This is a genomic window from Desulfosarcina cetonica JCM 12296 (assembly GCF_001311845.1).
GTDB lineage: Bacteria > Desulfobacterota > Desulfobacteria > Desulfobacterales > Desulfosarcinaceae > Desulfosarcina > Desulfosarcina cetonica.
On sequence record NZ_BBCC01000021.1, the window covers coordinates 1 to 55,534 of the forward strand.

General features: G+C 53.1%; 57 protein-coding genes, 1 tRNA gene and 4 pseudogenes. 35 read left to right on the forward strand and 27 right to left on the reverse strand.

What is annotated here, in order from left to right; genetic code table 11:
* The 6 genes from JCM12296_RS07030 to guaB all read right to left on the reverse strand — a co-directional run.
* A partial coding sequence (locus tag JCM12296_RS07030; RefSeq protein ID WP_172683793.1) for a UbiD family decarboxylase domain-containing protein occupies nt 1–624 on the reverse strand: 624 nt, incomplete at its 3' end.
* Between the two features lie 97 nt (nt 625–721).
* The gene (locus JCM12296_RS07035; RefSeq protein ID WP_054691264.1) at nt 722–1,570 is read right to left on the reverse strand and encodes a UbiA-like polyprenyltransferase; all 849 of its coding nucleotides are present in this window, start codon (nt 1,568–1,570) and stop codon (nt 722–724) included.
* 3 nt (nt 1,571–1,573) lie between these two features.
* Nucleotides 1,574–2,200, reverse strand: a complete 627-nt coding sequence (locus JCM12296_RS07040; RefSeq protein ID WP_054691265.1) for a 5'-methylthioadenosine/S-adenosylhomocysteine nucleosidase family protein — start codon at nt 2,198–2,200, stop codon at nt 1,574–1,576.
* A complete protein-coding gene (locus JCM12296_RS07045; protein ID WP_054691266.1) occupies nt 2,200–3,006 on the reverse strand; it encodes a 1,4-dihydroxy-6-naphtoate synthase in 807 nt (268 codons plus the stop codon). Before JCM12296_RS07045 ends, JCM12296_RS07040 begins: the two co-directional genes overlap by 1 nt.
* Before the next feature lie 3 nt (nt 3,007–3,009).
* Entirely contained in the window at nt 3,010–6,552 is a 3,543-nt protein-coding gene (gene dnaE, locus JCM12296_RS07050; RefSeq protein WP_054691267.1) for a DNA polymerase III subunit alpha, read from the reverse strand.
* Nucleotides 6,553–6,559: 7 nt separating this feature from the next.
* Complete coding sequence (gene guaB / locus JCM12296_RS07055; RefSeq protein ID WP_054691268.1) at nt 6,560–8,026, reverse strand: IMP dehydrogenase; 1,467 nt, start codon at nt 8,024–8,026, stop codon at nt 6,560–6,562.
* A gap of 406 nt (nt 8,027–8,432) precedes the next feature.
* On the opposite strand from guaB, the gene JCM12296_RS07060 reads away from it, so the two are divergent.
* Nucleotides 8,433–9,041, forward strand: coding sequence for an L-threonylcarbamoyladenylate synthase (locus JCM12296_RS07060; RefSeq protein WP_054691269.1), 609 nt, complete (start codon nt 8,433–8,435; stop codon nt 9,039–9,041).
* A 186-nt stretch (nt 9,042–9,227) separates the two neighbouring features.
* Here JCM12296_RS07060 and sppA read toward each other — a convergent pair whose 3' ends face one another.
* From sppA to JCM12296_RS07105, 10 genes and pseudogenes are all read right to left on the reverse strand, one after another.
* Nucleotides 9,228–10,034 (reverse strand): signal peptide peptidase SppA, encoded by an 807-nt coding sequence (gene sppA, locus JCM12296_RS07065; protein WP_172683794.1) that lies wholly within the window; start codon nt 10,032–10,034, stop codon nt 9,228–9,230.
* A 171-nt stretch (nt 10,035–10,205) separates the two neighbouring features.
* Entirely contained in the window at nt 10,206–11,948 is a 1,743-nt protein-coding gene (locus JCM12296_RS07070) for a 30S ribosomal protein S1 (protein WP_054691271.1), read from the reverse strand.
* Between the two features lie 148 nt (nt 11,949–12,096).
* Nucleotides 12,097–12,905 (reverse strand): annotated as a pseudogene (gene cmk / locus JCM12296_RS50255) ((d)CMP kinase).
* Nucleotides 12,811–13,905 (reverse strand): histidinol-phosphate transaminase, encoded by a 1,095-nt coding sequence (gene hisC, locus JCM12296_RS07080; RefSeq protein ID WP_054691272.1) that lies wholly within the window; start codon nt 13,903–13,905, stop codon nt 12,811–12,813. Before hisC ends, cmk begins: the two are co-directional and overlap by 95 nt.
* A 124-nt stretch (nt 13,906–14,029) precedes the next feature.
* Nucleotides 14,030–14,566, reverse strand: coding sequence for a 2-oxoacid:acceptor oxidoreductase family protein (locus JCM12296_RS07085; RefSeq protein WP_054691273.1), 537 nt, complete (start codon nt 14,564–14,566; stop codon nt 14,030–14,032).
* 10 nt (nt 14,567–14,576) lie between these two features.
* Nucleotides 14,577–15,011, reverse strand: coding sequence for a thiamine pyrophosphate-dependent enzyme (locus JCM12296_RS48930; protein WP_306303978.1), 435 nt, complete (start codon nt 15,009–15,011; stop codon nt 14,577–14,579).
* Nucleotides 14,933–15,313: a thiamine pyrophosphate-dependent enzyme gene (locus tag JCM12296_RS48935; protein ID WP_306303979.1), complete on the reverse strand. Its 381-nt coding sequence runs from the start codon at nt 15,311–15,313 to the stop codon at nt 14,933–14,935. Before JCM12296_RS48935 ends, JCM12296_RS48930 begins: the two co-directional genes overlap by 79 nt.
* A 5-nt stretch (nt 15,314–15,318) precedes the next feature.
* On the reverse strand, nt 15,319–16,398 hold the full coding sequence (gene vorB / locus JCM12296_RS07095) for a 3-methyl-2-oxobutanoate dehydrogenase subunit VorB (RefSeq protein WP_054691274.1): 1,080 nt from the start codon (nt 16,396–16,398) through the stop codon (nt 15,319–15,321).
* Nucleotides 16,399–16,540: 142 nt separating this feature from the next.
* Entirely contained in the window at nt 16,541–16,756 is a 216-nt protein-coding gene (locus tag JCM12296_RS07100; RefSeq protein WP_054691275.1) for a 4Fe-4S dicluster domain-containing protein, read from the reverse strand.
* Nucleotides 16,757–16,814: 58 nt separating this feature from the next.
* Complete coding sequence (locus JCM12296_RS07105; RefSeq protein WP_054691276.1) at nt 16,815–17,525, reverse strand: hypothetical protein; 711 nt, start codon at nt 17,523–17,525, stop codon at nt 16,815–16,817.
* A gap of 246 nt (nt 17,526–17,771) precedes the next feature.
* Between JCM12296_RS07105 and JCM12296_RS07110 the strand changes: the two are divergent.
* Nucleotides 17,772–18,943 (forward strand): annotated as a pseudogene (locus tag JCM12296_RS07110) (exo-beta-N-acetylmuramidase NamZ family protein).
* A 48-nt stretch (nt 18,944–18,991) separates the two neighbouring features.
* Here the strand turns inward: JCM12296_RS07110 and JCM12296_RS07115 are convergent.
* The gene (locus tag JCM12296_RS07115; protein ID WP_157067429.1) at nt 18,992–19,297 is read right to left on the reverse strand and encodes a DUF6794 domain-containing protein; all 306 of its coding nucleotides are present in this window, start codon (nt 19,295–19,297) and stop codon (nt 18,992–18,994) included.
* 329 nt (nt 19,298–19,626) lie between these two features.
* A complete protein-coding gene (locus JCM12296_RS07120) occupies nt 19,627–19,908 on the reverse strand; it encodes a hypothetical protein (RefSeq protein WP_054691278.1) in 282 nt (93 codons plus the stop codon).
* Nucleotides 19,909–20,413: 505 nt separating this feature from the next.
* On the opposite strand from JCM12296_RS07120, the gene JCM12296_RS07125 reads away from it, so the two are divergent.
* From JCM12296_RS07125 to JCM12296_RS07150, 6 genes are all read left to right on the forward strand, one after another.
* A complete protein-coding gene (locus tag JCM12296_RS07125) occupies nt 20,414–22,891 on the forward strand; it encodes a 1-acyl-sn-glycerol-3-phosphate acyltransferase (protein WP_172683795.1) in 2,478 nt (825 codons plus the stop codon).
* On the forward strand, nt 22,888–23,421 hold the full coding sequence (locus JCM12296_RS07130; RefSeq protein WP_054691280.1) for a nucleotidyltransferase family protein: 534 nt from the start codon (nt 22,888–22,890) through the stop codon (nt 23,419–23,421). Before JCM12296_RS07125 ends, JCM12296_RS07130 begins: the two co-directional genes overlap by 4 nt.
* Nucleotides 23,422–23,460: 39 nt before the next feature.
* On the forward strand, nt 23,461–24,270 hold the full coding sequence (locus tag JCM12296_RS07135; protein ID WP_054691281.1) for a phosphotransferase: 810 nt from the start codon (nt 23,461–23,463) through the stop codon (nt 24,268–24,270).
* On the forward strand, nt 24,255–24,581 hold the full coding sequence (locus JCM12296_RS07140) for a hypothetical protein (protein ID WP_054691282.1): 327 nt from the start codon (nt 24,255–24,257) through the stop codon (nt 24,579–24,581). The genes JCM12296_RS07135 and JCM12296_RS07140 overlap by 16 nt, the downstream gene beginning before the upstream one ends.
* A gap of 64 nt (nt 24,582–24,645) precedes the next feature.
* On the forward strand, nt 24,646–25,473 hold the full coding sequence (dapB, locus tag JCM12296_RS07145; protein WP_054691283.1) for a dihydrodipicolinate reductase: 828 nt from the start codon (nt 24,646–24,648) through the stop codon (nt 25,471–25,473).
* 174 nt (nt 25,474–25,647) lie between these two features.
* Nucleotides 25,648–26,106 carry a chemotaxis protein CheX gene (locus tag JCM12296_RS07150; protein ID WP_054691284.1) on the forward strand — a complete coding sequence of 153 codons (459 nt, stop codon included), beginning with the start codon at nt 25,648–25,650 and terminating at the stop codon, nt 26,104–26,106.
* A 115-nt stretch (nt 26,107–26,221) separates the two neighbouring features.
* Here the strand turns inward: JCM12296_RS07150 and JCM12296_RS48940 are convergent, their stop codons facing one another.
* From JCM12296_RS48940 to JCM12296_RS07185, 8 genes and pseudogenes are all read right to left on the reverse strand, one after another.
* On the reverse strand, nt 26,222–26,938 hold the full coding sequence (locus JCM12296_RS48940; RefSeq protein WP_306303980.1) for a DHHA1 domain-containing protein: 717 nt from the start codon (nt 26,936–26,938) through the stop codon (nt 26,222–26,224).
* Nucleotides 26,881–28,848: an alanine--tRNA ligase gene (alaS, locus tag JCM12296_RS07155; RefSeq protein WP_306303981.1), complete on the reverse strand. Its 1,968-nt coding sequence runs from the start codon at nt 28,846–28,848 to the stop codon at nt 26,881–26,883. Before alaS ends, JCM12296_RS48940 begins: the two co-directional genes overlap by 58 nt.
* Before the next feature lie 38 nt (nt 28,849–28,886).
* Nucleotides 28,887–29,931, reverse strand: a pseudogene (gene recA / locus JCM12296_RS07160) (recombinase RecA).
* A 47-nt stretch (nt 29,932–29,978) separates the two neighbouring features.
* A complete protein-coding gene (gene thpR, locus JCM12296_RS07165) occupies nt 29,979–30,551 on the reverse strand; it encodes an RNA 2',3'-cyclic phosphodiesterase (RefSeq protein WP_054691285.1) in 573 nt (190 codons plus the stop codon).
* A gap of 43 nt (nt 30,552–30,594) precedes the next feature.
* The gene (locus JCM12296_RS07170; RefSeq protein ID WP_054691286.1) at nt 30,595–31,767 is read right to left on the reverse strand and encodes a homocysteine biosynthesis protein; all 1,173 of its coding nucleotides are present in this window, start codon (nt 31,765–31,767) and stop codon (nt 30,595–30,597) included.
* A 17-nt stretch (nt 31,768–31,784) separates the two neighbouring features.
* Nucleotides 31,785–32,033 carry a M23 family metallopeptidase gene (locus JCM12296_RS07175; protein WP_172683796.1) on the reverse strand — a complete coding sequence of 83 codons (249 nt, stop codon included), beginning with the start codon at nt 32,031–32,033 and terminating at the stop codon, nt 31,785–31,787.
* A complete protein-coding gene (locus JCM12296_RS07180) occupies nt 31,985–32,740 on the reverse strand; it encodes a hypothetical protein (RefSeq protein ID WP_157067430.1) in 756 nt (251 codons plus the stop codon). Before JCM12296_RS07180 ends, JCM12296_RS07175 begins: the two co-directional genes overlap by 49 nt.
* Nucleotides 32,692–33,159, reverse strand: coding sequence for a hypothetical protein (locus tag JCM12296_RS07185; RefSeq protein WP_157067431.1), 468 nt, complete (start codon nt 33,157–33,159; stop codon nt 32,692–32,694). Before JCM12296_RS07185 ends, JCM12296_RS07180 begins: the two co-directional genes overlap by 49 nt.
* A gap of 279 nt (nt 33,160–33,438) precedes the next feature.
* Between JCM12296_RS07185 and kdsA the strand changes: the two genes are divergently transcribed.
* The 27 genes from kdsA (at nt 33,439) to JCM12296_RS36060 (ending at nt 54,396) form a co-directional block, all read left to right on the forward strand.
* A complete protein-coding gene (gene kdsA, locus JCM12296_RS07190) occupies nt 33,439–34,188 on the forward strand; it encodes a 3-deoxy-8-phosphooctulonate synthase (RefSeq protein ID WP_340147742.1) in 750 nt (249 codons plus the stop codon).
* A gap of 48 nt (nt 34,189–34,236) precedes the next feature.
* Nucleotides 34,237–34,761, forward strand: coding sequence for a KdsC family phosphatase (locus JCM12296_RS07195; RefSeq protein WP_054691290.1), 525 nt, complete (start codon nt 34,237–34,239; stop codon nt 34,759–34,761).
* Entirely contained in the window at nt 34,758–35,327 is a 570-nt protein-coding gene (lptC, locus tag JCM12296_RS07200) for an LPS export ABC transporter periplasmic protein LptC (RefSeq protein WP_054691291.1), read from the forward strand. Before JCM12296_RS07195 ends, lptC begins: the two co-directional genes overlap by 4 nt.
* Nucleotides 35,308–35,871 (forward strand): lipopolysaccharide transport periplasmic protein LptA, encoded by a 564-nt coding sequence (lptA, locus tag JCM12296_RS07205; protein WP_054691292.1) that lies wholly within the window; start codon nt 35,308–35,310, stop codon nt 35,869–35,871. The genes lptC and lptA overlap by 20 nt, the downstream gene beginning before the upstream one ends.
* Before the next feature lie 32 nt (nt 35,872–35,903).
* Nucleotides 35,904–36,413, forward strand: a complete 510-nt coding sequence (locus JCM12296_RS07210; protein WP_340147743.1) for an LPS export ABC transporter ATP-binding protein — start codon at nt 35,904–35,906, stop codon at nt 36,411–36,413.
* A complete protein-coding gene (locus JCM12296_RS51320) occupies nt 36,374–36,625 on the forward strand; it encodes a hypothetical protein (RefSeq protein ID WP_340147744.1) in 252 nt (83 codons plus the stop codon). The genes JCM12296_RS07210 and JCM12296_RS51320 overlap by 40 nt, the downstream gene beginning before the upstream one ends.
* 1 nt (nt 36,626) lies before the next feature.
* Entirely contained in the window at nt 36,627–38,063 is a 1,437-nt protein-coding gene (rpoN, locus tag JCM12296_RS07215; RefSeq protein ID WP_054691293.1) for an RNA polymerase factor sigma-54, read from the forward strand.
* Nucleotides 38,064–38,187: 124 nt separating this feature from the next.
* Nucleotides 38,188–38,721, forward strand: a complete 534-nt coding sequence (gene hpf / locus JCM12296_RS07220; RefSeq protein ID WP_054691294.1) for a ribosome hibernation-promoting factor, HPF/YfiA family — start codon at nt 38,188–38,190, stop codon at nt 38,719–38,721.
* A gap of 87 nt (nt 38,722–38,808) precedes the next feature.
* Nucleotides 38,809–39,309 (forward strand): PTS sugar transporter subunit IIA, encoded by a 501-nt coding sequence (locus tag JCM12296_RS07225; RefSeq protein WP_246804050.1) that lies wholly within the window; start codon nt 38,809–38,811, stop codon nt 39,307–39,309.
* Between the two features lie 60 nt (nt 39,310–39,369).
* Nucleotides 39,370–39,963 (forward strand): RNase adapter RapZ, encoded by a 594-nt coding sequence (locus tag JCM12296_RS07230; protein WP_281491948.1) that lies wholly within the window; start codon nt 39,370–39,372, stop codon nt 39,961–39,963.
* On the forward strand, nt 39,855–40,244 hold the full coding sequence (locus JCM12296_RS47180) for a RapZ C-terminal domain-containing protein (RefSeq protein ID WP_281491949.1): 390 nt from the start codon (nt 39,855–39,857) through the stop codon (nt 40,242–40,244). Before JCM12296_RS07230 ends, JCM12296_RS47180 begins: the two co-directional genes overlap by 109 nt.
* A gap of 52 nt (nt 40,245–40,296) precedes the next feature.
* Nucleotides 40,297–40,710, forward strand: a complete 414-nt coding sequence (locus tag JCM12296_RS07235) for a PTS sugar transporter subunit IIA (protein ID WP_054691295.1) — start codon at nt 40,297–40,299, stop codon at nt 40,708–40,710.
* A gap of 108 nt (nt 40,711–40,818) precedes the next feature.
* A complete protein-coding gene (gene gap / locus JCM12296_RS07240; protein ID WP_054691296.1) occupies nt 40,819–41,823 on the forward strand; it encodes a type I glyceraldehyde-3-phosphate dehydrogenase in 1,005 nt (334 codons plus the stop codon).
* Nucleotides 41,824–41,843: 20 nt separating this feature from the next.
* A complete protein-coding gene (gene tpiA / locus JCM12296_RS07245) occupies nt 41,844–42,647 on the forward strand; it encodes a triose-phosphate isomerase (RefSeq protein WP_054691297.1) in 804 nt (267 codons plus the stop codon).
* Nucleotides 42,632–42,958, forward strand: a complete 327-nt coding sequence (gene secG, locus JCM12296_RS07250) for a preprotein translocase subunit SecG (protein ID WP_054691298.1) — start codon at nt 42,632–42,634, stop codon at nt 42,956–42,958. The genes tpiA and secG overlap by 16 nt, the downstream gene beginning before the upstream one ends.
* A 20-nt stretch (nt 42,959–42,978) precedes the next feature.
* Nucleotides 42,979–43,065 (forward strand) — tRNA-Leu (locus JCM12296_RS07255).
* 664 nt (nt 43,066–43,729) lie between these two features.
* Complete coding sequence (locus tag JCM12296_RS37935) at nt 43,730–45,010, forward strand: hypothetical protein (RefSeq protein WP_157067432.1); 1,281 nt, start codon at nt 43,730–43,732, stop codon at nt 45,008–45,010.
* A 93-nt stretch (nt 45,011–45,103) separates the two neighbouring features.
* A complete protein-coding gene (locus JCM12296_RS37940) occupies nt 45,104–45,439 on the forward strand; it encodes a hypothetical protein (protein WP_157067433.1) in 336 nt (111 codons plus the stop codon).
* 191 nt (nt 45,440–45,630) lie between these two features.
* A complete protein-coding gene (locus tag JCM12296_RS07270) occupies nt 45,631–46,953 on the forward strand; it encodes a glycosyltransferase family 39 protein (RefSeq protein WP_054691301.1) in 1,323 nt (440 codons plus the stop codon).
* 10 nt (nt 46,954–46,963) lie between these two features.
* A complete protein-coding gene (locus tag JCM12296_RS50260) occupies nt 46,964–47,113 on the forward strand; it encodes an NAD-dependent epimerase/dehydratase family protein (protein ID WP_157067434.1) in 150 nt (49 codons plus the stop codon).
* Between the two features lie 194 nt (nt 47,114–47,307).
* Nucleotides 47,308–47,664, forward strand: a complete 357-nt coding sequence (locus JCM12296_RS43730) for a glycosyltransferase family 2 protein (protein WP_422698606.1) — start codon at nt 47,308–47,310, stop codon at nt 47,662–47,664.
* Nucleotides 47,665–47,705: 41 nt separating this feature from the next.
* Nucleotides 47,706–48,347: a GtrA family protein gene (locus JCM12296_RS43735; RefSeq protein ID WP_246804052.1), complete on the forward strand. Its 642-nt coding sequence runs from the start codon at nt 47,706–47,708 to the stop codon at nt 48,345–48,347.
* 189 nt (nt 48,348–48,536) lie between these two features.
* On the forward strand, nt 48,537–49,244 hold the full coding sequence (locus tag JCM12296_RS07280) for a class I SAM-dependent methyltransferase (RefSeq protein ID WP_054691302.1): 708 nt from the start codon (nt 48,537–48,539) through the stop codon (nt 49,242–49,244).
* A gap of 771 nt (nt 49,245–50,015) precedes the next feature.
* A complete protein-coding gene (locus JCM12296_RS07285) occupies nt 50,016–50,831 on the forward strand; it encodes a glycosyltransferase family 2 protein (protein ID WP_083455924.1) in 816 nt (271 codons plus the stop codon).
* Nucleotides 50,832–51,249: 418 nt separating this feature from the next.
* On the forward strand, nt 51,250–52,011 hold the full coding sequence (locus JCM12296_RS07290; protein ID WP_172683797.1) for a glycosyltransferase family 4 protein: 762 nt from the start codon (nt 51,250–51,252) through the stop codon (nt 52,009–52,011).
* A 13-nt stretch (nt 52,012–52,024) separates the two neighbouring features.
* Nucleotides 52,025–53,194, forward strand: coding sequence for a glycosyltransferase family 4 protein (locus JCM12296_RS07295; RefSeq protein WP_083455926.1), 1,170 nt, complete (start codon nt 52,025–52,027; stop codon nt 53,192–53,194).
* 62 nt (nt 53,195–53,256) lie between these two features.
* A complete protein-coding gene (locus JCM12296_RS36060) occupies nt 53,257–54,396 on the forward strand; it encodes a glycosyltransferase (RefSeq protein WP_157067435.1) in 1,140 nt (379 codons plus the stop codon).
* A 148-nt stretch (nt 54,397–54,544) separates the two neighbouring features.
* On the opposite strand, the pseudogene JCM12296_RS07305 reads toward JCM12296_RS36060, so the two are convergent.
* A pseudogene (locus JCM12296_RS07305) lies at nt 54,545–55,212 on the reverse strand (IS630 family transposase); the annotation flags it as partial.
* Nucleotides 55,213–55,534: the final 322 nt, after the last annotated feature.

Genomic DNA, 55,534 nt, shown 5'->3' on the forward strand with positions numbered 1-55,534 from the left:
CACGCTGACCGGCAGCGGCCGATGGCGGGCCACGGCCTGGTGAAAATGAAAGCCGCCGCCCCGCTCGATCTGCCAGTGCATGCCGGTGCTTCGGGCGTCGAAACGCTGCAACCGGTACATGCCCAGGTTGCCGCCGCCATTTTCCGGATCGGTGGTATGCACCAGCGGCAGGGTGAAAAACGGCCCCCCGTCTTCGGGCCAACAGGTCAGCACCGGCAGGCGGTTCAGGTCCGGCGGCTCGGTCAGCGTTTCCAGGACCGGCCCATGTTTGACGCCGCGTAGCCGGGCCTTGGTCAGGGCCCACAGATCGTGGCGGGCCCTGGCCAAGCCGGAAAGGGTCGGCGGCATCAAGGTTCGCGAAAGCCGGAGAATACGCTCCCCCAACCGCGCCGGATCACCACCGAACATCAGGCGGGTACGGCGGCGCGTGCCCATCAGGTTGGTTGCCACGCGATAGGGGGAGCCGACAACATGCTCAAACAAGAGCGCCGGTCCCTGGGCGGCCATCACGCGGTGCTGGATGATGGTCATCTCCTGGTTGGGATCCACGGGGGCCTTGATCCGTACAAGCTCGCCGTGCTGCTCCAGATAGGTGAGAAATTCACGCAGGTCAAGAAAGGGCAAGGGGTATCTCCTCCCGGTATAATAACTTGAAAAACGTTATGCGAAGACGCCGCCGGTGCTTATACCGGTGTTTATAAAGGTTCCCGAGACGGCCCCATCACACCACCATGGGGGCCAGTGCACCGGCGATACCGGCCAGGGTGGAAATGGGGAAGAAGCGTTTGGATACCGGTATGGCGGGGATGTACATCAATCCAAGAAAGCTTGCGGTGATCAAAAGCACCGCCCAGGCCACCCATCCCCCCCCCATCATCCGTACCACGCCGACCAAAAGGACCCAGGCGAGCAGATGCACCGTGCCGGCGACCCGCAGGGCCCCCTTTTCCCCGAGCCAGGCGGGAAGGCTGTGAATGTGATGGCGGCGATCACTGTCGATATCCATGATGGCGTAAACAATATCCGCACCGCTCAGCCAGAGGAAGACAAAACCGGAAAAAAGGAGGACCGCGCCCGAAAAGTGCGGATGGCCGGCGGCGGCGACAAAAGCCCCCAGGGGCGCCAGGGCCAGACAGAGACCGATCCCGAAATGGCACAGGACGGTAAATCGCTTGAGCAGGGAGTATCCCAAAAGGGGGATCAGCGGGATCGGAGAAAGTATCAGGCACCAGTCGTTCAGCGCCAGGCAGGCCAGCAGATAGACGACCCATCCGCCAAGGGCAATGCCCAGGCCCATCTGCAGGCTCATCTTTCCGGCGGGCAGTTCTCGGCCGGCCGTGCGCGGATTCAAAAGGTCGATGTGTCGATCGAAGACCCGGTTCATGGCCATGCCGAAAATCCGTGCGCCAATGGCGGCCACGACGATCAGCAGCATGATGGAGACAGCGGGGAACCGGTTGCCGGCACCCATCCAGGCACCGGTGAAAATCAACGGCAGACTGAAGAAGGTGTGCTCGATTTTAGTAAAATTCAGGATCTTTTTCAGCGTGGATTCAGCGGGTGTGTGCATCGTTCAATCCAAGGACCTCAATGCGCGCATGAGGATCTTTGCAAGGGTTGTCGCAATTTGATCGATGTGGCGCGCCACGTCCCGGCGGCCATGTTCGTCGGCCGTGTCACTGATGCCCTTGAGCATGGCGCAGGGAACTCCATAGCGCGTGGCCACCCGCGCCACGGCGGCCCCCTCCATGTCGGCCAGTTCACCCAGCGCGGCCAGGGCTTTCCGCCAAGCCGTGTCGAATACCGGCCGGTCACAGGTGACCAACCGGGCCGCTTCAAGCTCGGGGAACCATTCCAGATCACAGGCAAGGGCCGCCTCGCCGGCGCCGAAGCGGTCGCAGTCGCCCTCCACGGCGTGGTGGATTCGCAGGATATCGCCGACCCCACAGGCAGACGGGTCTCCCAGCCAGCCGCACAGCCCGATGTTGACCAATGCGGCAACTTCCCATTTCAGCACCAGATGCATGGCGGCCATGGCCGCCGCGACCTTGCCCATGCCGCTGATGGCCACGATGGCGTCGATGGCGGCAGCTTCTCCGGGACGGAATAGCGTCACCGCATCATCGGCCAGGCGGGTGGCGGCGCTGTCCATCAGAAAGGGCGCGGCCTCGCGATGGGTGGCAAAAACGATCCCAACCATCAGATGGCCCCGGCATCCATGGCCATGCGCGCCAAGGTGGCAATCGCGTCAAGGCCCTGTTGGGGCAGGGTCAGGCTGAAGTCGTTGACAAAGGTGCGGATGTGCGCCTCCAGGACGGATTGATCCATCTCCTGGGCATGTTGCCGGATATAGGGCAGTGCTTTTGCCGGCTGCGCCATGGCCTGCCGGATACTGGCATGAATCGCCGTATCGATGGAGCGGATCAGGGAAGATCCCAGCTCTTGGCGGGCGACGATTCCCCCCAGGGGAATCGGCAGTCCGGTCTTCTCTTCCCACCAGGCGCCCAGGTCGACCACGGGTCGGAATCCGGCCGCTTCAAAGGTGAAGCGGCTTTCGTGGATGATGACACCGCAATCGGCCGCACCGGTTTCCAGTGCATCGAAGATGCGGTCATAGGTGGTGAAATAGCGCTGTTGGGCCTTGGGGCACCACAGCCGAAACAGCAGATGGGCGGTGGTCCAGCGGCCGGGAAGGACCACCCGACAACGCGGCATGTCTTCCCGGGAGAGCGCGCGCCGGGCAATCAGCACCGGTCCGCAGCCGAATCCCATGGCAGCGCCGCTGGAGAGCAGGCGGTAGTGATCCTTGACCCGCAAAAAGGCATAAAAGGAAAGCTTGCTGATATCCAGCAGGGCCTGCATGGCCATGGCGTTGAGGGTCTCCACGTCGTGGAGTTGCGGTTCGATGGCACGGCCATCGACGCCCACCGCGCCACTGGCAATGGCATGAAAAATAAAGGTATCGTTGGGGCACGGTGAATACCCGAGGGTCAGTTTGCTGGCCACGCTTCACCTATCGTAAGATCGTCCGTTGCCCCGCCGACCATTGTTGAGATCATTGTGGCGCATGGCGCTGGCCGCGTCGCTGCAGCGTGTCTCCACGGCCGCATAGCCGAAAAGGGAATTCACTTCGCGGGTCATGGCGTCACAATACCGGATGCGCAGCGCATCGGCCATGGCGATGACCGCCTCGGCTTGATCCTTCAGGCAAATGTGCACATAGCCGCGGCAGGACCCCGGATACCGCTTGAGTGTCTTTTGCACCTTGTCCAGGGTGTCCCGATCGGTCGCTTCGGGGTCGACCATCAAGCGGACTTCCACCGCCCAGGTCTCCTCGGCGGCATCCATGGGGATAATCGCGTCGGCGAGAATTTTCACCCCATTGTCCTCAACCTGAGCAACGCCCTGGACCAGCACCGCCGCATCCACGGTCAACAGGTCGGCACAACTGGCGTAAACCGAGGGGAAGATCACCACCTCGACACTGCCGTTCAGATCCTCCACCGTGGCAAAGCCCATGAGCTCTTCCTTGCGCGTGCGGATCACCTTGGCAGCGCTGATCGTGCCGCCGATGCGCACGGCGCTCTTATCCGCCACCTCCCGGATGCTGATGGCGTCCACGTTGGTGAATTTCTCGATAATCGGCCGGTAGCGGTCAAGCGGGTGCCCGGTCACGTAGAACCCCAGGGTATCCTTCTCCTGCTGCAATTTCTCGTGATCGTCCCACTCCTCGAGGTTGGGAATCACCGGAAGATTGATGGCGATTTCCTGGGTACCGCCCATGTCGAAGAGGCTCATCTGGGCACTGTTCTTCTCGCGTTGAATCCGCTGGCCGTAATCCAGGGCTTCCTCGAGAACGGCCATCAGGCGCGAACGATAAACGCCGGTGGAATCCAGCGCGCCACAGCGGATCAAGCTTTCGAGAACACGTTTATTGACCTTGGTCAAATCCACGCGTTGGCAAAAATCGAAGATCGACGTGAACGGACCATTGGCCTCGCGCTCCTCGATGATCAGATTCACTGCGGCCTCGCCCACGTTCTTGACGGCGGCGAGACCGAAACGGATCCGACCGTCCACCGCCGTGAACACCGTGGCACTTTCGTTGATGTCCGGCGGAAGAACTTCGATGCCGTGGCTGCGACACTCGTTGATGAACTTGACGACACCGTCGATGGTGTCGATTTCACTGGTCAGCAACGCGGCCATGAACTCGACGGGAAAGTGCGCCTTCAGGTAGGCTGTCTGATAAGCGATCAGGGCGTATGCGGCGCTGTGGGACTTGTTGAAGCCGTAACCGCCGAATTTCTCGATCAGGTCGAAAAGGTCGGTGGCGATCTTCTCATCCACCCCGTTGGCCACCGAACCGCTGACAAACTTCTCGCGGTGTTTGGCCATCAGGGCTTCGATCTTCTTGCCGATGGCCTTGCGCAGGCTATCCGCATCGGCCATGCTGTAGCCGGCCAGGGCACCGGCCACTTGCATGACCTGTTCCTGGTAAACCATGACCCCGTAGGTTTCCTTGAGGATCGGCTCCAGGCTGTCCACCGGATAGACCACTTCCTTGCGGCCGTGCTTGCGGTCCACGAAGTCATCGACCATGCCGCTGTCCAGGGGACCGGGACGGTAAAGGGCCACCAGGGCGGTGAGATCACCGAAGGATTCCGGGTGCAGTCGGACCAAAAGATTTTTCATCCCGCTGGATTCCAGCTGGAACACACCCGTGGTATCGCCGGACTGCAACAGGGCATAGGTCTTCTCGTCATCAAAGGCAAGGTTGGCCAGATCCGGCACCGGCTTGCCCTGGGCGGCAATGCTCTTCAACGCGTTATCGATCACCGTCAGGTTGCGCAATCCCAGAAAATCGAACTTCACCAGGCCGATATCCTCGACCTTCTTCATGTCGAACTGGGTGACCACCTCGCCCTTTTTCCCTTTATAAAGGGGCAGGTACTCGACCAGGGGTTTGTCGCCAATCACCACGCCGGCCGCATGGGTCGAGGCGTGGCGGGACAAGCCCTCCAAAGCCCGGCTGATATCGATCAGCTCCTTGATGCGCGGATCCGCCGCCACCATCTCGGCCAGCTTGGGCTCTTCCTTGAGGGCCTTGTCGATGGTCATTTTGAGGTTGTCGGGAATCAGCTTGGCGATGGTATCCACCTCGGCCAGGGGCAGTCCCAGGGCGCGGCCCACATCGCGGATCACCAGTTTGGCTTTCATTTTCCCGAAGGTGATGATCTGGGAGACATAGTCGCCGCCGCCATAACGCTGAACCACGTAGTTGTACACCCGTTCACGGCCGTGGATGCAGAAATCCACGTCGATATCCGGCATGCTGATGCGCGACGGGTTGAGAAAACGCTCGAAAATCAGGCCGTGCTCGATGGGATCCAGGTCGGTGATGAACAGGGCGAAGGAGACCAGGCTGCCGGCGGCCGATCCCCGGCCGGGGCCCACGGGAATGCCGTTTTCCTTGGCAAAGCCGATGAAGTCGGCCACGATGAGAAAATAGCCGGGGAATCCCATGTCCTTGATGGTCTTGAGCTCGTATTCCAGCCGGTCATTGTAGACCGCTTCATCGATATCGGGATGCTTCTCCCGGATCACGGCCATGCGCCGCGCGTATCCATCGCGAACCATTTCGTCGAACAACTGGTCCGCCGTCTTGCCCGATTGGGGGTCAAACTGGGGAAAATGATAGGTCTTGAAATCGAATTCGATATGACAGCGGTCGGCGATGGCCTTCGTGTTCTCGATGGCACCGGAATAGCTGCCCAAACTGGCCTGCATCTCCTCGGGTGACTTGAAGTAAAGCTGATCGGAATCGAAGACGAACCGGTCGCGATCGGTGATCACCTTCTGGGTCTGGACGCAGAGCAGAATCTCATGGGCCTTGGCATCCTGGCGGTTGAGGTAATGGCAATCGTTGGTGGCCACCAGGGGGATGGAGAGCTTTTGATGCAGCGCGAAAAGTCCCTGGTTGACTTTCTCCTGGGCCGGGATGCCGTTGTGCTGCAGCTCGAGGAAGAAATTGCCCTCGCCAAAAAGCTGCTGGTAAAACAGGGCCGCTTCCTCGGCCTTGTCCATGTTTCCCGCCAGAATATGCTGGGGGATGTCCCCTTTCAGGCAGGCCGACAGGCAGATCAACCCTTCCGCATGATCGGCAAGCACCGTCTTATCGATGCGCGGCTTGTAGTAGTAGCCTTCCATCTGGGCCACGGTGGCCAGCTTGCACAGATTGCGGTAACCGGTCTGGTTTTCGGCCAAGAGCACCAGATGCCGGAGGCCCTCCTTGTCCAGGGGGGTTTTGTCCGCCAGGGTTCGCGGCGCCACGTAACATTCGCAGCCGATGATCGGCTTGACTTCGGCCGCCACGGCCTGCTGGTAGAAATCCAGGGCACCGAACATGGTGCCGTGGTCGGTGATGGCCACGGCAGGCATGTCGAAGGTTTTGACCGCCTTGAACAGGTCACCCAGGCGGATGGCGCCGTCAAGGAGGCTGTACTGGGTATGCACATGCAAATGGACGAAAGGGGAAGCCGTATCGCTCATGATGCCATCAATTATCCACGCGGTAGTTGGGGGCTTCCTTGGTAATGATGACGTCGTGGACATGACTTTCGCGCATGCCGGCGGCCGTGATCTTCAGGAAGCGCGCCTTCTGGCGCAGCTCCTCGATGGTCCGGCAGCCCACATACCCCATGCCGGCCTTGAGCCCCCCCATGAGCTGGTGGATGTTGGCCGACAGGGTCCCCCGGTAGGGAACCCGGCCGACAATACCCTCGGGCACGAGTTTGTCATCACTCTCCTGCTCGGTCTGATAGTAACGATCCTTGCTGCCCTGTTTCATGGCCTCCAGGGATCCCATGCCCCGATAGACTTTGTAGCTGCGGCCTTGAAAAAGAATCGTCTCTCCCGGACTCTCTTCGGTGCCGGCAAACAATCCGCCAATCATGATCGTATGCGCGCCGGCACCGATGGCCTTGGTGACGTCACCGGAAAACTTGATACCACCGTCGGCGATCAGCGGAACACCGGTTTTCTCCGAAACCTTGCGGCAGTTCATGATGGCCGATATCTGGGGCACGCCGATACCGGCCACGATCCGCGTGGTACAGATCGATCCCGGGCCGATGCCGATCTTGATCCCGTCCACACCGGCATCCACCAGCGCCTGGGCACCCTCGCCGGTGCCCACGTTGCCGGCCACCAACTGCAGATCGGGAAATGCACTTTTGAGGTGTTGGACGGAACGGATCACGTTGCCCGAGTGGCCGTGAGAGGTATCGATCACCATCACGTCGACACCGGCCTTGATCAGCGCCTCGGCGCGGGGCATCATGTCCGGCCCGACCCCGACGGCCGCGCCCACGCGCAGGCGCCCCATATTGTCCTTGCAGGCATTGGGGTACTTCTTGATCTTTTCGATGTCCTTGATGGTGATCATACCGGTCAGGCGACCGTCCTTGTCGACCACCAGGAGCTTCTCGATGCGATGTTCGTGCAGCTTCTTCTTGGATTCTTCCAGGCTGATGCCTTCGTTGACCGTCACCAGTTTCTGGCTGGTCATCACGTCACTGACCTTTTTGGTCATGTCGGTTTCGAAACGCAGGTCGCGGTTGGTAACGATGCCGACCAACTGGTCACCCCGGGTGACCGGCACACCGGAAATGCGGTAGCGGGCCATCAGCGCCATGACCTCTTCGATGGGCCGGTCGGGATCGATGGTCAAGGGATCGACGATCATGCCGCTTTCTGATTTCTTGACCTGATCCACTTCCATGGCCTGATTCTTGATGCTCATGTTGCGGTGAATGAAGCCGATGCCGCCTTCACGGGCCATGGTAATGGCCGTCTGTGCTTCGGTCACCGTATCCATGGCCGCACTGACGATGGGAATGTTGAGGGTCAGCTCGCGGGTCAGGCGGGTACGGGCGTCGACATCTTTGGGAAGTACGTCGGAATAGCAGGGAATCAGCAAGACATCGTCAAAAGAATATGCGTCCTCTGCGATTGGGTTGGTCATGGGGGCCTCCAAAATTCATATGGAAAGTGCCGGAATGTCGGCGGTGGTGGTTGTGGATCAATCCGTCGGCAGCCGTTGCCAAGCCCCCTTACGCGGAGATTGGACAATGGCCGGGAGAACGGGGTCTCGATCGGTTTCGCGCATATGGGTTGAGACGCTTGTCGGGTAGCCGTCCTAGCCGCGCGGAAGCAGGCCAGATAACGCTCCGAGCCGAAACCGATTGACGAATCAAATTAACAAAAGCATCCGGCTTTATCAATCTTTATTTGGCTGCTTGACACGCCGTAAAGGCCATAATAGAGTACGTCCCTTTGGGATTCGCGCAACGCCGATATCGGGCTTGTTACGAGTCCGCCATTTTTGCGAAAATCGATTCACCACCGATCCAAGGAGCCATGGCGCAATCATGTTGTTCACGATCAATCTGGACAATCCCCAACAGCGGCTGATCGACAAGGTTGTGGTCATATTGCGGGAAGGCGGTCTGATCGCTTATCCAACCGACACCTTTTACGGGATCGGCTGCGATATCATGAACAAGCATGCCATCGAAAAAATTTATCTGCTCAAACAGCGCAATAAAAGCCAGCCTTTCAGCTTCATCTGCGCCGATCTGAAAAACATCAGCCAATACGCCAAAGTTTCCAACTACGCCTATAAAACCATGAAACGCCTTTTGCCCGGCCCCTACACCTTTATCCTGACCGGATCCAAGCTGGTGCCCAAAATCATGCTCACCAAACGCAAGACCGCCGGCATCCGGGTACCGGCCAACAACATCTGCCTGGCCCTGGTCGGCGCACTGGGCAATCCGATCATCTCTACCAGCGCCACCACGCCCGACGGCGAGGTTTTTCATGATGCATCCTTCATTCATGACCATTTCGGGTCGCGGCTGGATGCGGTGATCGACGGGGGACCGGTCTCCGGCATGCCTTCCAGCGTCGTCTCCCTGGAGGACGACGAGCCGGAAATCATCCGCGAGGGCTTGGGCGATGTAAACCTGTTCCAATAAAAGTCGTAAAAAGTCGCATTTCCTCAGGATTCGTAAAAAGCCCGAGATCAAGGCTTGCGAATCCTTAGGAATACCGCTATCGCGGGTGCCGTAGGCAGCGTACTTAGCGTACGCCGCAGTGACGAAGGATACGCGTAACGCCGATATCGGGCTTTTTACGAATCCGTCAACTTTTCAAGCAGCCGCTCATGGCCGATAGCGATACTCGGCATAGATCTCCGGGCTGACCAGTTTTGAGAGCCACGCGGGTACCATTTTCGATGAGAACAGGTAGCGCAGCAGGGAAAGCTTTTCGTCGGGGGCATATACCGGAATCACCGGGCCTTTCACGCCACCCAATTCGCCGGCCCATGCCAGGGCGTCCTCGAAGTTGCCCAAACGATCCACCAACCCCTGCGCCTTGGCCGTCTCGCCCGTAAAAATCCGGCCATCCGCCGCCGTGACCACTTTCTCACGGTCCATATGTCGGCCCTCGGCAATGGCCGTGATAAATTGTTCGTGGATACCGCTGGTGACTGCCTGGAGAAGCTCCCGTTCGTCTTCGCGCATTTCACGGGTGGGAGAGCCGGTGTCCTTGTAAGCCCCGCTCTTGATCACCACCGGGACCAAGCCAATCTTGTCCAGAAGTTCGCGAAAATTCGTATACCCCATGATGACCCCGATGCTCCCGGTAATCGTCCCGGGATTGGCCACGATACCGTCTGCCGCGCAAGCCACGTAGTAGCCGCCGGATGCCGCCACCGCGCCCATGGATGCCACGACCTTCTTGATGCCGATGGTTTTACGAATCTCACGGTAGATTTCCTGGGAGGGACCAACGGCGCCGCCAGGAGAGTCAATGCGCACGACGATGGCCTTGATCGTGTCATCCTCCCGAAACCGCCGGAGCTGCTTAAGTGCGTCCCGGCTGTCGGCGATAGCCCCCACGATCTCGACAACCCCGATCGATTCCCCGTCAGCCCTTTCGCCGCCCTTTGAAACCCATACGACCATGGCCATGCTGCCAAGAATCAGTACGGAGAAAAGCGCTAAGCTGACCAAGCTAAAAAAAAGATAAGGATGGCGTCTGCTAAACATGCGTCATACCTCTATCAACGGTAGGTAAATAAAAAACCGGCGACGCTGCAGGGCAGGCCGCCGGTATCGAATTATCCAGAATTGAGGTTAACGATCTTCGCTGTTGAGCTTTTCCTGCAAGTTTTCGCGAAGGATCTCGCCAAAGCTGGAGGTGGCGGGGCCCATGTTACTGACATACTCGGAAAGGAGCTCCTGATCATCCTCCATATCGAGGCGTTTGATGGAGAGGCCGATGCGCCGTTCGTCACTGTTGATGTTCATCACCTTGGCGGTCAGCATCTGGCCGACTTCAAACTGCCCCACAGGGGTCTTGATCTTTTCCTTGCTGATCTCGGAAACGTGTACCAGCCCCTCGATGCCCTCTTCCAGCTCGACAAAAACGCCGAAGTCGGTAACGTTGGTAACCGTCCCGGTGATCTCCTTGCCGACCTCATAACGCTCGGCCACCGTATCCCACGGATCGCTCTGCAGCTGTTTGACGCCGAGGGAAAAACGCTCCTGGGCCTTGTCGATCTCGAGCACAATGGCCTGGATCACATCGCCCTTCTTGTAGATTTCGGAGGGATGCTTGATCCGTTTGGTCCAGGAAATATCGGAAATGTGGACCAAACCGTCGATCCCCTCGTCGATACCGATGAACAGACCGAAATCGGTAATGTTCTTGATCTTGCCCTCGATGGTCGTCCCCACCGGGTATTTATCGCTGATCACATCCCACGGGTTGGGGGCAGCCTGCTTCATGCCCAGGGAAATCCGCCGATTCTCCGGCTTAATGTCCAGCACCACGGCATCGACGATTTCACCCACCGAAACCACCTTGGAGGGATGGCGAATTTTGCGCGTCCAGGACATTTCGGAGACGTGGATCAACCCCTCGATGCCCTCTTCCAGCTCGACGAAGGCACCGTAGTCGGTCAGGCTGACGACTTTGCCGGAGATGCGGGAGTTCACCGGGTATTTTGTAATGGCGCTGGCCCAGGGATCTTCGGTGAGCTGTTTCATGCCCAACGAGACGCGTTCGCGCTCCAGGTCGAGGCTGAGGATTTTAACCTGAATCTCATCGCCCACGGTGAAAAGCTCGGACGGATGCTTGACGCGGCCCCAGGAGATGTCGGTGATGTGCAGCAGGCCGTCCACGCCGCCCAAGTCGACAAACACACCGTATTCGGTGAGATTTTTAACGATACCGGAGACCACCTTGCCTTCATGGATCGAGGCGAGGGTCTTGCTGCGTTTCTCTTCACGTTCTTCTTCCAGCAGAACCCGCCGGGAAAGAACGATATTGCTGCGTTTGCGGTTATATTTGAGAATCTTGAATTCGAATTCCTTGCCGACCATCTCGTCCAGGTTGCGGATCGGCCGCAAATCGGCCTGGGAGCCGGGCAAAAAGGCCTGCACACCGATATCGACCGAGAACCCACCCTTGACCCGGCTGGTAATCGTGCCGGTGATGGTCTCGTCGGCCTCGTGACGCTTCTTGATATCGTCCCACACCTTGACTTTTTCGGCTTTTTCCTTGGAAAGGACGACCACTTCATTCTCATCGTCCCACCATTCCACCATCACCTCGACGGTGTCACCGACCTCGGCCTTGACCACACCGTCTTCTTCGAACTCACGAATGCGGATCTGACCTTCGGATTTGTAGCCAATGTCGACCAGCACGTGGTCCTTGTCGACGGAAATGATTTTCCCGTTGACCACCTCGCCTTCAGCAAAGCGCTTGAAGCTCTCTTCGTAAAGATCCATGAGCTCGGCCATGCTTTCGCCGGTAACACTGTCTTTCTCAAATTCTTCTTCTGTTGATTCGTTGTCTACAAAGTTGTCCATGGACTGATGGTTACCCCCTTAGCCTCATTTATTTTTACTGCAAATGCACGCGCAAGCAGTATAGCCTACGGACCATACCGGAAACTGTACTGAATTGCAATAATTTATTTAAGCCAACCGCCAAAGGGGAAGGCCCTTTTGATGGAATTCAGTCCGGTCGGGGGCCGGAACCGGTCGTATCCCCATCGATTAAGGGTAAGATGCGCGACATCATCCGATCGACGACATCGGCGGCGCTGATACGGGAAGAATCGATGATCAGCGCGTCGGCGGCGGGCTTCAGCGGGGCAAGATCCCGATGGCTGTCATTGGCATCCCGCCGCCGGATATCCTGTTCGATGGTTTCCAGGGAAGGGCCGCCGTCACCGTACTGGGCGAAGCGACGCAGGGCCCGTTGGCGGACCGAGGCATCCAGAAAAAATTTCACATCGGCCTCAGGGAAAACCACGGTTCCCATATCCCGGCCTTCGGCGACCACGCCCCCGGCCTGCCCGATAGCGCGCTGGATACCGAAAAGGGTCTGACGCACCACCGGCCGGGCCGACACCGCCGATGCCAGCAGGCTGATCTCCGGCGCGCGCAACCGGTCGGTGACATCTTCGCCGGAGAGAAAACCCGTTCACCATCCAGACGGAGTGCCAAAGCGGCGCATAGACGGGTCAGGCCCTGATCATCATCGGCCGCCACCCCGTCGCCTTGCGCGGCGACGGCGACGGCCCGGTACAAAGCGCCGGTATCCAGATAACGGTATCCCAATCGGCCGGCCAACATTTTGCTGACCGTGGTTTTGCCGGCACCGGCCGGGCCATCGATGGTGACCAGCAAAGCGGTGTGATCCATGATGTTCCCTTTTGAATGGGGGTTAGGATGCGCGCAGAACCGTTTCCAGGGCCTTGAGAAATCGCTGGTTTTCCGCCTCCAAGCCAACATTGATGCGGATGTGGTGGGGAAACCCATAGGCCTGCATGGATCGCACGATCACCCCCTGGCGCAGCATCTTCTCGAAAATCACGGCCGCCGGCTGGGCGACATCGATCAGGAAGAAATTGGTTTCACTCCGGTGGTAGGTCAGTCCCAGGGCATCGAGCCCCTCATAGAGCGTGTCCAGGCCGCGATGCACCAAATCCACGGTGCGCTCCAGAAATTCACGGTCATCCAGGGCGGCCACGGCCGCCGCCTGGGCCAGGGAATTGACGTTGAACGGTTGGCGCACCCGATGGAGCATCTCGGCCAATGCGGCGGGCATGATCCCGTAGCCCACGCGTAATCCGGCAAGGCCATACACCTTGGAGAAGGTTCGCAAGGTGACCAGCGGCCGATCCAAGTCCTCGGTGCGTCCGGTCTTCAGGCACAAGGGGTCGCGGACGAATTCGATGTAGGCTTCATCCACCACGACCACCGCCGATTCGGGCAGGCGCTTCATGAAAGCGTTGAAGGCCTCTCGATGGATCACGGTGCCGGTCGGATTGTTGGGGTTGCAGATGAACACCAACCGGGTTTCATCGGTGACCCGCTCCGCCATGGCATCCAGATCCATGGCGAGCCCCTTCAGCGGCACGGCATCCACCCTGGCACCGGCGGCATGGGCGCTGATATCGTACATCAAAAACGATGGGTACGGCACCATCACCCCGTCACCCGGGCGCACCAGGGCACGGACCAAAAGGGCGATAATGTCATCCGATCCATTCCCGATCACCACATTGGCCGGCGGGACGCCGTTCACCGTGGCAATCTTTTCGGTCAGGGTGTGCCCGGCCCCGTCCGGGTATCGATGCAGCGCCGCCAGGCTCTGCCGGATGGCGGCCAGGGCCTTGGGACTGGGGCCCAGGGGGTTTTCGTTGGAAGCCAGCTTGACGGAATCGCGGATGCCATATTCACGTTCGAGCGCCTCCAGCGGCTTGCCGGGAACGTAAGGGGCAATGGCCTGAATGTAATCGGGAATATTGAGTTTCATACACTTTCACCGGATAAACGAAACGACCGGGGCTTGCACCCCGGCATCGGATAGGGCCCCGCCGACGTCAGACACCATCGGCGGCGAGAATGATGATCTTAGACGGATTTTTTCAAACCGCCGTTTATTTTTTAGCGGCTTCTTCGCCGGCGTCCACGGCGGCCATGTTCAGGGGAATCAGCTTGGGTTTATTGGCGAACTCCTCCTTGATGCAATGCTTCAGCGTTTCCATGGAGACGATGCCGCTTCTGGCCACGAAGGCCGCCAGGCAAACGATGTTGGCCGCGCGCACGTTGCCGACTTTCTGGGCGATCTCCATCACCGGCACGTGAAACTCGTCCACGTCGTCACGGCCACTGCCAAAGTTGATCAGCGAGCTGTTGACGAAGATGATCCCGCCCTTTTTCACCGTGGGGGCGAACTTCTCCAGCGAGGGGCCGTTCATGGCCACCAGGTGAAGCGGGTTCTTGATGATCGGCGAGCCGATCGGCCGATCGGCCACCACCACGGTGCAATACGCCGTGCCACCGCGCATCTCCGGGCCGTAGGAAGGCACCCAAGCCACCTCGAAGCCTTCCTCCATGGCGGCGTGGGCCAGGATCTTGCCGATCAACAGAATCCCCTGGCCGCCGAATCCGGCAAACTTGATTTCGCTCTGCATGGTCCCTCCTTTATGCCGGCACTTTGTAGTCACCCAGCGGGTAGTAGTCCAACAGGGTCTTCTCGGCCCATTCCACGGCCTCCACCGGCGTCATGCCCCAGTTGGTCGGGCAGGTGCTGACCACCTCCACCAGGCTGAAGCATTTGTTCTCCAACTGGTAGGTGAAGGCCTGCTTGATGGCCTTCTTGGCCTTGGTGATGTACTTGGGCTTGATCACCGTCTGGCGCGTAATGTATCCCGGTGTCTGCAAGGTGGCCAAGAGTTCGGCCATCTTGATGGGCATGCCCACCTCCTCCACATTGCGGCCGAAGGGGCTGGTCGTGGTGCGCTGGTTCGGCATGGTCGTCGGCGCCATCTGGCCGCCGGTCATGCCGTAGATCGCGTTGTTGACGAAGATCGTGGTGAACTTCTCCCCGCGGTTGGCCGCGTGAATAATCTCGCCCATGCCAATACTGGCCAGATCGCCGTCGCCTGGTAGGTGAAAACCATCAAGTCCGGACGCACCCGCTTGATGCCCGTGGCCATGGCCGGCGCCCGGCCGTGAGCGGCCTCCTGGAAGTCGCAATCGAAGTAATTATAGATCAGCACCGCGCAACCCACCGGGGCGATGCCCACCGTGCGGCCGCGGATGCCCAGCTCGTCGATGGCCTCGGCCACCAGCCGGTGGATCACGCCGTGGGTGCACCCCGGGCAGTAGTGGGTATGGGCGTCGGTCAGTACCGCCGGTTTCGTGAATGTCTTTCCCATGGATCCTACTCCTTTCCGGCGATCCGCGCCTTGACTACGCCGATGATCTCCTCCGGGGTGGGGATCTCCCCACCGCACTTGCCGTACCAGCTCACCGGCACGCGACCCAATACGCTCAGGGCCACGTCCTCCACCATCTGGCCCATGCTCATCTCAATGCTCACCACATGCTTGCAGGAGGCTTTGGAGGCCGCCTCGCCCACGGCCTCCTCCGGGAAGGGAAACAGGGTCTGGGGACGGATCATGCCCACTTCGATACCTTCCGCCTTGAGCATGTCGATGGCCGTACGGCACACCCGGCTCATGGTGCCGTAGCTGACGATCAGGCATTGGTAGTCGCCGTCGATATTGTACGCCTCCGAGCGGACTTCCTCGGCGCGCATGCGGTCGTACTTGGCCTTCAGGGCCAGATTGTTGTCGTTGAGCACGGTCGGATCCAGGAACAGGCTCCTCACCAGGTTGCGTGTCTGGCTCCCGCGGTGGTCCATGCCATTGGAAGACCAGGCATCCTTATTGGACGGCTCGGTCTTCAGATGGTCGGGAAACGCCACCGGTTCCATCATCTGCCCGATCAGGCCGTCGCCCAGGACCATCACCGGGTTGCGGTACTTCTCGGCCAACGGAAAGGCCATCATGACCATCTCCACGGCCTCTTGCACGGAGGCCGGCGCCATCACCAGCAGGCGGCAGTCGCCGTGGCCGATCCCCTTGGTGGCCTGGAAGTAGTCGCCCTGGGAAGGCAGGATGCCGCCCAGCCCCGGGCCGCCGCGCATGATGTTGACGAACACCGCCGGACACTGGGCGCCGCAGATGTAGCTGATCGCCTCGCTCATCAGGCTGATCCCCGGGCTCGACGAGGTCGTGAAAACCCGTGCGCCGGCCCCGGCCGCACCAAAGAGCATGTAGCCCACGGCCACCTCGCTCTCGCCTTGCAGGAAGACCCCGCCCACCTCGGGCATGCGTCGCACCAAATACTCGGCCACCTCGGACTGGGGCGTGATCGGATAGGCGAAATAGTTCAGGCAGCCGGCCCGGATGGCCGCCTCGCCAATGGCTTCATTGCCTTTCATCAGTACTTTTGCCATTAATCGCTCCTCTATGGATGGACAGAATACCGCCAATTGGTATTGATGCCTTGGGCATTTGACATTTTTACCCGCCGCTACCGTGTAAAATGAGTCGCAAAATCAGATACGGCGACTTGCCAACCGCTGCGGTAGGCGGGTCTCAGGCGGCGTCTTCTGTAATGGAAATAGCCACATCCGGGCACATGATACAGCACATGGTGCAGTGGATACAGTCCTCCGGGCGCGCCTGATAGGCCGGGAAATACCCCTTGGCATTCACCTCGGTGGAAATTTCCAGCACGTTCTTGGGGCAAACCGTGATGCACAGGCCGCAGCCCTTGCAACGGTCTTTCTCGATCTGGTGGTGATAGGCCATGAATTGCTCCTTTGTCGCATGTGAAACCTGAAATTTGAATTTTCCGCCGAACAACGCGCTATACCGCCGGGCCAAACGTTTCCGGCTGTTTCCAGGGCGGCACTAGCTGACGGCGCAACGGCAGGATCGGGCACTGCATATCCCTTTTGTCCAACTGGGTCAACAGACCCATGGGCGCGGTAATGAAGGCCAGCGGAACCTGAGCGGCCTCGGCCACCTGCAGGGCGAAATCGTGTCCGGCCAGCAGATGTTCGGCGGTCGTATCCTCCATCAGATTGGCATTGCCAACGATGCCGGTAATTGGCATCTTGGCTTTGGCCTCGATGGCGGCCTTGATTTGCAGGCACCCGGCGATCGTTTCCGTATATGGACGATGCGGATTGATGACCTGAAAGACCTCGACGGACTGCCCCTTGACCGCGTCGGCCAGCGCGGCCAGCACGGTCGCACCCACATCATCGCCGCCGACATCCAAGAGGGTCAACCCCGTGGGCTGTCTCAGCATGCCGGAAACCGCCGGCGTCAAAATGGGCAGGTCGGCTTGCATGTATTGCGCCGGTGGCAAGACCAGGTCGATCCCCAGTTGCCCCAGAACGTGACGGGCTTCGCGGGTTCTGAAGTATGGGTTCACCAGGTCCAGGTCAGCCACCCGCACAGGGACATCTTTGGCGTTCATGTAAACGGCCAGATTGATGGCAACTTCTGTTTTACCGCTGCCATATGCACCTACTAAAAAAACGATGCCGCTGAGTTTCAGTTCCAATGCCATCGGAGCCTCTAATAATCCATCTAATAGTTCCGGCCGAGGATGGTAACGCCTGTCGGATGATCTCTGGAAAGAACGACCTGCTGTTGGAAGTAACAAACAAGCGGGGTGTTACATATTTTCTTAATCCACTCGTGTCAAGGAGTTTGCCCGGAGGCCCACAGGGCGACCGGCTTTCATCTTTTACGGCATTGCCAGGTGTGCTAAAAAGAGGCATCCAGCAAACAAAGGGGAAGAACACGCATGCCAATGGTAAAGTCAGGGCTTGAGGTCTTTTTGGAGCGTCCACGATCCTGGGTGAAAAACCAGCGTGTGGGCCTGTTGTGCAATCCCGCATCCGTGGACAGTCAATTGGTTCATGCCCGCCAGCGCATCGCCCAGGCACTACCCGGGCAGCTCACGGCGCTCTATTCCCCTCAGCACGGTTTTTTCGCCGAAAAGCAGGATAATATGATCGAATCCGCCGACCGCCGGGACCCGATCACCGGGCTGCCGGTTTTCTCCCTTTACGGCGAAACCCGAATTCCGACCCCCGCCATGCTGGCGCCCATCGATACACTGCTGGTGGACCTTCAGGATGTCGGCACGCGTGTCTATACCTTCGTGTACACCCTCTCCTACTGCATGGAAGCGGCCCGGCAGTTGGGAAAGCGCATCATCATTCTGGACCGGCCGAACCCCATCGGCGGGCGGATCGAGGGCAATCTGCTCGACCCCGCTTGCCGTTCATTTGTCGGCCGCTACCCGATCCCCATGCGCCATGGTCTCACCATCGGCGAATTGGCCATCTTGTTCAACACGCAGTTCAAAATTGGCTGCACCCTCGAAGTGGTGACCATGCAAGGCTGGAGGAGGAATATGAATTTTCTGCAGACCGGCCTGCCATGGGTCGCACCATCACCCAATCTCCCCACCCCGGCATCGGCCATGGTCTATCCCGGCCAGGTGATCTGGGAGGCCACCAACGTATCCGAGGGACGCGGCACCACCCAGCCATTCGAACTCTTCGGCGCACCCTTCATGGAACCGGAGGCGATTCTGGAACAGATCGACCCGGCATCCCTGGCAGGCGTTATCCTCAGGCCGGCCGCATTCGAACCCACGGCCAACAAATGGGCCGGGCATCTTTGCAAAGGGTTCCAGATTCACGTGACGGATCCGGAAAGATACCGACCGTACGCCTCTCACTGGCCCTTTATCAGATCCTTTACCAGCGATTTGGCGATCCATTCGCTTACAAGGCGCCGCCCTATGAGTACGAGTTCGAACGCCTGCCCATGGACCTGATCATCGGTGACCCGCACATTCGCCGGGCGATCGAGCAAGGCAGGCCACTGGATGACTTAATCGAATCCTGGCAGCCGGCCCTTGCGACCTATCGCCATCAGGCCGAAGCCGTCCATCTCTACCTTTCCGCCTGAACAAGGGTGAAGCGTAACGAAGATATCGGGCTCTTTACGAATCCGTCATTATTTCACCCTTCGCAGAACATGGGTTTCCTGCAATCTTTTCCACATGGCATGGATGATCACCATGGTCGCATCTTCGGATTCAACAGCCGCCGCCAGGCAGGCGCTCAGCAGAGTATCGTTGCCACTCCACAATCGAAAATCTCTGGCGATCTGAGAACCAACCATTTGGTTGATCACATCCAATTCGTCTGCGGCCATCGCCCCCAGCCGCGTGCGGTCCAGCAGCGGCAAGTCAGCGATCAGCATTTTAACGGCATCATTAATGGTTGCCGGCAATTCGGTGTCTATGGGTTTCGGGAACATGAACACAACCTTTGGTGCATTTCAGCTTGCAGTGCGGGACTGCACGACTGACGGTCTTTGGTACCGGTGGCCGCGCGCCCGGGTTGGTCGGCGGCAGCCACGCCGTTTGATCCAACTGGCCAACCGTCGCCATTATCGGTGACTTTGGTTACCAGACCGATGCAGGGTAGGCGGAAAACCGACAAATGTCAATTCGGTGCCGTTCATGCCGGTGCCGTTTAGATCACAGGAAGGCGGTACAAAGGGTCGTGGGCAAGCGGGAAACAAAAAAGCCCCGATCGCTGAGACGATCGGGGCAGCATTTTCGAATTCGTAAGAACGGCGTGTAACTATTTTTCGGACTTCAAGGTTTCAATCTCTTTTTTAAGGTCATCAATCTCTTTTTTGTATTTGGTGGAATCGTCATCGGCGTCGCTGGCATCGGCTTCGGTGTCATCTTTTTTCCAAGTATCCTTGAGTTCGTCGAATCCCAGGTAAAGGGCCAGACCACCGCCAAGCAGCAGCATTACCGGAATCGCCCCTGCAAGAAGCTGAAGGAATTCACCAAACCATACCGATAGGCCGATCAGGCCAAGAACAGCTGCCACTGCGCCACCAATTAACGTTTTCATAAAGAATCATCCTCCTATAAACCTTTGTTGAGTTAGACGAACCAAAGTAGATTCGTCGGACCACCTGTGGCCATTTCCCGCCACGGTCGTTCGACGTGCTTGACGTTTCCCGCCGATTATTCAGTATCGCCGGATGATTTTGCCGATCGATGATTGTCAATGAGGTTCAGATAGACATTAACTTGATAACGATATCATCAAGTTATATGCCAATACCATAGAAGCAAGGGTAGCGCAAGCATATTTTTCTCCCTCGAATATGACATTGCAAAGGAGCATGCCTTTTGATATTTTTTGTAAATTCAATCACCACCGGCATGGAAGCCAACACACCAAAATTATGAATAATTATCAAGATCGCCCCATTATTCAAAGCGGTTCGCGACTTCGCCGCTGGATTGAGCGTGCCCTGGAAAACACGCATGATCACTTTTTCTGTTTTCTGCCCGCCCCTCCGGGAAAACTGTCCGGCATCTTTCTGAGACGCCTTTTCTCAGGTGTTTTCATGGGGGGAGAACAAGCCGACATCCTGAAAAACATCCCCCATCATGCCATTATCGTCTATACGGTCCAGTATAAAAGCCGCTTCGAATTTCTTTTCGCCCACACCCGCTATCGACAGTTGCGGCTGCCCACGCCACAGTTGATCTTCGACGCCGGCATTTATCTCCTGCAGCCGCTGTCCCGTATTTTCCGAATCGGCCTGGCCTATCTGGACACGCTGGTGCACCGCCGGCGCATCCAATCCCCCTACCGATCCGATTACTACCGCCGGGCCCTGCTCAACTCGGGTTGCGCAATGCTTTATCTGGTTGAAAAGAGAGGCTTCTACCGCCGTTTTGTCAAGGCTCAGAACGATCCGCTGGGCTACCTGATCAAGCTCCAAAACAGCATTGACCGCCCCATCTATCTGGTTCCCCAGCTGATGTTTTTCAGTAAAAACCCCCAACCGGCGGTGCCCAGCCTGATGGATACCGTTTTCGGCACATCCCAGAGGCCCGGGATGCTGAGAAAAATGGCCCTTTTGATCCGTTATCCGGGGAAAATCTTCACCGAATTATCTCAACCGTTGAACCTGCGCCAATGGCTCGCGCAAAGCGCCCATTGGGAAAAAAGCATTGACGACCAGGCGCTTCAACTCAGACGGCAACTCCTCCTGCAACACAACCGCCATCGCCAGAGCATCACCGGCCCGACGCTCAAATCCAATGAGGAACTCAAGGAGTCGATCCTCACCAGTGACCGCATTAGCCGTTTTATCGCAAAGCATGCCGAATCCCGACAGGAACCGATCCAGAAAATCCGAAAAATGGCCGATGGCTATCTTGACGAGATCGCCGCGCGTTACAACCCATCAGCAATTCGTATCCTGTCAGCGGCGGTGGGGTGGATCGTAAACGCCATGTTCGACGGTGCCGTCATCGACAAAGCGGGCTTGGCGCGGGTCAAAACCATGTCCCAGAAGGGCCCGCTGATCCTCATTCCCTGCCATAAGAGCCATATCGACTACCTGATCCTCTCTTATGTGCTGTACAACAACAATATGCCCTGCCCCCATATCGCCGCCGGGAAGAACCTCTCCTTCTGGCCGTTGGGTCCGATCTTTCGGGCCGGTGGCGCCTTTTTCCTGCGGCGCACCTTCAAGGGCGCGGTCCTGTATGCCCGGATATTTTCAGCCTATATCCACAAACTTCTCGAAGAGGGATTCAATATCGAGCTGTTCATCGAGGGCGGCCGCAGCCGGACCGGAAAACTGCTCATGCCCAAGCTGGGAATGATCTCCATGCTTCTTGAGGCGTATCGCAAGGGTGCCTGCGAGGACATGATCTTTGTGCCGGTATACATCGGCTATGACCGCATTATCGAGGAACAGGCCTATATTCACGAAGTGGAAGGCGGAAAAAAGGAAGATGAGAACCTTGGCCAGGTCTTCCGTGCCCGGCGCTTTCTGAAGAAGCGTTACGGGAAGATCTACATCAATTTTCACACGCCCATATCCACGCGGGAGCTCACCGAAGAGAACGGGACCTCCTTGGACCAGATGCCCACCAAGGAAGTCAACGCCTTCTGCCGGAACCTGGGCTGGCGCATCATCAATGCCATCGACAAGGAAACCGTGATCACCCCCCACGGGCTGGTTGCCGGAGCGAGTCTGAACATCTCCAGGCCCCGCTTCACCAAAGCGGAATTGTTGGATGTCGTGGGCGTCTACCTGCGTTGGGCGATGCTCCAGAATGCCAAGCTCGCCGACACGATTATGCTCAATCACACGCTGGCCATGGAAAATGCCATCGAGCACTACCTTTCTCGCAAGCTCCTTGAAAAAGCCCCCGGAGACAAGAGCCGGGCAGATGATCAGACGGATTTCGTAGTCAACCCAACCAAACGCAGCCTATTGGAATTCTACAAGAACAATAGTATCTCCTATTTCGTGCCGGCAGCCTTCACCGCCCTGGCGATCCTTAGAAAGGACGCCTTCCAGTTCAATGCCAGTGATCTGCACAACACGTACACATTTTTCCAGGACCTGTTCAAATACGAGTTCGCCTTTGACCTGGATCGACCGGCGGTTCAATACGTCAGAAAATCCGTCAAGAGTTTCATCGACGACGCCATTCTCATGCCCCATGCGACGATCCCCGACTGCTATCAGATCACTTCAGCGGGCTATCGTAAACTGCGTCTGTTCGCCGCTTTCATGAGGCCCTATCTCGAGTCCTACAAAGTCGTGCTCCATTTTTTGAGAACTCATCGCCATGAGAAGGCAGATGCCAAGGAACGCCTCAAGAAAATCCAGAGTCTGGGATTTCAAATGGTCAAGACCAAGGAAATCGAATTGATTGAATCGGTATCCCGCATCAACTACGCCAATGCGTTGTCCTATTTCTCAGCCGGCGGTACCCGTGACCACGATGCGGATGATCCGCGCCTGGCGCATTTTCAAGCGATCATCGAAAACGACCTGGCACGGGTAATCCCATGAGGGCACTGGTCCTGGCCGCCGGATTCGGGACCCGCCTGGCCCCATTCACCGAAACGCTCCCCAAGGCCCTGTTTCCCGTTGCCGGTCAACCGGTGCTCGGCAGAATGATCAACCAGCTGAAAGCGGCGGGTTGTGAGGCCGTTGCGGTAAACGTCCACCATCTGGCCCATCGCATCGAAGCTTATCTGACCCAAACGGACTTCGGCTTGCCCGTCAGGATCAGCCATGAGACGGACATTCTGGGCACGGGGGGGGCGCTTCGCCAATTGGCCGACTTTTGGGACGAGGCCCCCTTTCTGATGGTCAATGCCGATATCGTCACCGATATTGATTTTTCCAGCGTGTATCGCCATCACCGAACCGGCCGGGCGATGGCGACGTTGACCATGCATGATCGCCCCCCCTTCAATCAGGTCTGGGTCGACGAAAAAACCGTATCGCCGGTTTTGCCCGGCTTGCCGGCAACGTGGCCCCCCATGGCCATCGAGAATTGGCCTTCACCGGTATTCACGTCATCGAACCGGCGATGATCGACCATCTTCCCGCCGAGCTTTTGCGACATCATTTCTGTGTACCAGCAGCTGATCGATGCCGGTTTCACCATCAACGCCCATGTGGTAACAGACCATTACTGGCAGGATATGGGCCATCCGCAACGCTATCGCCAGGTGGTCGTGGATGCCATGGCGCCCGATGTTTTTCATTCGGTTTTCGGTGGCCGGCGGCCATCCGTTGTTGACTGCCACCCCCTTTGCGGTGATGGATCCGACCGGGCCTGGTTTCGTCTGAGCGACGGTCTTCATCAACTGATCCTGGCCGATCATGGCATCACCCCCACCCTATTGGGCAGTGAATGGAATGCATTCACCCATATCGGTCGGCACCTTTTTCTATCGGGCCTTCCGGTGCCGCAGGTCTATGCCCATGACGCCTTCAGTGGGTTGGTCTTTCTCGAGGATTTGGGCGACCGTCATCTGCAACAGGCCGTCAACCAGGCCTCGGGCAGGGATGCCATCGAAGCCATCTACCGCCCGGTCATCGATATCTGGATGGATTTGACGCGCAAGGCGGCGGGCGCGTTCGATCCATCCTGGACCTGCCAGAGCCCGGCGTATGACGCGGCGCTGATTCTCGAAAAGGAGTGCCACTATTTCGTCGAGGCCTTCCTGAACGGGTACCTGGGGCTGGGCGTGGATTATACCGATCTGGAAGGAGAATTCTCCCGCCTGGCCCGCGCCACCATGGATAACGCCATCGATGGTTTGATTCACCGGGATTTTCAATCCCGCAACATCATGCTCCGCAATGACCAGCCTTTTCTGATTGACTTTCAGGGCGCCGCCGCGGGCCGATCCAGTACGACTTGGCATCGCTGCTGATTGACCCTTACGTGGGGCTCGATGCGGCGCTACAGAAGCGGTTGCTGGCGTATGCAACGGACCTGGCGGTGAAATCGCTGGGATGTGACCCTGTCCGTTTCATCCGCGGCTATCATTGCTGCAGGGTCACCCGTAATCTGCAGATGCTGGGCGCCTTTGGCCACTTAACGCGGGTCAAAAACAAGCCGGCATTCGCGACATGGATTCCCATGGCGGCCGACATGCTGGGCAGACATCTCAAACGCATCGAAGACCTCGAACTGCCAGGTGTGTATGCCATTGCCCGCCAAATCGCCGACCTGAGGTCATAAGGCGACCCCTTGCACCGGCAACCCGAAGAAGAACCCCAAACGGTCAACACAAGGAGACAACATTTTGGAACCGATCAAGATCATCATTAACGGGCTCCCCGGCAATGTCGCCACGACCATTGCCACGCATGCCAACAAAGATCCCCGCATATCGCTCTTACCGTATTCCCTGACCGGGCCGGAGATCGACATCGCCCAGGTCCCCATCCATGACATGCTGGTCGAACTGATCCCCCCGGACCGGTGCGACGAACGGCTGCAAACGCTTCGCCGGCAATACGGTGATTTCATCTGCGTCGACTTTACCCACCCCACGGCGGTCAATGCCAATGCCGAACGCTATTGCCGGCACCACCTGCCATTTGTCATGGGAACCACCGGCGGCGACCGCGCGGAACTGGTTGAGCAAGTCGAGATGTCCGATATCTGTGCCGTTATCGCGCCCAACATGGCCAAACAGATCGTTGGCTTTCAGGCCATGATGGAGTACGCCGCCGCCACCTTCCCCGGCCTTTTCAAGGGGTACCGTCTTTCGGTGCGCGAAAGCCACCAGGCCGGCAAGGCCGATACCAGCGGCACCGCCAAGGCGGTGGTCGACAGTTTTATGCGCATGGGTGTCGATTTTTCGATGGAACAGATCGTCAAGGAGCGCGACCCGGCGATCCAGCATGAACAGTGGGGCATTCCCAAGGACTATCTGTCCGGCCACGGCTGGCACACCTACCATCTGACATCAGCGGACGGAACGGTGGCCTTTGAATTCCAACATAACGTCAACGGCCGCGAGATCTACGCCGAAGGGACCCTTGACGCCATCTGTTTCCTGGCGGGCCGACGCCGCGCTGGCGAAAACGGCCGGGTTTTCAGTATGATCGATGTGCTCAAAGGGTAGGCCGTCTGTTAAATTTACGCTCTTTTTTTGTGCCGCAACGGTTAAGTTGGCGAAAAAGCTGCCGATGATACCCCTGAAATTGTGCATACCATTGAATCACCCGCCGGTTATGCGTGGAGAAAAAAATAAAACGCGGCATTCGACGGCGACAAACAACCACTTGATGGGGGAATCATGGACGTTAAGTACATCAACCCGTTCGTTAACGCGGTCAAGAATCTTTTCAATACGATGATCAACGTGCCCTTCAAACTGGGAAAGCCCAGTCTGAAAAAAGGCAACGAGCCTGAACACGAAATCAGTGGGATCATCGGTCTCTCGGGTACCGTGTCCGGATGCGTGGTGATCAACCTTTCCAAGGCTATCGCCCTCCAGCTGGTTTCGGCCCTGATTGGAGATGAAGTCACCGAGCTGGACGATGACTGTACCGACGCCATTGGTGAAATCGCCAACATGATCGCCGGCAACGCCAAAACCGACTTTCCCTCTTCGGGAACCTCCATCAGCGTGCCCAGCGTGGTCATCGGCAAGCACAAGGTCTCCTACCCGTCCGGCCTGCCGATCATCTCCATTCCGTGTATTACCGACAAAGGGGAGCTGGTCATCGAAGTGGCCCTGAAAAACAACGGGTGATGGACGCTCGTCCTCACCCCTCGTCGACTGATAGCATAAGAAATAAAACACCCGCCCGGCCGAGTAGCCGCAGCGGGTGTTATTTTTTCAGGAATGATGTATTCGTAAAAAAAGCTTATCCCTTCTGGATCAACTCACGGGCCTTGGCCAGGGCCTGGAGCAGGTGCTGTGGCTGCGTTCCCCCGGCTTGAGCCATATCCGGCCGGCCACCGCCGCCGCCGCCCACCTCGCTGGCGATGGCCTTGATCATTTTGCCGGCATGAAAACGAGCGGTCAAATCCTTGGCAACCACCACGATCAGCAGCGCCTTGCCACCCGCCTCGGCCCCCAACACCACGATACCCGAACCGAGCTGGTCCTTGAAGCGATCGGCCAGTTCCCTGAGTGCCGCCGGCTGGTCGACGGTCACGGCCTGGATAATGGCCTGCACCCCATTGATCGTCTCAACTTGCCCGCCGCTGTCCTTGGCCTGAATCTCGGCCAACTGGGTCTTCAGTTGGTGGGTCTCTTTTTCAAGGGTCTTCAAGGCCGCAAGAAGGGCTTCGACCCGTTTGACCACGGCATCGGGCTTGTCCTTGACCAGGTGGCCCACGGCGTTTAGCGTACGGTTGGCCTTTTGCACATGCCCTATGGCCGCGCTGCCCGTCAACGCCTCGATGCGGCGGACCCCCGAGGCCACGCTCGATTCGGAAATAATTTTGAACAGACCGATGTTGCCGGTCCGGGAGGTGTGGGTGCCGCCACAAAGTTCGCGGCTGAAGGTATCCAGGCTGATCACCCGCACCCGATCGCCGTATTTCTCTTCGAACAGGGCCGTGGCACCAGATGCCACCGCTTCCTCCATGCCCATTTCGGCGATGTCGACGGGGACGTTCTGACGGATGCGGGTATTGACCTCCGTTTCAATGCGCTCCAAGCTTCCGGCTCAATCTGCGAGAAATGGGTAAAATCGAAGCGCAATCGATCCGGCGCCACCAGTGAGCCGGCCTGTTTGACATGATCGCCCAATTCTTGCCGCAAGGCGGCATGCAGGATGTGGGTGGCCGTGTGGTTGAGCGCAATGGCCGACCGTCGCTCGCCGTCAACGCTCAGCATCACGGTCTGCCCGCTGGTTAGCCGGCCGTTTTTGAGTTCTCCCTTGTGAATGATGATGCCGGTGGGATCCTTGATTGTCTCATCGACGACCATCTCGACACCCGGCGCCGTAATGGTGCCCTGGTCGCCCACCTGCCCGCCGGCTTCACCGTAAAAGGGGGTTACCGAGGTGACCACTTCAACGCGCGAACCGGCATCGGCGGCATCCACCGCCTGGCCATCCTTGACCAGGAGCACGACCCGCGCCTCGCAGGCGAGCGTTCCATAGCCGACGAACTCCGGTTTTTCGCCCGACGCGCTCAACTGGCGATAGGCATCCGAAACCCCGCTGAAGGCGACTTTCGATCGGGATTTTTTACGCTGCTCGTCCATGCAGTGCTCGAACCCCTCCGTATCCAGGCTCAGGCCCTCGTCACGGACCACGTCGCGCACGATGTCCACCGGGAATCCAAAGGTATCGTAGAGTTTGAAGATCAGGTCGCCGGGAACCTGCTTACCGCCTTTGGCCCGGATCTCGCCAAGCGTGTCACCCAGCACCCGCAGCCCGTTATCCAGGGTTTCGGAAAAACGAATTTCCTCGTTCTCGATCACATTGGTGATAAACGCCGCGGCGCCCTTGAGTTCCGGGTAAGCCGGTTCCATGATATCGAAGACCACCCGCGCGGTCTCGTGGAGAAACGGTTTGGTCAGGCCGATGTTGCGTCCGTAACGGATGGCCCGGCGCATGATGCGGCGCAGCACATAGCCTCGCCCCTCGTTGGACGGCAGTACGCCATCGCCGATGAGAAAAGCGGCCGCCCGGCTATGGTCGGCGATCACCTTCATGGCCACATCATGGGACGGGTTTTCACCGTAGGCCCTTTCGGCCAATTGTTCGGCACGTTGAATGATCGGAAAAATCAGGTCGGTCTCGAAGTTGTTGTTCACCTGCTGGATCACCGAGGCCATACGCTCGAGCCCCAGACCGGTGTCGATACTCGGCCTGGGAAGGGGTGTCATCGTCCCGGCCGCATCCCGATTGAACTGCATGAACACCAGGTTCCAGATTTCCAGGAAGCGGTCGCAATCGCAGGCCACATCGCAATCCGGTCGTCCGCAGCCATACGCTTCTCCGCGGTCGAGGTGAATTTCACTGCAGGGTCCGCAAGGTCCGGTGTCTCCCATGGACCAGAAGTTGTCCGCCTCACCCAGGCGGATCATCCGGGACTCGGGAATCCCAATATGCCTCGTCCACAGGTCCCAGGCCTCGTCGTCATCCAAATAAACCGACGCCCAGAGCTTGTCGGCCGGCAGTCCGTAGCCATTCACCAAAAGGTCCCAGGCAAATTCAACGGCCTTCTCCTTGAAGTAATCGCCAAAGGAGAAATTGCCCAGCATCTCGAAAAAGGTGTGGTGCCGGGCCGTATAACCGACGTTCTCCAAGTCATTGTGCTTGCCGCCGGCACGCACGCACTTCTGGGAAGTCGCGGCCCGCAGATAGTCGCGCTTTTCCTCCCCCAAAAAGGTTCGTTTGAATTGCACCATGCCGGCATTGGTAAACAGCAGCGTGGGGTCATCCTGGGGAATCAGGGATGAACTGCGCACCACCCGGTGGTTGTGTTTCTTAAAAAAATCGAGGTAGCGTTGTCGAATCTCGTTGCCGGTCATAACCATCTCCTGGAACCTGTGTACATCTTACAGGGCGTCTACTTCTTGTCCTTCTTTTCGGGACGTTCCTTTTCCTCCGCGACGGGGGTGAGCAAGCCAACCGCTTCGCGCACTTTCGTGTCGATGGTGGTAAACAGATCGGCGTTGTCCATGAAGAATCGTTTGACGTTTTCACGGCCCTGGCCGATGCGTTCGCCGTTATAGCTGTACCAGGAACCGCTTTTTTCGATAATGCCGACGTTGACCCCCACATCCAAAAGATCGCCGGAACGGGAAATCCCCTCACCATACATGATGTCGAACTCGGCCTCCTTGAACGGCGGCGCCATTTTATTTTTTACGACCTTGACCCGTGTCCGGTTGCCCACCACGTCCTGGCCATCCTTGATGGCACCGATACGGCGAATGTCCAGGCGCAATGACGCATAGAACTTCAAGGCGTTGCCACCGGTGGTGGTTTCCGGGTTGCCGAACATCACCCCGATCTTCATGCGGATCTGGTTGATGAAGATCACCGACGTCATGGTTTTGCCGATATTGGCGGTCAACTTGCGTAGCGCCTGGGACATCAGCCGCGCCTGAAGTCCCATGTGGGCATCGCCCATCTCGCCTTCGATTTCGGCCCGTGGAACCAGAGCGGCCACACTGTCGATCACCATCACGTCAATGGCGCCGCTGCGCACCAGCATGTCGGCGATCTCCAGTGCTTGTTCGCCCGTATCGGGCTGGGAGACCAGCAATTCATCACAGTTGACCCCCAGCTTGCGGGCATAAGTGATGTCGAGGGCATGCTCGGCGTCGATAAATGCCCGCAATCCCCCCTTGTTTCTGGGCATTGGCGACCGCGTGCAGGGCCAGGGTGGTTTTTCCCGAGCTCTCGGGCCCGAAAATCTCGATCACCCGCCCGCGGGGCAAGCCACCGATTCCCAAGGCGCGGTCCAGCTCGATGGAACCCGTTGAAATAACGGGTACATTTTCAACCGGTCGGGCACCCAGCTTCATCACCGCACCCTTGCCGAACTGGCGCTCGATCTGCCCCATGGCAGCATCCACAGCCTTGGCTTTATCCGGTGAAATGGTCATATCGTCCTCCCATGGCAATAAACGGTAGAATGGCGCTGCCGGCACCCTCACGTTGGCAGTGACGCCGTGTGCAGCACGGTGTATTTTGCGCCGGATGGTCGCAGCACGCTTTGATATAAACGCACCTGTTCCACGATAAACGGCGTCGAGGTCATATTCTGCAAGGCCGCCATCGATACACGCACGCTGTCGGCATCAATGCGTTGACGGACTCGACCAATGGTCAGATGGGCCCGAAACGGACGGTTTTCCCTTTCGTAGCCAATTTTTTCCAACGCGGCGTCCACCATCGTTTGCAGGCCACCCAATGGTTGCAGATCCCCCTTGAGCCCGACCCACAACACCCTCGCCCGGCGAAAGTTGGGAAAGACGCCGCACCCTTGGGCGAATAGCGAGAAGGAGGCAGTCGCGGCACTACTTTCATCCAGCTGGACGGCAATCGCAGGCACCTTCGATCGATCAATCTCGCCAAGGAATTTCAGGGTAAGATGGATATTCTCGGGGCGGACCCAGCGAACGTTCATGGACGTCGACCGCAAACGCTGCTGAATCTGCCGCAGAAACGCGATTACCGCCTCTGGAAGCGGGATGGCAATAAAGGCGCGCAGTGTTTGGGACATCGGGGGCGATGGGTCCTTTCGCGGTCACGCTTTTATAAGCGGGTCAAGACGGTGCCGGCAGGGTAAATTGCGGTTCACCCAGTTGGAACGATCCGCCATGGATCCATGCCTTTAGCGTCTCGGCGATTTCGCGGGCCTTTAGCACACTGGAGAGAGGGGTCGTGGGAATCGATTTTCCATTGACCACGATGCTCCCGCTCTTGAGCTCAGCATAACTGACCTGCCCGATCTGGCTGGTCTTTCCCTTGGGATAATCGTCGCCATAATCCACGATCTGGGTAAAAATCTGATCGTCGGAAACGGCCGTAAAACGGGCCATCTCTTCGTTCAGGATCGGAATCGGCACGCCCAGGCCGACCGCCAGCGAACATCCATAGCCTTGAATGCCCACGCCCACCAACCATTCCGGACGCATCTGCTTCATGTCACCCATCACCCACAAGGTACCCGCAGGCGTCAGGGGGGTTCCATTGGCGGCGCGGTTGACATTGGGGCGGTGCTGGGTACCGTACCAGGTCACATACCCGATACCGCCCCCCAGAAAGATGCGGGTGCCCAAACCGATGGTTCGGTAAAGCGGGTCGTTGAACAAGGGACTCAACTGACCGGCCGAACAATAGTTGGCATTTCCCGCCTTGGGCTTCAAGGTCCCCATGTAGGTGTAAATCGTCTTGTTGGTCAGGTTGATCGCGCAGTTGTAGTTCTGGTAGCCGTTGCGCGGGTTGCACAGGGTTGCCTGGGGCAGTGTCTTGATGTTCAGTACGGTTTCATAATCCCGCCGGGGATAGCAGTCCGTCCCATAGGCCGTGGCTTTGAGATAGACGTCTTCACCGGCCACGAGATCCTGGATCACATGCCCCCCGCCATAGCGGAATTCACCGGGATAGACCTTGTTGAGCGGGTCATCCTCACACGGCTCGGTGGCACCGATATAGCAATCCACGGCAGCCACCCCGCCATAGGCGGGCACATTGTTCATCCACACCTTGGAGGCCTTGATGCCCGGAACGGAATGGCCGAAGTTGATGAAGGCGCCCGACGAGCACATGGGCGCGAAGGTACCCGTGGTGACCACATCCACCTGTCGGGCGGCCTCCTCGGCGCCATTCGTGTTGACGATGTCGATCATCTCCTCGGCCGTGACCACGACAACATCGCCGGATTTGATTTTATCGTTGATCTGCTGGTAGGTCTTTTGAACTTTGAACGTTCCCATTGCGCTATACACTCCTGTCAATGTTCCGCATCCGCGATCTTTGCGCTGATGTTGTTTTTGATCCAGGCTTCATCCCACCACTCCACCGGATTGACGAAGGTCTGATGAATCAGCATGGCATAGTGCAGGTGATCCCCACCGGCCATGCCGGTCATACCGGTCCGGCCGAGAATCTGTCCTTTCTCGACCACTGTCCCCACGGTCACATCGATGGCGCTCAAATGGCCATACAGGCTGAACAGTCCGAATCCATGGTCAAGAACCACCGTATTGCCATAGATGCCTTCATCGGCGCAAAGACGACTTTGCCGCGGTTGGCTGCCGGCACGGGTGAATGGATGGTGGAAGCAAGGTCGATTCCCAGATGTACTTGCCGATCAATCACCTTACCTTCGTAGAAATAGGTTCGGTGATCGGCAAAACGCGCCCGGTTGGCCGATCTTGGAAGGCGTATAAAAGGGCCGCCATCCCAAAGCATTTTGGGCTCCGATTGGGCGGTGATGCGGTAAAAGGCATCATTATCCTTTTGTCGCAGCTCCTGATTGACCTTGAGGAACAGGTCGAGACGGTTGCCGCCGGACAGCTCGGGATAATAGCGCTCAAAATCGGGCATCTTGGCATTAAAAAAAGCATCCGACAAATTGATCGCATCTTTTCTGAACGTACGCGGGTTGATGTGATACACCATACCGGCCGTTGCCCGATTGCCGGCGAAATCCTCGGCCATGACCGTCAAAGGGGTGCCTCGGCCCAGCTGGTAATCCAGGGCAAAGAATGCCAGGTGGATTTTGGGGTCCGAAAAGGAACCTCCGTAGCCCGGGTAGAAATGATCGCCAACGGTTACGCCACTGGTCGGGCAATCTTCGGAAAGCCGATAAATGGCAAGCCCCGCGCCCCCCTGGTTCACGTTGTGGGCCCGACTGATCATCTCGATGGATGGCGGTTTGGAATCGATCTGAATCTCTTTTTCCAAATATCCCGGTTGCCCTTGGTCCAACGCCGCAGGGAATAATCCCAGGCCACGATACGAAGGATCGCCTTTCCATCCTTAAGGCCAAGTGCCTGGGGGGAGATGGTTGCCTTGATTTTTGCCGACTTCTCTTTGCCGCCGGCGAAAAAACCGCCGGAGGGGAAACTGCGCTGCAGGATTTCCACTTCACGGCCATCCAGCAAGAGCCCCATCCAGACCTTGCGAATGCCGCTGCCCGCATCGTTCACCGTCACGGTCAGGCTGCGTGAAGCACCGACAAAGGGGGATTTCAGGCCAAGCTCGATTGCCGGTGCCGTTCCCTCCATGCGAATAATGGCCAGCCATACGACAGGAATGCTGATCAGCAATACCGCCGTAATCACCAGAATCGGTTTAAGCGAACTACTACCTCGACTGTTCAACAGCAATTTTCCTTTCGGTAATTCTGTTTTGCATGCATAAAAGGCAAATGAAACCTGCCCGTTGCACAAGCCGTTCGGCAGCATGACCGATGGGCGTAAAAGCATGGCATGCCACCGGAAAGAAATCGGAAATCAGGATCGGGCCATTGCCTTTAAACTGTCGACATTACCAGTTAAGCTGTTGCTAATCAAGGGTAAGTTTCCCACGGCTTGACTTTTTAACCGCCCGAGGATACATAGGAAAACAATTTTTTACAGACCGATGGGAAACGACTGACAATGAAATCACACCCTCCTTTTTTTCTGATTGCCGGCCCCTGCGTCATTGAAGACGAGGCCGTAACATTGAGAATTGCCAACCGGCTGAAGGCGATGACCGACCCGCTGGGCATCCCCCTCACCTTCAAGGCATCCTATGACAAGGCCAACCGCACGGCCATTACCTCGTTCCGCGGCCCCGGCTTGACCGATGGGCTACGGATCCTGGCGCGGGTCAAGGAAACGGTAGGGCTTCCCCTGCTCTCCGACGTGCATCGCATCAGCGAGGTGGCACCCGCCGCTGAGGTGCTCGATGTGATCCAGATTCCGGCATTTCTGTGTCGCCAGACCGACCTGATTCTGGCCGTGGCAAGAACGGGCAAGCCGGTCAATATCAAGAAAGGACAATTTCTGGCACCCTGGGACATTGCCAATATCATAGATAAAATCCGCTCTGTTAGCAGTGTCGCGCCGATGATCACCGAACGGGGTGTGATGTTCGGCTATAACAACCTGGTCGTTGACTTTCGGGGGATTCAAATCATGCAGCGTACCGGCTGCCCGGTCATTTTTGACGCCACCCATAGTGTCCAACTACCCGGTGGTGCCGGGACCCGCTCCGGCGGACAGCGTGAGTTTGCACCGGTTCTGGCCCGCGCCGCTGTCGCCGCGGGCGCGATGGGATTTTCCTGGAGGTCCATGAAGATCCGGACAAGGCATTGTGCGACGGGCCCAACGCGTTGCCCCTCGATCAACTGCCATCCCTTTTGACCCAACTGATCGCCATTAAAAAAGCGATCACCACCTGAAAAGATTCCGATGAATGATACCGATACCCGTCTCCGGCAAATTGCTCTGTTTTTAATGGATGTCGATGGTGTCCTGACCACGGGTCAGGTCATCTATGACGATGCTGGCCAGGAAACCAAGATTTTCAACGTGCGTGACGGAGTGGGCATCCGCATGCTGATGGACGTCGGCGTCAAGGTCGGGATTGTCACCGGAAGGCGCTCCATGGCGTTGATTCATCGCTGCCGCAATCTGGGTATCGATCTGATCAAGGACGGGGTCCGTGACAAGTCAAAAGCGTTGATCGAAATCCTTAACGAAACCGGCGTTGCCGCGGAGAATACGGCCTTTGTGGGCGACGACCTGCCCGATCTGCCGATCTTGCGACGCGTCGGGTTGCCCATTGCCGTAGGCGATGCCCATGCCCTGGTCAAACAAACGGCGGCCTGGACAACCCAATTGGCCGGAGGGTGCGGCGCCATCCGCGAAATCGCCGAACGGATCCTGGTGGCCCGGGGAGAATGGGAGTCGTTGCTGCAAAGGCGTTTTTCATGATATCGCGCCGCCTGTTTCAGCGGCTTTTGCTGGCGGTGATCATCTTTGCCCTGATCGCTATCGTCGCCATTTTTATCGGCTATCGCCGTGCCACGCGCAATCCCGAGGTAATGCTGGATCTGATCCAGAAAAGTGCCGACATGCATCTGGCCAAGATCCGCCAAACCGCCAGTAAAAACGGTATCCGTGAGTGGCGTATGGAAGCGCAATCCGCGACCGTTCAGGAACAAGAGAAAATCATGCAACTGGTCAAACCGGATGTGGAATTTTTCATGAATGACGGAGACGATGTGTTCCTCACCGCCGATCAGGGAACGATTTCAACCGATTCCAACCGGATGGCCGTTTCCGGGCATGTATTGGCAAGGAACAAGCAATATCAATTCGAAACGGAAGCGTTGCGCTACGACCCCGATACCCGGCAACTCAGCGCCGACACACCGATAACGCTCTCGGGAAAATCGTTGACCCTGCGGGCGGATCGCATGGTCATGCATATCGACACCCGGATGACCCATTTTGATGGCAACGTGGAGGGAGTGATCAGTGAAAATCTTCAATTCTAACAGACCCGGCCATCTGTTCGCAGCGGTCGCCCTGGGCATGCTGATCGTTGTCGCGGTTTACCCAGCAGCCCTGGGGGCTGAAAAAACGACGACGCCGGCCACCGGCACGCCTGCCCCCAAAATTCACATCACCTCTGAGCAACTCGTTTCCGACCCCGCCCATAACCAGGCAGAATTCATCGGAAACGTTCACGCAACCCAAGGAGAGACCCACATCACGGCGGACAGTCTGAAGATTTTTTTCGCCAAATCATCAGGTGCCGATAATTCGTCTCCAGCCCAATCCATGGAGAAACTGGTAGCCTCGGGAAACGTCAAAATTAAATTCGACAATAGGCTTGCTGTTGCCCGGAAGGCAGTATATATAACAGCTAAACGCGTCCTGATCCTGACCGGCCCTGGCGCGACGGTCACCAGCGGCGACAACACCATTAGCGGAGAGACCATCACCTACTATCGGACCGATGGCAGGTTCACCGTCGAAAGCAGACCCGGCGGCCAGGTCAAGGCAACCATTCTGCCGGAAGATTCGGGTCTCGAGTGAGCCGTAACCCTGTGCGCTGTGGATAATCGTTGATGGCTACATTGGCTGTACAAGACCTCGTCAAAGTCTACCGGGGCCGCAAAGTGGTGGATCAGGTCAGTTTGGCTGTGGAGAGCGGTCAGGTCATCGGGCTTTTGGGGCCTAACGGTGCCGGCAAAACAACGACTTTTTATATGACCGTTGGGCTGGTGCGGCCGGATGCGGGGCGGACGTTTCTCGATGAGATGGATATCACGGATTTTCCGATGCATGTCCGTGCCCGTCAGGGCATGGGCTATCTTCCCCAGGAAGCATCGATATTCAGGAAGTTGACCGTCCGTCAAAACATCCTGGCCATCTTGGAAACCCTGCCCCTCTCACGCCGGCAACGCGGGGAACGCACCGATAGTCTGCTGGAAGAATTGGGGATCACCCATGTGGCCGACTCCAAGGCGGGGGTCCTTTCAGGAGGCGAGCGACGCGTTTGGAAATCTCGCGGGCACTGGCGACGGAGCCGGCGTTCATGCTTCTGGATGAGCCCTTTGCCGGCATTGATCCACTAGCGGTGATGGATATAAAAAAAATCATCGTGCACTTAAAGAAGCGTCGCATCGGTATTTTGATTTCCGATCACAATGTGCGCGAGACGCTAGGCGTTTGTGATACGGCCTACATCCTTAGCGATGGCAAAGTGATTGAAACCGGTTCCCCAGCACACATTGCTGCGAGTACCATCGCCCGACGGATTTACTTGGGAGACGAATTCAGACTGTAAGATGGCAATCGAACTCAGACAACAGCTCAAACTGACCCAGCAGCTCATCATGACGCCCCAGCTCCAGATGGCGATCAAGCTCTTGCAGCTGTCCAGGCTTGAGTTGGTGGACACCATTCGACAAGAGCTGGAAGAAAATCCCACTTTGGAGGAGGTTCAGGAAACCGCAGCGGAGCGTGCCAAGGAAGGCGAGTCCGAAGAGCCTGTCGCTCCTGTCGTTGAAGAGGCCCGCGAAGTCACCATTGATGAAAAAATCAATGATGAGATCGACTGGAGCAATTACATCGACGAGTATAACGCCCCCGGCAAGGTCAATTTCGAATCGGAAAACCGGGAATCTCCCCAGTACGAAGCCTTTGTATCCTCCAAGGAATCCCTCAGCGACCACCTGTTATGGCAGTTGTTGATGCTCTCGCCCACCGATATCGAGAAACAAGTGGGCAGCCTGATCATCGGCAATCTTAATCGCGACGGATATCTGCAGTTATCCATTGAAGAACTCTGTGAGCAAAGTGGCATCTCCGTCGAAATGGTCGAAGATGTCCTTGAGACCATGCAATCCTTCGACCCGGTCGGTGTTTGCGCCAGAGACTTGAGGGAATGTCTCTTATTGCAGGCCCGCCTTCTCAACTTGGGGGATTCGCTGGTCACCGATATTATTTCCGGCCACCTGAAAAATCTGGAAAATAAAAACTTCAAGGCGATCTGCAAAGCCTTGAAGGTCAAGATGAAGGATGTCATCGCGGCGGTTAATGTCATCCGCGCCCTGGAGCCCAAACCCGGCCGGCAGTTCAGCGAAGAAACACCCCATTATATTGTACCGGATATCTACGTCTACAAAAGCGAGGGCGACTTTGTTATCGTGCTTAATGATGATGGCATGCCCAAACTGCGCGTGAATCCTTTTTATAAGCGGGCCATCACCCGCAATAACGAGGTTAGTGCCAACGCCAAGGACTACATCCGGGACAAAATGCGTTCCGCTGCATGGCTGATCCGGAGTATTCACCAACGTCAGAAAACCATCTACAAAGTCATGGAAAGCATCCTCAAATTCCAGCGTGACTTTTTTGAAAAGGGCGTGGCCCACCTGAAACCCATGGTCCTTAGGGATGTGGCCGAGGACATCAGCATGCATGAATCGACCATCAGTCGGGTGACCACCAACAAATACGCCCATACCCCCCAAGGCATCTTTGAATTGAAGTATTTCTTCAACAGTTCCATCAAGCGGGTGCACGGTGAGGACATCGCCTCCGCCAGTGTTCAGGCCAAGATTAAAAAACTGATCGAAGCAGAAGACCCGAAAAGACCCTACAGCGACAGCAAAATGGCTGAAATGCTCAAAGCCGACAACATCGATATCGCGCGCCGAACCGTAGCCAAATACCGTGAGATGATGGGTATCTTATCCTCCAGCAAACGAAAGCAGTTTTAATGGCTTGTCAAACGCGCGGCCGTCAGGCGCACCTGATAGGCACGGTGTTGTCGATCAGGGCGATGGCATCCATGACCGTTACGCGTCATCGTCGACTTGAAATTGCATCAAGGAAGCAAACCCAGTGAATACTTCGGTAAGATTTAAAAACCTTGAGTCCTCGGAGGCCCTGAAAAACTACGTTAGCGACAAATTGAGCCGCCTGGACAAGTATTTCAACGGCCCCGGCGAAGCCAACGTCGTTTTGTCCATCGAGAAATTTCGTCACAGTGCCGAAATCAACATCAGCGGTGATCGATTGACCATTCATGGCAAGGAAGAGACGGAGGAGATGTACGCTGCCATCGATATGGTACTCGATAAACTGGAAGTGCAGATCAAGCGGAATAAACAAAAAAACCGTGCGCATCGCACCAAAACGAAAGTCGAGCCTACGGGGAACCAGGGTACCCATGAAGGTGTTGGTGAGCCATCCACACCGCCCCGCGTCGACGTCCACCCCATTGAATACAAACCCATGGACGTGGATGAGGCGATCATGCAGATGGACCTGATTTCAGACAATTTCCTCGTGTTTACCAACGCGCGCACAGACATGGTCAATGTCCTTTACCGCCAAAAGGACGGCAATTATGGCCTCATTCAACCCCGGCCATGATTAAGGGATCCGTAAAACGGGTGAATGTGCCCACTGCGCCCAGCAGTTCAATTTCATGAAAGATGCTGTCGGTCGGTTTGGCAGCCAATGATCAACATGGCAGGCAATGCCCGTTCGGAAGATACGGTAATGAAAATATTGGATGTGCTTGACAAGGCAACGATTCTCGTCGATTTGAAGGCCCAGGACAAGATCGGGATCTTGAATGAATTGGTTGTGCCGACGGCCCGAATTACCGGTATCGATCCAAATGAGATGGTACGCGTGCTGATGGAGCGGGAACGCCTTGGAAGCACCGGCATCGGGGATGGTATCGGCATCCCCCATGGCAAGCTGAAGAAACTGGACCGTCTTATTCTGGGTTTTGGTCTGAGTCGCAGGGGAGTTGATTTCGAATCCATCGATGGCCGTCCAACGCATCTGTTTTTTCTTTTAATTACGCCCGAACATGCGACGGATCTGCATTTAAAGCTGCTGGCCCGAGTATCTCGAATGTTAAAGAAAGAATCGCTCAAACAGCGGTTAATGAATGTTCATGACGCTGATGAAGTGATTGCGATCATTAGCGAGGACGATGATGACTTCTAACCTCGTGAAAGTGTAAGCGACTATTTGGAAAGTCCGTCTAAGGTGTCCGAGGCGTGTTGCGTGGACAATACTTACTTCACTATCGTTACCGGTCGCGCAGGATCGGGCAAAAGTACGGCCCTGGCGGCATTCGAGGATTCCGGGCACTACTGCATAGACAATATGCCGGTTGTTTTTTTGCCGCAATTTCTTAATCTTCCTATCGATAAAACCGATATCTTTAATGGGTTGACGTTCGGAATGGACGTCAGGGATGACAGTTTTGTGCGTGACTGTGCCGCTGTTCTTGACACATTGAAGCGCAAGGGAATGAAGTTCCGGATTCTTTTTCTTGAAGCCGACGAGAATGTGTTGATCCGACGATTCAACCAAACCCGTCGTAAGCATCCGCTCTCCATCGGCAAAAGCATCCAGGAGGCCATTCAGGCGGAAAAAGCGATTCTGGCGCCCATACGGGAGAAGGCCGATCAAATTATTGACACATCCACCCTGAATGTTCATGAACTCAAGGCGATTGTCCGTAAAATCGCCAACCAGGATTCGGCATGCGCTGTAATGCAAGCCAGGTGCTCTCTTTTGGGTTCAAATTTGGTCTGCCGGCACATGCGGATTTGGTTATGGATGTCCGCTTTCTCGAAAATCCTTATTTCGTAGAGGCCTTGCGGCCGCTGAGTGGCGAGGATGAAAAAATTCGATCTTTTGTCTTGAATAATGCCAACACCGGTTTATTTTTACAAAGATATATCGACCTGCTTGATATTTTGATTCCCCAGTACGAAAATGAAGGCAAAGCATACCTGACCATTGCCATTGGCTGTACGGGGGGACGTCATCGTTCTGTTGTAATCGCGCGGCAAATTTACGATCATCTATTGGCATCGGGTCGCAAGGCGGAACTGACCCATCGTGACATCGATAAATCCCTTTCAACGTGAAGATGTCTTTCCGGTTCCGTAATTTCCTCAATACCATGAAAGACGGTTAGATATGATTGGCGTTTTAGTTGTTACGCATTGCCGGCTTGGCGATGCATTGCTGGAAGCCGTTGACTTCATCCTCGGTGAAAGACCGCAAGCCATGGCGGCTGTCTCCGTTGACCTTAACGAAAATGCGGATAAGTTGCGCAATAAGATTGCCGACAGCATAAAAAAGCTAAAAAGTGATGACGGGGTTCTGATCCTGACGGATATGTTTGGTGGGACACCTTCGAATTTAAGCTATTCGTTCCTTGAAGAAGGGCGGATCGAAGTCATTTCCGGAGTCAACCTTCCGATTCTCATCCGGGCTGCAAGTGCTCGCAAGAATCAATCCCTCTCCGAACTGGCAGTGGCCCTTGAGGCGTTTGGCAAAAAGAGCATTTCCCTGGCTAGCAGTATCTTGAAAGGCAATAAAAGGGCATAGTCGCTCATTAATGGATTCCCCTACCCGGCCACTGGCGTGGCCCTAAAAAATTGATTTCGACTCCGCAATCAAACACAGCTTGCGGCCTCAATCATAAAGGAGGACAGAATGACGATAAAGATTGGAATCAACGGTTTTGGCAGAATCGGTCGAGTGGTTTTCCGCGCGGCCATGAATCACCCGGATGTTGAAGTCGTTGCCATCAATGATTTGACCGACGCAGCGACCATGGCGCACTTATTGAAATACGATTCCGTGCATGCCCGCTTGGATATGGACATCAAAGCCAAGGATGGCGCCATCGAAGTCGATGGACGATCGATCGCCTACACGGCAATCAAGGATCCGGAAAAACTTGCCTGGAAGGATTACGGTGTGGACATTGCCTGTGAATGCACCGGGCTTTTCCGGGATCGTGAGAATGCTGCCAAGCATCTCACCGCCGGTGCCCGTAAGGTGATTATCTCCGCTCCGGCCCAGAATCCGGATGCCACCATCGTCATGGGCGTCAATGCAAACAAGTATGATCCCAAGCAGCACCATATTATTTCCAATGCATCCTGTACAACCAACTGTCTATCACCGGTGGCGAAGGTGCTGCTGGAGAATTTCGGCATTCAAAACGGATTGATGACCACCATCCACTCCTATACCGGTGATCAGCGACTGCTTGATTTTCCGCATAAGGATCTGCGTCGTGCCCGAGCCGCAGCCCTCTCCATGATCCCGACCACCACGGGGGCTGCCAAGGCCGTGGCGTTGGTGCTCCCCGAACTCGAAGGGAAACTCAACGGGCTGGCCATCCGCGTACCCACACCGAATGTTTCCATTGTCGATGTGGTCGTCAATCTGGAAAAATCCGGTGTCACCAAGACCGATGTGAATGAAGCATTAAGGGAAGCCTCCGAAGGTGCCCTTAAAGGCATCTTGGGCTATTGTGATTTGCCATTGGTTTCCTCTGATTTCAATGGCTGTCCGCTCTCTTCGATTGTCGATGCACAAACCACCTATGTGGTCGGCAATATGGTGAAAGTCCTATCCTGGTATGATAATGAAACGGGGTATTCGAACCGCATGGTTGAACTTGCCGCCATGATTGGAAAGCAACTGTAGACCGACAGGGGGATTTATCCATGAACCGTCGAATGCCGTTGATTGCCGGCAACTGGAAGATGCATAAAACCGGTTCACAGGCCGTTGAGGCCGCCCATGAACTGAAATCTCGCATCGCTTCCGCCCAGAATGTGGAGGTCATGGTTGCCCCCACGTTTACGGCGCTTTTTCAAGTCGCCCAAATCCTCAAAGGTAGCAACATCGCGGTGGGAGGGCAAAACCTGCACTGGGAACACCAGGGCGCCTATACGGGTGAGATTTCAGCGGAGATGCTGACCGATGCAGGCTGCAGCCATGTCATCATCGGTCATTCCGAACGGCGTCAATATTTTGGCGAAACCGATGAAACCGTCAACAAAAAAATCAAAGCGGCCCTGAATTCTCACTTGATACCGTTTTTTTGCATTGGAGAGTCGGAATCCGAGCGTGAATCCGGAAATACATTTTCAGTACTTGACAAACAGGTTCGAGATGGTCTAAATGGTTTTACTTTTGATGGCCAAGCCAATTTGGTGGTCGCCTACGAGCCAGTATGGGCCATTGGTACGGGGAAAACAGCGTCCCGTGAGCAGGCCCAGGAAGCACATCAGTTTATTCGCGGCCTGCTTGAAAACCTTTTTGGGAAAGCTTTCGCCAGCGCGGTCCGCATCCTTTACGGCGGTAGTGTAAAACCGGATAACGTCAAGGCGCTGATGGAAATGCCCGATGTTGACGGCGCACTGGTCGGTGGCGCCAGCCTGGACCCCGAAACGTTCAGTAAACTGGTTTTTTTGATAACTAATTGTTCGAACTTTAAAGACGATAACCCATGTCAATCGTTTTGATTATCATACATGTAATTGTTTGCGTTGCCCTCATCATGATTGTTCTCTTGCAGACTGGCAAGGGGGCCGATATGGGGGCTGCTTTCGGAGGGGGTAGCAGCCAAACGCTTTTTGGCAGCTCGGGAGCCTCAACCTTCCTAAGCAAGGCAACAACCGTAGCCGCTATTGTATTCATGATTACCTCCCTGACCTTGGCTTATCTTTCCGGCGGGAAGGTGACCAAATCGGTTGTATCCGATACGCCAGCGCCCATTGAACAACCGGCGCAAACGGATAACGCAGCCGCAGGCAATGGTGCAGCAACAAAATAAGTTCAACGGTTACAACTTTTGCCGAGGTGGTGGAATCTGGTAGACACGCTATCTTGAGGGGGTAGTGGCCAACGGTCGTGCGGGTTCAAGTCCCGCCCTCGGCACCATAGAAACATAAAGGGTTTACAGAGAATCGGATCTGTAAACCCTTTTTTTATGCGGTTTTGCGGAGATTAGTGGGTCGAAACGCCGGATTTATGCGGGATACCGATGTTTTGGAAAAATTCTCTGTATCAAAATTCGGCTTTGGTCAACATTTTCATCCAGGTAACGCATGGTGTTGACCATGGCGTCTTTCAGATCATCTGCATTGACTCCGGTTGTACTGTCAAACATTTGCAGTGTGATTCCCAGATAAGCGGTGCATTTTTTCACCGGACAACGCCAGCCGAATATCATTAATACCTAAATCAGTGGCCTAAATTTTGCTGTAAGGCTTGGTGTGGTGATCGCCTCACCTACCAGGATTTTTGGGAAAAAATTCTCACCATTCTCAAAAATATGACCGGCAGATGTTCTTTTTCCCAGATTATGGGCATAACCGACCACCAAGCAAATGCTTGTAAGTGGTTCTCTCTTTGAAAACATTGCTACTTCGTAGCGGGTAGTAAACTCAGGCGACGATATTGATCAACTCGCTATGGCTGGCAGCTTTTCCATTCCATGTTTGATGCTGATAGGGCGCCGCATGAATGTCACCCCCCGAAGTGAGCGTTTGGGGACCTATAAACTACCACGTTATTAATATCAATTCAATATGTTATACATTTTATGGAACCTATTCGCCCCTCTATCCTAATAATATTAGTAATTTTAGGATCGCTCATTTATCTTTGCGGTCTTGCGGTTGGTCCACGGGTATCGCAGCAAAGCATCGATCAAGATCACTTATGGTTAGAAAACATACAATTTTCTTCGTATTTTGGTGTTAGCTTGAATTGCGACTCATACTTCTATATGATTGGTGCTGCTGACACGCGAACAGTTTTTGCACATAATTCAGTAATACAATCTCGCCCACTATTACCTCTTATCGCGCATCCTTTAAGTAAGCTATTAGAGGTAGTTGTCTTTAGACCATTGCCTAGAGCGTCCAAGTTATTTAACAAATTGTTACATACTTATATTGCATATATTTTAATTAACCTATTAGTTCTAATTTGGGCTTATTGGTTATATTTTAAGATAGTGGTCCACCCGAATAATATCAATAGTGCTCCTACCTCTTTAGTTATAGGTACTTTTTTAATTGCTAACGACATTACCAAGGCATTCTTTTTTTCTCCACATACTCAGATGCTTAATCTATTGCTGCCCTTGTTAGCTCTTTACGCTTTACTTAAACTTCGTATTACAAATATTTCGCGTCAAACATATGTTTATTATGCTTTATTATCGGGTTTGGGTGTCCTAGTTTACGGTAGCAGTATTGTAGTCGGTGCAGCAATTTTGTTGGCTAGGCTCTACCGCTATATCAGTACCAAAGACACCAGCGCTATCATAGCATTGTTTGAACTGTTAATCCTGTCCGCTATATTAATAGCCCCCAACATAATCTGGTGGGGGATTGTTACCTTGACTACTGGTGAATTTTATTCATCTGAAGTATCTCGTTGGAATCAAATTGTGTGGATGCTGGACGTATTTGACAAAGGTTGGCTATGGTTAGCGAGTTCACTGATAAGTAACCTAAAATTTTTCATTTTATCAGCACTACTTCACATGATTCCGATAGTTCCTGTAATTCTGCTATTAACATGGTTTTCTTGGCCATATCATTCATTACTTAAAGAAGTTTTAAAAAATAATATCTTTGTCTGTTCTACTGTTATTGCTATTATATTTCTAATATTTTTCTCTATGGTTGGCTACTGCGTTGGCCGACTGGCTATACCACCAGCGGTGATGGGCATCGTAATCATCGGGTTGTGGACTTCACATCTTGAAACGAAACTGAATGAAGTGGGACGGCAACAACTTTTATACTCCACCGGCATTCTTATAATGCTCCAATCTACTTGGATGGTGGTTAAATATGGACCTAATTATTAAGTAAGTATTTCAGCGAGCAGGCTGCTCGGCGCTATATCCAGGCGCATCGGAATGACTCTATCCAGATATATTCAAAGGTCCGGGAAATGTAGTGTGGCAAATATTGACACTGACAAAAAGCATGAAGTCGAATGGCAAATGAATCTTGCTATTCATATGGTGAATAAAGACCCTTTAAAGGAATTTAAAAAGCCAGGCCGGTGGCCAGATGTTGGTCAGGCGATTTTTGCATATTATGGTTTCAATAACTTAATCACACACATGCGGGTTCAAGTCCCACCCTCGGCACCAGCTAAAAATAAGGGTTCAGGGAAAATACATCTTCCGGAACCCTTTTCAATTTTCAACCGAGCTGTTAATAAACAATCCAGTGTGTATATTGGTATACAATATGCTTATTCTTTATTAATCTGCTCGCCAAACGGGTAAGGCATCGCTCCTGAAGCCGATGCACGGGATGCACAATATTTGGCCCCTATATCGTTCGACGGCATGGGGCTCCGCAAAACAAATTGATGCTCACATTGGCCTGTTTTGCATGGCCTTGCCATATTGGAGAAAGAATGCGATTCCGCCAAAATCACCGTTCAACGCAATCAGTCGATGGCATAAACATACAAATGGAATATATAGTCGTCGTCGCCATCCTTCTGGTAGGCTTCTATCTTCGTCTGGCAATGGTATCCGAGATACAGATCGACACCCCTTTTCGGGCGGATGCCCGTCAATATACCGCTTATGCCTATAATCTCAGCAAACACAGAGTCTATTCACTCGATTTCAACGGACTGATCGATAAACAACATATCGCCCCTTCTCCCGACGCGCTACGCACACCTGGCTACCCGCTCTTCCTTTTCCTCTTCACCGGTTCGAAAAATTTGGATCAGTTTGCCGTCAATGTTTTTTATTTTCAGGCAATCCTAAGCGCCATCACCATCGCCGTCGTCTATGTGCTCGGTCGCACCCTGCTAAGTGTCCTCGGCGCTGCGATCGCCGCAGCGCTTACCGCAATCAGTCCGCATCTCATCAATCTCAATATTTACCTGTTGACCGAAACGCTTTTTACCTTTGTACTCGTGCTGACCATCGGCGCATTGATATTGTCCGGGCGATATGAGAACCGGTATTTATGGATCGCCTCAGGCATACTACTGGCGGTTGCGACCTTGATCAAACCGACGATTCAATACTATTTTCTTTTCTTCATCGGATTTGTTCTATTGGGCCGCGAAAGCCCGGAATGTAAGAAGATCAGCATATTATTCATTGCCGCATCATTTCTATGCATATTTTCGACATGGCTGTTTCGCAACCTGGTGTCCCTCGGATATCTCTCAGATCCAGCAATTACCATCAACACGCTTCATCATGGCATGTATCCTCACTTCATGTACAATGGGCAGGCCAGCACCTTCGGCTTCCCCTATCGTTTTGATCCGCATAGCCAGGAAATTTCAAGCTCATTATCCAGTGTGCTGGTGACGATTGCCCATCGATTTTACACACAGCCGCTGACACATTTAGTCTGGTACCTCTCCAAGCCATCGTACTTGTTCCGCTGGGAAATGATTCAGGGCATCGGCACATTCATTTATCCAGTAAGCCATTCGCCCTATGAATCATCATGGCTGTTTATGCGCATTTACAGCCTGATGCGTGTCATTCATCCCATCGTGGTGTTTTTGAGCATGGCGGGAATGGTTTTTGCGTGGCTTCCCGATCGCATGTTTACCATGACAGTCCGACAACGCTTTGCCGGGCGGCTAATATCCCTGACTTATTTCTATTTCATTCTGGTCCACATCGCTGCAGCGCCATTTCCACGCTACTCGATTCCGATTCGCCCGTTTACCTATGTGCTCGCCTGGTTGGGCATTTCCCTGGCAGCAACCATGATGAAAAAAAATTGGCTCGGATGCGTAATGCTCGACTTACGATAAAGGAGCTTCGATGATCGATCAAAAAAGGGCTGTGGTAACTGGAGGCGCGAGATTTATCGGCTCACACCTCTGCCACAAATTGATTCGTGAGGGCAAAGACGTTCTGTGCGCCGACAACCTTTATACTGGGGTAAAAAGGGGGGCTGGCAAAAAGCATTGATTATTTTGATGGTGTTATCTAATCCCCACGGGGAAAACGATCCGTGTACCGTTTCTGATGACAAGTTCCCCGTTCTGATCTAAAAAAACAGGAGTGTTTTTGACGTGAATGCCTCTAACTCCGAACCGGTCAAACTATCGTTGATCATCCCCTGTTTCAATGAAGCGGCCACGCTCGCGTCGTGTGTTTATCGGGTGCTGAATATAAGGGAAGCGTGGCTATCCGTGGAAATTATCATCGTTGATGATGCCTCCTGGGACGAAAGCCTTCCCATCGCCAAGGGTCTTGAAAAACAGTACCAGGAAATCGTCGTTCTGACCCACGACGTGAACAAAGGCAAAGGCGCTGCGCTAAGAACAGGCTTCAAACAAGCGACGGGAGATTTTGTTGCCGTGCAGGACGCCGATCTTGAGTATGACCCCATGGAAATAAAAAATCTGTTGGTTCCATTGATCAATGATCAGGCGGATATGGTCATCGGCTCCCGGTTCTATCGTCCGGCGCCCACAGGGTGTTGTATTTCTGGCATTCAGTCGGTAATCGTTTCCTGACATTGATGTCGAATATGTTCACGGACCTTAACCTAACAGACATGGAAACCTGCTACAAAGTGTTTAGACGCCAGATTATCCAATCCGTGGATTTGAAAGAGAACCGTTTCGGCTTCGAGCCAGAAATAATTGCCAAAGTCGCCCAGATGCGCGTGCGCATCTTTGAAATGGGTATTACATATGCCGGCCGAACCTACGCGGAAGGCAAGAAGATCGGTGTTAAAGATGGTCTCCGGGCATTGTACTGCATTCTCAAGTACAATGCCCACAAAGCACCGATACCGATGCAACTCCTGATCTACCTGTTCATCGGTGCATCGGCGGCCATCGTGAATCTGTTGTCATTTCTGGTCTTGTTTCATTCCGGCTTCGGTGCATCGACATCAATTCTGGTCGCATTCGTCATCGCTTCAGTCTTCAATTATCTGTTGTGCATTCTGATCTTGTTCAAACACCAGGCAAAATGGAGCGCCCCACTGGAATGGTTGACTTATGCGCTGGTAGCCATTTGCATCGGTTGGTTCGATTTGTATACGACCCAAAAACTGATAGTCATGGGGTTACCACCAAGCATATCCAAAATGACGTCAATTGCCGCCGCCTTCGTGCTGAACTTTTTGGGCCGAAGATTTTTAGTGTTTCCGGAAAAACGCAGTGGGCCATGGCGTCCTCAGGATGTATGATCGTCGCACCGCATAACCATTTGATTTGCGATGGTATAAAATTTTTGAAGTATTCGTTATTGGAAGGAAGCAAACACGATCCTCTCTTAATATAAGGATACCTGTCATTCCATTCGATACCCATTGCAAAATGATTGATAAAGGCTTTGATGATCCACAAAATATTCTCAAACAAACAAAGGCAAACGTATGATCAGTAAACCCTATCGGCAATATTTTGGTAGAGACTTGGAAGCCATGGGTTCGGCAGAGAATTATCATCATTGGATCATCGATGAATTCAAGCCTTATATCCGAGGTCATGTTGCCGAAGTGGGTGCTGGTAGTGGCAATATATCGGCATTACTGAGGGAGTATGCAGAACGATTAACCGCATTCGAACCTTCGGATAACATGTACCCTTTGCTTTTCAGGCGTTTTTTGCACGACAGCAAAGTATACACCATCCATAATACACTCAATGGTCAACACCAACAATTTACTTGCGCCTTAGACGCTGTAATATATGTCAATGTATTAGAACATATTGAGAATGATGAGAAGGAGCTTTCGCAGATTCATGAAGTATTGAAACCCGGTGGCCACGCATTGATTTTTGTTCCTGCCGTGCCGTTTTTGTTCAGCAATTTTGACAGACAAGTCGGTCACTTCAGGAGATACTTGAAAAAAGATTTGATCAGTCTGTCTGAAAAAATCGGTTTCAAACCAATAAAAGCCAGATACTTCGATTTAGCAGGCATCATTCCGTGGTTCTTTTTTTTTGTCCTTTTAAAACATACAGTTAACAGCAAAAAGGTTAATTATTATGATAAATATATCATACCAATTACCCGTATTTTTGAAAAATCCATAGCCCCTCCAATTGGGAAAAATATTCTTCTTATTATTCAGAAATGATAGACTTTACCAATAAGTTTTCATTGAAAAAAGCTGATTATAACCGACTTATCAACACAACGATGCCTTCGGCCAGCATCAGCACATAGCGATGGACCTTACTCTTAGCCTGACATCCGGTTGCTTGTCCCTGTGTTCATGCAGCCTTTGGATTTCGTCATCATCGAATTTGTATTTGGACACATCCATAAACATCTCCTGATCTTAAGGGCATTGGGTTGCATTATGGATGTATCAAAGATCTAAACGATTGTCCAGTGCATTGATTGTATTGCGAATCTCGATGTAAAAGCATAGACCATGCCAAAAAATACCTCAGTTGGAGTACTATATAAGAAATTGGCTGAACAAAACCGATTCTGAAATGGCTGTAACTCCAATGAGACTGGGATATTGATGTTCGTAAGCACTCCAAAACTACTTGTCATTACATGCTTTTCGCTGTATGAAGTCATGACAAGTGAGGTCAAAATATATGAAAATGGCATCATGAAGCTATTGTGATATAAACCATGAAAGTTGTTATTCTTGCACCACCCACTGACACTGAATACCTGAATACCCAAAGGGTTGTAACCTAAAACGCTCTGGACCGTTGCGGCCTAACGGCCTGGGATAATAATATGTTGGGCATGTTGCCTTATGTGGCAACCAAAAGGTTCTCATGCTTATTGATATGCTTAGATGTTCCAACTCGTACTCCAACATATCGCTATCATTAAAGTTTCTGATAGCTAAATGACTTGATTTCACGATATAGCCATTTGTTTGATGGATATGGAAAATTTAGCACAATCGCAAATGCTTTCCCCTTTTTTCAGCATTGTTGTTCCGACCTTTAATAGTGCCGAATCTCTCATACGATGCATTGACAGCGTACATAACCAATCCTATCCGTTTAAAGAGCTGATCATCATAGATGGCGGGTCAAACGATGGTACAGTCGAAATAATTCAATCTCATCAGCACAAAGTTGACTACTGGGAAACTGGATCTGACTGTGGCATTTATGATGCTTTTAACAAAGGAATTCAACGCTCAAATGGTAATTGGCTCCTGTTTCTTGGGGGCGACGATTTTCTTTGGTCTTCTGAAGTATTGACTTTAATCGCAGCTGAAATAAAGTACGTGGATATCCGAAAAAAATTTGTATACGGCAAAGTCAACCACATCTCTCATGATGGTGTACCGATTAAAACAACTGGCAGTACCTGGAATCCTGAACGATTAATGCACACACAAACTCCGATCGATCATCAGGGTCTTTTCCATCATATATCACTATTTAAGAAATTTGGATTATATAGCTTAAAATACAATGTGGTCTCAGATTATGAATTCCAACTAAGAGTACTCTCTATCGATAAAAATTGTTGCCATTTTTTTCCTATTCATGTAAGCGGCCACCAACATGGCGGTGTTAGCACCTTTCTAAACCGTCGTCTTATAAACTTTATACAAGGTGATAAGATTAGAATTAAATATAAAATCAAGGTTCCATTTTATAGAAGACTAATCAAATACATGGGAGCATTTTTTGGTGGTTTTCGTCGAAAATATATGATGAATCATTCGTTCGCAAAATAGAATATAATATCATTTCTATTAAAACCAAATTAATGAGATAATTTTATGAAAGTTGGGATTATAACCGACTCGATATCTGAACATATATCAGGCGTAGGACGATACTCAAAAAATATTCTTAAAAGTTTTGCCTCATCAGAGCACGAAATTGTTTCCATCGACTGGCGCAATAAAGAAGACCTATTAAAAATATTGGAAGCGGATTTTTCGAACAATGTTGTTGTAGCTAATGTGTTCCCATTTTTTAAAAACTTACTATGGCATTTTTTTTTATTACTGAAATTAAAACGAAGTTATAGGGTATTTGATGTTATTCTTGACTGCTCACAATTTTTGCATATCTTCGGGAAACCTTATCGACCATACATTTATGTTGTTCATGACCTAAGTTTTTTTAAATTTCCTGAATGTCATAGGCGTGGAAAATATTTATTATTTCGTTTTTTTTTTCAAAAAAACTATTGATAAAGCGGATCATATTGTGTGTGTATCTAACTATACACGAAATACATTGTTACATTATTTTCCCAACTATATAGAAAAAACAAGTGTTATCTATGAAGCTGCTGAAGATAGGTTTAAACCGATTTATAACACAAAAAAACTTAATAATATTGCGGATAAATACAACCTTGAAGATAAATTTTTTCTTTTTGTTGGTACAATAGAACCAAGAAAAAACCTTGAGAATGTGTTTCGTGCTTACCATAAATTTAAAAATGAAATTTCTTTTCCTTTATATATAGTTGGAAAAATTGGATGGCGGACAGACAATCTCTTAAAACTACATAAAGAATTGAATTTAGATGGTAAAATCAGAATGCTTGGATACATCCCTGATGCGGACTTGCCGGCCCTTTATAACCTCGCGACTGCATTTGTCTATATCTCTATAGATGAGGGATTCGGCCTACCGCTTTTGGAAGCAATGCAGTGTGGGACTCCGTCCATCGTTAGCAACGCAGGATCACTACCTGAAATTGCAGGAGATGCCGCGCTGATTGTCGATCCGAATTCTGTCGATCATATAGGTAAAGCGCTCCAACGTCTTTCCGTAGACAAACAATTAAAAGATACCTTGATCAAGAAAGGTTTGTTGCGCTCATCCAATTTCAGATGGCAAAAAACTGTCTCTGAACTTTCAATGCTTTTTTTTGAACTGACCCAAAAATATCGGTAGCCCACTGCAAAAAATGAAAATTGCCCTTATAAACGCTGATTTCCCTCCTTCAAGAGGGTCCGGCCAAACAGTTTATGCTGAGAAAATCGCAAGAGGTTTAGCCAAAAATCATCATGTTACTGTTATAACTTCTCATGTACCAGGGTCTGCCAATGAAGAATGGATTGATAATGCCAGAGTAATAAGACTCCAGATTCCTAATTGGGATTCATCAAAATGGCTTTTGTTCGGTAGATACGCTGCCCAATTTTTACATCGACACCGTGCTGACTTTAACTTCGATATAATTCATTTTTTGGACGCCCATGTTGGATACGCATTTAATGATGCCTTTATTGGTACATTACATCAATCATTTCGTCAAAGGTTGAATAGTAATAAAGGGTTTCCATATTCATCATCTATAATCAATCTAGTTCAACGCTACCCATATTATCTATTCTCTCGATACCTTGAGAGAAAGGCGCTTAAAAAAGCCACTGCTTTTATTTCTGTTAGCAAAGCAATACGGAAAGAGTTCATTAATCATTACGAAGTTGAACCTTTCGGTATACGCTGTATACATAATGGAATTGATACTGATTTATTTCAACCAACCACCTTTAATTATTTAACAAAAAAATTTAAATTGGAAAACGTAAAAATAATCCTTTATATTGGCTTCAGTACTCCCCGGAAGGGACTTGAAACATTAGCTCATGCAGTATCGCAATTAAAAGAAAGAAATATCAAGCTGATCATAGTTGGAAAATGGGAGAAGGGCTATCGAAAGAAATTTTATAGCTGCCTTGGTGATTCTAGAGACAAAATTATTGAGGCTGGCTATGTTCCCGATATTGAAATACCGGCATATTATTCTTTGGCTGACGTCTTTGTTCTCCCTTCCTTGCTTGAAGGTTTTGGATTTCCCTTGGTTGAATCAATGGCATGTGAAACTCCAGTAATCAGTACAAATGTCGGTGCTATCCCTGAAATCGTAGACCGCTACGGAATTATTATACCTCCCCATAATTCATCATTATTAGCAGAAAAAATAGATTTTCTTATCAGTAATGATCAAATTAGATATTATTTGGGTAGGCGTTCTCGGACATGGGTGCTAAATAATTTTAGTGAAAATATCATGATTGATAAAACCATATCATACTACCAAGAATTGATTGATGATAAAAAATTGATCTGACGTAATAACTATAGCTCCTATCTATGAACACATTAATTTAATATAATGTTAAAGGTTTTATTTTGAAAGTACTTTATTTTGGTATTTATTCCAAAGGAATCGAATATCCTAGAAATAATAATCTGATTCGTGCGCTTCATCATCATAATGTTAAAGTTGATGAGGTTCACTTTGAAATGGCTGAAACATTTGTTAAAAGGCTGGCTGTCATTAATCATGCGGCTAATTTGCTACGTTTTATCATTGAGATTTTCATCAGTTATATTATATTGGCATTTAAATTCATTCAATGCAAACCAGTTGATGCCATTTTTGTCGGACATCCTGGCTATTTTCATGTACATTTAGCTTGGATACTAAAACGTATTTTCATGAAAAATGCAAAACTCGTATATGACATTTTTATTCCACTCTATGAGGCAACAGTTACAGATAGAGAGTTAATAAAACCGTTTAGCTTTTTCAGTAACTTATTATTCTTATATGAAAAATCATGTTGCAGGATCGCAGATTTAAACCTTATCGATACGAATTCACATGGTACTTATTTAGTAAATACATTTAAAATAGATCCCTCTAAAATAGCTCGTATTTTTGTTGGTCCAACGATTAATGTAAAACCAATAAAATACCAATCGAAAGAAAAAAGAACCTTTAAAGTAGTTTTTGTCGGTACTTTCATTCCACTTCACGGTGTTGATATTATTCTCGAATCTGCTCGAATTCTGCAAGATCGTTCTGATATAAAATTTACCCTTGTTGGTAGAGGTCAGCTGCGCAGTAATATCGAGAAACTTTCCACGAAGTGGCAGCTTAAAAATGTGAATTTCCTAGATTGGATTCCTACTGAGAAATTGGGTTCTTTTATTTTATCTCACGATTTATCCTTGGGTATATTCGGAAGGACATCAAAGACGAAGATGGTTATTCCATCTAAAATATTCGATATTTGCGCATCAGGAGTCCCATTTATTACATCAGATACGCCTGCAATACGTGAGGTTTTTATTCATGGTGAGAATGCGTATTTAATTCCTCTTTCTAACGCACATGCGTTAGCTAATTCGATACTTAAATTAAAAAACGATCCAGTGTTAAGAGAAAAGTTAGCTTCAGGTGCTTTGGATACAGGAAGACGAATGTTTTCAATTCCACAATTAGGCTCCGACATAATAAGTTCAGTAAATAGCATGATCAGATGAATAAAACTATTAATTGTATCAAGGGTAACCCTCCGGCTTTTCCGGGGGACTCCAAAAGTTTGACATTTCCGTGAATGTAAGAAAGCCTCCCGTCGTGTGAACCGCTCAAAGTTCGGCAGACAGGAGGCTTTCATGAGTGATGTATACTTTAGGCGGTTATAATTTGTGATTTAGAAAATGATTGAAAATTTAACGCCAGTAAGGAGTTCAACTCCTTTTTGTAATCGCCGCTCGTCTCAGCAAGGCACTGTAGAATCGACTCAGAGAATGCTTCGAAGTCGGAATAATATTTCGAGTACAGGCATTTTTTCTTTACGAATTTCCACATTCTTTCGATCAGGTTAAGATTGGGAGAGTACGGTGGCAAAGACAATAGCTCAATGTTCAGCAGTTTTGCTGTATTTTGCACAAGCTTACACTTTTGATACCGGGCATTATCAAGAACAATGGAAATCGGGAAATCGTATGTACCGCTGAGCTTAATCAATAGCTGACAAACGCTGTATGAGTTGATGTAACCGGTATTGGTGATCGTAATCATCTCATGGGTGATGGCATCGAGAGCGCCAAGTACATTAAATCGTTTTCTGCCCGATGGCGCTTTGATGAATAGTCTGACAAAACACCAAAGGTAACCCAAAAACGGTGCAAACACGAAATGCGCGGTATCCATAAAGAACAGGTGGCGCTGACCGGCCTTTGCCTGTTCTATTCTTGGTTCAAGGTCTTTTTTTTAAATTCTTCTTGGGCCTCGAGGTCCGCACCCGCAGGGACTGATCCGACTTTGCGGTACTTCATGCCAAGCTTTTTTAGAAATACACCAACTTGGGTCTTGGGGTCTTGCTGCGTCGAATTCCGGTCAGCCTTTCGATTTCAGCAACAGCTTGCGCAATATTGGTAACCGGATTCTCCCGAAAATGCTGTTCAATCTTGGATTTCGCTCTTTGAAAAACGCATATTGGTAATTTCCGAGAAGACGATGCTTCCTGCCAGCATTGCCGAATGCTATGAACTGTCGAATAGGTAATCGTAGGAATAGCAGTGCTTGGGAACCTCGAGAATTGTCAATATATCGCTTTGTAACTGGGTAAGTTCGGAAACAAAGCCATAATTGTTACCATCGGGAAGACGCATTTCC

Bases quoted from the DNA above. Each gene is read 5' to 3' on its own strand.
- guaB (WP_054691268.1), bottom strand. From the start codon at position 8,026: ATGACCAACCCAATCGCAGAGGACGCATATTCTTTTGACGATGTCTTG.
- sppA (WP_172683794.1), bottom strand. From the start codon at position 10,034: ATGGTCGTATGGGTTTCAAAGGGCGGCGAAAGGGCTGACGGGGAATCG.
- JCM12296_RS07235 (WP_054691295.1), top strand. From the start codon at position 40,297: ATGATTGGCGTTTTAGTTGTTACGCATTGCCGGCTTGGCGATGCATTG.
- lptC (WP_054691291.1), top strand. From the start codon at position 34,758: ATGATATCGCGCCGCCTGTTTCAGCGGCTTTTGCTGGCGGTGATCATC.
- JCM12296_RS07085 (WP_054691273.1), bottom strand. From the start codon at position 14,566: ATGCAGAGCGAAATCAAGTTTGCCGGATTCGGCGGCCAGGGGATTCTG.
- JCM12296_RS07270 (WP_054691301.1), top strand. From the start codon at position 45,631: ATGGAATATATAGTCGTCGTCGCCATCCTTCTGGTAGGCTTCTATCTT.
- JCM12296_RS07225 (WP_246804050.1), top strand. From the start codon at position 38,809: ATGATCAACATGGCAGGCAATGCCCGTTCGGAAGATACGGTAATGAAA.
- alaS (WP_306303981.1), bottom strand. From the start codon at position 28,848: ATGACCGGCAACGAGATTCGACAACGCTACCTCGATTTTTTTAAGAAA.
- JCM12296_RS07070 (WP_054691271.1), bottom strand. From the start codon at position 11,948: ATGGACAACTTTGTAGACAACGAATCAACAGAAGAAGAATTTGAGAAA.
- JCM12296_RS07040 (WP_054691265.1), bottom strand. From the start codon at position 2,200: ATGGTTGGGATCGTTTTTGCCACCCATCGCGAGGCCGCGCCCTTTCTG.
- JCM12296_RS07105 (WP_054691276.1), bottom strand. From the start codon at position 17,525: ATGGCATTGGAACTGAAACTCAGCGGCATCGTTTTTTTAGTAGGTGCA.
- gap (WP_054691296.1), top strand. From the start codon at position 40,819: ATGACGATAAAGATTGGAATCAACGGTTTTGGCAGAATCGGTCGAGTG.
- kdsA (WP_340147742.1), top strand. From the start codon at position 33,439: ATGAAATCACACCCTCCTTTTTTTCTGATTGCCGGCCCCTGCGTCATT.
- JCM12296_RS07285 (WP_083455924.1), top strand. From the start codon at position 50,016: ATGGATATGGAAAATTTAGCACAATCGCAAATGCTTTCCCCTTTTTTC.
- tpiA (WP_054691297.1), top strand. From the start codon at position 41,844: ATGAACCGTCGAATGCCGTTGATTGCCGGCAACTGGAAGATGCATAAA.
- rpoN (WP_054691293.1), top strand. From the start codon at position 36,627: ATGGCAATCGAACTCAGACAACAGCTCAAACTGACCCAGCAGCTCATC.
- JCM12296_RS07100 (WP_054691275.1), bottom strand. From the start codon at position 16,756: ATGGCCTATCACCACCAGATCGAGAAAGACCGTTGCAAGGGCTGCGGC.
- JCM12296_RS43735 (WP_246804052.1), top strand. From the start codon at position 47,706: ATGGAAACCTGCTACAAAGTGTTTAGACGCCAGATTATCCAATCCGTG.
- secG (WP_054691298.1), top strand. From the start codon at position 42,632: ATGTCAATCGTTTTGATTATCATACATGTAATTGTTTGCGTTGCCCTC.
- JCM12296_RS07170 (WP_054691286.1), bottom strand. From the start codon at position 31,767: ATGGGAACGTTCAAAGTTCAAAAGACCTACCAGCAGATCAACGATAAA.
- hisC (WP_054691272.1), bottom strand. From the start codon at position 13,905: ATGAAACTCAATATTCCCGATTACATTCAGGCCATTGCCCCTTACGTT.
- vorB (WP_054691274.1), bottom strand. From the start codon at position 16,398: ATGGCAAAAGTACTGATGAAAGGCAATGAAGCCATTGGCGAGGCGGCC.
- JCM12296_RS07125 (WP_172683795.1), top strand. From the start codon at position 20,414: ATGGGGGGAGAACAAGCCGACATCCTGAAAAACATCCCCCATCATGCC.
- JCM12296_RS07130 (WP_054691280.1), top strand. From the start codon at position 22,888: ATGAGGGCACTGGTCCTGGCCGCCGGATTCGGGACCCGCCTGGCCCCA.
- JCM12296_RS48935 (WP_306303979.1), bottom strand. From the start codon at position 15,313: ATGGGAAAGACATTCACGAAACCGGCGGTACTGACCGACGCCCATACC.
- JCM12296_RS47180 (WP_281491949.1), top strand. From the start codon at position 39,855: ATGCGCTGTAATGCAAGCCAGGTGCTCTCTTTTGGGTTCAAATTTGGT.
- JCM12296_RS07115 (WP_157067429.1), bottom strand. From the start codon at position 19,297: ATGTTCCCGAAACCCATAGACACCGAATTGCCGGCAACCATTAATGAT.
- JCM12296_RS07120 (WP_054691278.1), bottom strand. From the start codon at position 19,908: ATGAAAACGTTAATTGGTGGCGCAGTGGCAGCTGTTCTTGGCCTGATC.
- JCM12296_RS07210 (WP_340147743.1), top strand. From the start codon at position 35,904: ATGGCTACATTGGCTGTACAAGACCTCGTCAAAGTCTACCGGGGCCGC.
- JCM12296_RS51320 (WP_340147744.1), top strand. From the start codon at position 36,374: ATGCTTCTGGATGAGCCCTTTGCCGGCATTGATCCACTAGCGGTGATG.
- thpR (WP_054691285.1), bottom strand. From the start codon at position 30,551: ATGTCCCAAACACTGCGCGCCTTTATTGCCATCCCGCTTCCAGAGGCG.
- dnaE (WP_054691267.1), bottom strand. From the start codon at position 6,552: ATGAGCGATACGGCTTCCCCTTTCGTCCATTTGCATGTGCATACCCAG.
- JCM12296_RS37935 (WP_157067432.1), top strand. From the start codon at position 43,730: ATGGAACCTATTCGCCCCTCTATCCTAATAATATTAGTAATTTTAGGA.
- JCM12296_RS07060 (WP_054691269.1), top strand. From the start codon at position 8,433: ATGTTGTTCACGATCAATCTGGACAATCCCCAACAGCGGCTGATCGAC.
- JCM12296_RS07035 (WP_054691264.1), bottom strand. From the start codon at position 1,570: ATGCACACACCCGCTGAATCCACGCTGAAAAAGATCCTGAATTTTACT.
- JCM12296_RS07150 (WP_054691284.1), top strand. From the start codon at position 25,648: ATGGACGTTAAGTACATCAACCCGTTCGTTAACGCGGTCAAGAATCTT.
- JCM12296_RS48930 (WP_306303978.1), bottom strand. From the start codon at position 15,011: ATGGGCGAGATTATTCACGCGGCCAACCGCGGGGAGAAGTTCACCACG.
- JCM12296_RS07280 (WP_054691302.1), top strand. From the start codon at position 48,537: ATGATCAGTAAACCCTATCGGCAATATTTTGGTAGAGACTTGGAAGCC.
- JCM12296_RS50260 (WP_157067434.1), top strand. From the start codon at position 46,964: ATGATCGATCAAAAAAGGGCTGTGGTAACTGGAGGCGCGAGATTTATC.
- JCM12296_RS07195 (WP_054691290.1), top strand. From the start codon at position 34,237: ATGAATGATACCGATACCCGTCTCCGGCAAATTGCTCTGTTTTTAATG.
- JCM12296_RS07295 (WP_083455926.1), top strand. From the start codon at position 52,025: ATGAAAATTGCCCTTATAAACGCTGATTTCCCTCCTTCAAGAGGGTCC.